The organism is Shewanella mangrovisoli (genome assembly GCF_019457635.1).
Classification (GTDB): Bacteria; Pseudomonadota; Gammaproteobacteria; order Enterobacterales; family Shewanellaceae; genus Shewanella; species Shewanella mangrovisoli.
The window spans coordinates 519,043-576,713 of record NZ_CP080412.1 but is presented as its reverse complement, the minus strand read 5'-3'; the positions used below and the strand labels follow the sequence as shown (position 1 = coordinate 576,713).

Annotated in this window: 41 protein-coding genes (2 of these 41 only partly in view); 20 read left to right on the top strand and 21 right to left on the bottom strand. The window is 47.7% G+C overall.

Annotated elements, in window-relative coordinates; translation table 11 throughout:
* Positions 1 to 45, top strand: the 3' portion of a protein-coding gene (trxC, locus tag K0H60_RS02600; RefSeq protein WP_220057174.1) for a thioredoxin TrxC. Its footprint begins 378 nt before the window's first position; only the last 45 of its 423 coding nucleotides appear in the window; its start codon lies beyond the left edge, outside the window; its stop codon occupies positions 43 to 45.
* A 69-nt stretch (positions 46 to 114) separates the two neighbouring features.
* Here the strand turns inward: trxC and K0H60_RS02595 are convergent, their stop codons facing one another.
* Positions 115 to 1,515, bottom strand: a complete 1,401-nt coding sequence (locus tag K0H60_RS02595; protein WP_088211888.1) for a DASS family sodium-coupled anion symporter — start codon at positions 1,513 to 1,515, stop codon at positions 115 to 117.
* A 654-nt stretch (positions 1,516 to 2,169) separates the two neighbouring features.
* Here K0H60_RS02595 and K0H60_RS02590 point away from each other — a divergent pair.
* Together K0H60_RS02590 and K0H60_RS02585 are read left to right on the top strand one after the other, a co-directional pair.
* Positions 2,170 to 3,213: a sensor domain-containing diguanylate cyclase gene (locus K0H60_RS02590; RefSeq protein WP_011715661.1), complete on the top strand. Its 1,044-nt coding sequence runs from the start codon at positions 2,170 to 2,172 to the stop codon at positions 3,211 to 3,213.
* A 218-nt stretch (positions 3,214 to 3,431) separates the two neighbouring features.
* Positions 3,432 to 4,604 carry an MFS transporter gene (locus tag K0H60_RS02585; protein WP_220057173.1) on the top strand — a complete coding sequence of 391 codons (1,173 nt, stop codon included), beginning with the start codon at positions 3,432 to 3,434 and terminating at the stop codon, positions 4,602 to 4,604.
* A gap of 52 nt (positions 4,605 to 4,656) precedes the next feature.
* Here the strand turns inward: K0H60_RS02585 and K0H60_RS02580 are convergent, their stop codons facing one another.
* Genes K0H60_RS02580 through K0H60_RS02570 form a run of 3 tightly spaced genes read right to left on the bottom strand, consistent with a single transcriptional unit; the run spans position 4,657 to position 6,831 of the window.
* On the bottom strand, positions 4,657 to 6,276 hold the full coding sequence (locus K0H60_RS02580; RefSeq protein ID WP_220057172.1) for a PepSY-associated TM helix domain-containing protein: 1,620 nt from the start codon (positions 6,274 to 6,276) through the stop codon (positions 4,657 to 4,659).
* 6 nt (positions 6,277 to 6,282) lie between these two features.
* Positions 6,283 to 6,573, bottom strand: a complete 291-nt coding sequence (locus tag K0H60_RS02575) for a hypothetical protein (protein WP_011715658.1) — start codon at positions 6,571 to 6,573, stop codon at positions 6,283 to 6,285.
* 3 nt (positions 6,574 to 6,576) lie between these two features.
* Positions 6,577 to 6,831 carry a hypothetical protein gene (locus tag K0H60_RS02570; RefSeq protein WP_220057171.1) on the bottom strand — a complete coding sequence of 85 codons (255 nt, stop codon included), beginning with the start codon at positions 6,829 to 6,831 and terminating at the stop codon, positions 6,577 to 6,579.
* A gap of 346 nt (positions 6,832 to 7,177) precedes the next feature.
* Here K0H60_RS02570 and K0H60_RS02565 point away from each other — a divergent pair, with 346 nt between their 5' ends.
* Complete coding sequence (locus K0H60_RS02565) at positions 7,178 to 8,065, top strand: SPFH domain-containing protein (RefSeq protein WP_011715656.1); 888 nt, start codon at positions 7,178 to 7,180, stop codon at positions 8,063 to 8,065.
* Positions 8,066 to 8,172: 107 nt separating this feature from the next.
* Here the strand turns inward: K0H60_RS02565 and K0H60_RS02560 are convergent, their stop codons facing one another.
* Together K0H60_RS02560 and zntR are read right to left on the bottom strand one after the other, a co-directional pair.
* On the bottom strand, positions 8,173 to 9,669 hold the full coding sequence (locus K0H60_RS02560) for a permease (protein ID WP_220057170.1): 1,497 nt from the start codon (positions 9,667 to 9,669) through the stop codon (positions 8,173 to 8,175).
* A gap of 2 nt (positions 9,670 to 9,671) precedes the next feature.
* Complete coding sequence (gene zntR / locus K0H60_RS02555; protein ID WP_023268922.1) at positions 9,672 to 10,145, bottom strand: Zn(2+)-responsive transcriptional regulator; 474 nt, start codon at positions 10,143 to 10,145, stop codon at positions 9,672 to 9,674.
* A 336-nt stretch (positions 10,146 to 10,481) separates the two neighbouring features.
* On the opposite strand from zntR, the gene purH reads away from it, so the two are divergent.
* From purH to K0H60_RS02535, 4 genes are all read left to right on the top strand, one after another.
* On the top strand, positions 10,482 to 12,080 hold the full coding sequence (gene purH / locus K0H60_RS02550) for a bifunctional phosphoribosylaminoimidazolecarboxamide formyltransferase/IMP cyclohydrolase (protein WP_220057169.1): 1,599 nt from the start codon (positions 10,482 to 10,484) through the stop codon (positions 12,078 to 12,080).
* Between the two features lie 105 nt (positions 12,081 to 12,185).
* The gene (gene purD, locus K0H60_RS02545) at positions 12,186 to 13,484 is read left to right on the top strand and encodes a phosphoribosylamine--glycine ligase (protein ID WP_220057168.1); all 1,299 of its coding nucleotides are present in this window, start codon (positions 12,186 to 12,188) and stop codon (positions 13,482 to 13,484) included.
* Positions 13,485 to 13,665: 181 nt separating this feature from the next.
* On the top strand, positions 13,666 to 16,887 hold the full coding sequence (locus K0H60_RS02540; RefSeq protein ID WP_220057167.1) for an ImpA family metalloprotease: 3,222 nt from the start codon (positions 13,666 to 13,668) through the stop codon (positions 16,885 to 16,887).
* A 158-nt stretch (positions 16,888 to 17,045) separates the two neighbouring features.
* Entirely contained in the window at positions 17,046 to 17,270 is a 225-nt protein-coding gene (locus K0H60_RS02535; protein ID WP_088211897.1) for a hypothetical protein, read from the top strand.
* Positions 17,271 to 17,273: 3 nt separating this feature from the next.
* On the opposite strand, the gene K0H60_RS02530 is transcribed toward K0H60_RS02535, so the two are convergent.
* The 3 genes from K0H60_RS02530 to hemE all read right to left on the bottom strand — a co-directional run bounded on the left by K0H60_RS02530 (position 17,274) and on the right by hemE (position 22,165).
* Positions 17,274 to 18,077 carry an SDR family oxidoreductase gene (locus K0H60_RS02530; protein ID WP_086903796.1) on the bottom strand — a complete coding sequence of 268 codons (804 nt, stop codon included), beginning with the start codon at positions 18,075 to 18,077 and terminating at the stop codon, positions 17,274 to 17,276.
* 75 nt (positions 18,078 to 18,152) lie between these two features.
* Positions 18,153 to 20,723 carry a putative bifunctional diguanylate cyclase/phosphodiesterase gene (locus K0H60_RS02525; RefSeq protein ID WP_220057166.1) on the bottom strand — a complete coding sequence of 857 codons (2,571 nt, stop codon included), beginning with the start codon at positions 20,721 to 20,723 and terminating at the stop codon, positions 18,153 to 18,155.
* Between the two features lie 377 nt (positions 20,724 to 21,100).
* On the bottom strand, positions 21,101 to 22,165 hold the full coding sequence (hemE, locus tag K0H60_RS02520) for a uroporphyrinogen decarboxylase (protein ID WP_011621241.1): 1,065 nt from the start codon (positions 22,163 to 22,165) through the stop codon (positions 21,101 to 21,103).
* A gap of 459 nt (positions 22,166 to 22,624) precedes the next feature.
* Between hemE and rsd the strand changes: the two genes are divergently transcribed.
* Entirely contained in the window at positions 22,625 to 23,110 is a 486-nt protein-coding gene (rsd, locus tag K0H60_RS02515; RefSeq protein ID WP_220057165.1) for a sigma D regulator, read from the top strand.
* Positions 23,111 to 23,284: 174 nt separating this feature from the next.
* Here the strand turns inward: rsd and acnB are convergent, their stop codons facing one another.
* Positions 23,285 to 25,882, bottom strand: coding sequence for a bifunctional aconitate hydratase 2/2-methylisocitrate dehydratase (gene acnB / locus K0H60_RS02510; protein ID WP_220057164.1), 2,598 nt, complete (start codon positions 25,880 to 25,882; stop codon positions 23,285 to 23,287).
* 434 nt (positions 25,883 to 26,316) lie between these two features.
* Between acnB and hxpB the strand changes: the two genes are divergently transcribed.
* Positions 26,317 to 26,973, top strand: coding sequence for a hexitol phosphatase HxpB (hxpB, locus tag K0H60_RS02505; RefSeq protein WP_220057163.1), 657 nt, complete (start codon positions 26,317 to 26,319; stop codon positions 26,971 to 26,973).
* Between the two features lie 69 nt (positions 26,974 to 27,042).
* Here hxpB and K0H60_RS02500 read toward each other — a convergent pair whose 3' ends face one another.
* The 9 genes from K0H60_RS02500 to ampD form a co-directional block, all read right to left on the bottom strand.
* Positions 27,043 to 29,085 (bottom strand): M13 family metallopeptidase, encoded by a 2,043-nt coding sequence (locus tag K0H60_RS02500; RefSeq protein WP_220057162.1) that lies wholly within the window; start codon positions 29,083 to 29,085, stop codon positions 27,043 to 27,045.
* A gap of 211 nt (positions 29,086 to 29,296) precedes the next feature.
* A complete protein-coding gene (locus tag K0H60_RS02495) occupies positions 29,297 to 31,513 on the bottom strand; it encodes a patatin-like phospholipase family protein (protein ID WP_220057161.1) in 2,217 nt (738 codons plus the stop codon).
* 230 nt (positions 31,514 to 31,743) lie between these two features.
* Positions 31,744 to 36,228 carry an EAL domain-containing protein gene (locus tag K0H60_RS02490; RefSeq protein WP_220057160.1) on the bottom strand — a complete coding sequence of 1,495 codons (4,485 nt, stop codon included), beginning with the start codon at positions 36,226 to 36,228 and terminating at the stop codon, positions 31,744 to 31,746.
* Between the two features lie 380 nt (positions 36,229 to 36,608).
* A complete protein-coding gene (gene lpdA / locus K0H60_RS02485; protein WP_011715641.1) occupies positions 36,609 to 38,036 on the bottom strand; it encodes a dihydrolipoyl dehydrogenase in 1,428 nt (475 codons plus the stop codon).
* Between the two features lie 149 nt (positions 38,037 to 38,185).
* The gene (aceF, locus tag K0H60_RS02480) at positions 38,186 to 40,228 is read right to left on the bottom strand and encodes a dihydrolipoyllysine-residue acetyltransferase (protein WP_220057159.1); all 2,043 of its coding nucleotides are present in this window, start codon (positions 40,226 to 40,228) and stop codon (positions 38,186 to 38,188) included.
* Positions 40,229 to 40,240: 12 nt separating this feature from the next.
* Entirely contained in the window at positions 40,241 to 42,907 is a 2,667-nt protein-coding gene (gene aceE / locus K0H60_RS02475; protein WP_088211906.1) for a pyruvate dehydrogenase (acetyl-transferring), homodimeric type, read from the bottom strand.
* An 80-nt stretch (positions 42,908 to 42,987) separates the two neighbouring features.
* Positions 42,988 to 43,740 (bottom strand): pyruvate dehydrogenase complex transcriptional repressor PdhR, encoded by a 753-nt coding sequence (gene pdhR, locus K0H60_RS02470; RefSeq protein ID WP_011070781.1) that lies wholly within the window; start codon positions 43,738 to 43,740, stop codon positions 42,988 to 42,990.
* Between the two features lie 369 nt (positions 43,741 to 44,109).
* Positions 44,110 to 44,961 (bottom strand): beta-lactamase regulator AmpE, encoded by an 852-nt coding sequence (gene ampE / locus K0H60_RS02465; protein WP_220057158.1) that lies wholly within the window; start codon positions 44,959 to 44,961, stop codon positions 44,110 to 44,112.
* A 77-nt stretch (positions 44,962 to 45,038) separates the two neighbouring features.
* The gene (ampD, locus tag K0H60_RS02460) at positions 45,039 to 45,578 is read right to left on the bottom strand and encodes a 1,6-anhydro-N-acetylmuramyl-L-alanine amidase AmpD (protein ID WP_220057157.1); all 540 of its coding nucleotides are present in this window, start codon (positions 45,576 to 45,578) and stop codon (positions 45,039 to 45,041) included.
* A 249-nt stretch (positions 45,579 to 45,827) separates the two neighbouring features.
* Here ampD and nadC point away from each other — a divergent pair, with 249 nt between their 5' ends.
* A complete protein-coding gene (gene nadC / locus K0H60_RS02455; protein ID WP_088211949.1) occupies positions 45,828 to 46,709 on the top strand; it encodes a carboxylating nicotinate-nucleotide diphosphorylase in 882 nt (293 codons plus the stop codon).
* Between the two features lie 1,250 nt (positions 46,710 to 47,959).
* Complete coding sequence (locus K0H60_RS02450) at positions 47,960 to 48,394, top strand: prepilin-type N-terminal cleavage/methylation domain-containing protein (RefSeq protein WP_220057156.1); 435 nt, start codon at positions 47,960 to 47,962, stop codon at positions 48,392 to 48,394.
* Between the two features lie 72 nt (positions 48,395 to 48,466).
* On the opposite strand, the gene K0H60_RS02445 is transcribed toward K0H60_RS02450, so the two are convergent.
* Positions 48,467 to 49,822, bottom strand: a complete 1,356-nt coding sequence (locus K0H60_RS02445; RefSeq protein WP_220057155.1) for an O-antigen ligase family protein — start codon at positions 49,820 to 49,822, stop codon at positions 48,467 to 48,469.
* A 287-nt stretch (positions 49,823 to 50,109) separates the two neighbouring features.
* Between K0H60_RS02445 and pilB the strand changes: the two genes are divergently transcribed.
* From pilB to K0H60_RS02405, 8 genes are all read left to right on the top strand, one after another.
* On the top strand, positions 50,110 to 51,819 hold the full coding sequence (pilB, locus tag K0H60_RS02440; RefSeq protein ID WP_220057154.1) for a type IV-A pilus assembly ATPase PilB: 1,710 nt from the start codon (positions 50,110 to 50,112) through the stop codon (positions 51,817 to 51,819).
* A 141-nt stretch (positions 51,820 to 51,960) separates the two neighbouring features.
* Positions 51,961 to 53,226 carry a type II secretion system F family protein gene (locus K0H60_RS02435; RefSeq protein ID WP_220057153.1) on the top strand — a complete coding sequence of 422 codons (1,266 nt, stop codon included), beginning with the start codon at positions 51,961 to 51,963 and terminating at the stop codon, positions 53,224 to 53,226.
* Positions 53,227 to 53,281: 55 nt separating this feature from the next.
* On the top strand, positions 53,282 to 54,208 hold the full coding sequence (locus K0H60_RS02430; protein ID WP_220057152.1) for a prepilin peptidase: 927 nt from the start codon (positions 53,282 to 53,284) through the stop codon (positions 54,206 to 54,208).
* Positions 54,209 to 54,301: 93 nt separating this feature from the next.
* Positions 54,302 to 54,919, top strand: coding sequence for a dephospho-CoA kinase (coaE, locus tag K0H60_RS02425; protein WP_220057151.1), 618 nt, complete (start codon positions 54,302 to 54,304; stop codon positions 54,917 to 54,919).
* The gene (gene zapD / locus K0H60_RS02420; RefSeq protein ID WP_220057150.1) at positions 54,912 to 55,646 is read left to right on the top strand and encodes a cell division protein ZapD; all 735 of its coding nucleotides are present in this window, start codon (positions 54,912 to 54,914) and stop codon (positions 55,644 to 55,646) included. The genes coaE and zapD overlap by 8 nt, the downstream gene beginning before the upstream one ends.
* Before the next feature lie 122 nt (positions 55,647 to 55,768).
* Complete coding sequence (gene yacG, locus K0H60_RS02415; RefSeq protein WP_011621218.1) at positions 55,769 to 55,978, top strand: DNA gyrase inhibitor YacG; 210 nt, start codon at positions 55,769 to 55,771, stop codon at positions 55,976 to 55,978.
* A gap of 34 nt (positions 55,979 to 56,012) precedes the next feature.
* The gene (gene mutT, locus K0H60_RS02410; protein ID WP_088211913.1) at positions 56,013 to 56,411 is read left to right on the top strand and encodes an 8-oxo-dGTP diphosphatase MutT; all 399 of its coding nucleotides are present in this window, start codon (positions 56,013 to 56,015) and stop codon (positions 56,409 to 56,411) included.
* A gap of 147 nt (positions 56,412 to 56,558) precedes the next feature.
* Positions 56,559 to 57,095: a thioredoxin family protein gene (locus K0H60_RS02405; RefSeq protein ID WP_220057149.1), complete on the top strand. Its 537-nt coding sequence runs from the start codon at positions 56,559 to 56,561 to the stop codon at positions 57,093 to 57,095.
* 74 nt (positions 57,096 to 57,169) lie between these two features.
* Here K0H60_RS02405 and K0H60_RS02400 read toward each other — a convergent pair whose 3' ends face one another.
* Positions 57,170 to 57,671: the 3' portion of a Ppx/GppA phosphatase family protein gene (locus tag K0H60_RS02400; protein ID WP_220057148.1), read on the bottom strand. 425 nt of this gene lie beyond the right edge of the window; the window shows 502 of its 927 coding nt (coding positions 426–927); its start codon lies off the right edge, out of view — the gene reads right to left on this strand; its stop codon occupies positions 57,170 to 57,172.

The window sequence follows — 57,671 nt, the reverse complement described above, 5'->3', positions numbered from 1 at the left end:
TTACCCAAGTCGGCACTCGACCAATGGCTGCAAAGTTATTGTTAGCATCTGTGAGTTTCGCCCATAAAAATACCCAGCTTAGCTGGGTATTTTGTTTGGATGGTTCAGAGGCAATTACACTTCCCAGAAGGTGTGGGCAATAATGCCCAGCACTATCATGCTGAGGAAGTTAATTATCATACCCACTCGCACCATTTCCGACTGCTTAATATGGCCAGAGCCATAAACAATCGCGTTAGGCGGCGTCGCCACTGGCAACATAAAGGCGCAGGAAGCCGCAATACCAATCAGCACGGATAGCATAACGGGCGATACCCCTAATGCTTCGGCAATGGCCGCAAATACTGGCACTAACAGCGCCGCGCTCGCGGTATTACTGGCAAACTCGGTCAGCATCACCACGAAAGCGATCACCGCAAACACGAACAGCGACATATGGGTGCTGCCAAAAATATCCGTCATCCAGTGTGCGAGGAACACGCTGGTACCAGTGCTTTTGAGCACAGCACTTAAGGTCAAACCGCCACCGAAGAGGATCAACACGCCCCAATCTGTAGTCGATTCAATCTTCTTCCAACCCACCAGTCCTAAACCCGCCAGCAGCACGACCGCACCGAGTGCAACAACGGTATCAAATTGCGTAATTCCGCCGAGCGCTTTGGCCAGTGGCACACTGAAAATCCAGCAACAAACGGTTGCGAGGAAGATAACCAACGTCAGTTTGCCTTGGAAGGTCAGCTTTTGATCTTCAACCGCCAACTCGCACTTAGCCGATAAATCTGGCTTAAAGTACCAGTAGAGCGCCAGCAGCATCATAGGCAACATTAAGATCACGGTTGGGATCCCAAACTTCAGCCAATCGCTAAAGCTCAGCCCCACCTGTGCCGCGGCAATCGCGTTTGGCGGGCTGCCGACTAAGGTACCAATACCGCCGATGTTCGCGGAATAGGCAATACCCAATAACAGGAATACATAAGTGCTGTGGTATAGCTTGCGATCGAGTTGCTGCAAAATCCCCAGCGCGAGTGGCAACATCATCGCCGTGGTGGCAGTGTTACTGATCCACATAGACAACAGCGCCGTTACCCCAAACAGCATTAAACAGGCAATGCTGAGTTTACCTTTGGAGGCCAGCAGGAGTTTTTGCGCGATCAAAGTATCGATCTTTTGATGGTGCAGCGCCGCCGCAAGTACAAAGCCACCGAAAAACAAATAGATAATTGGATTGGCAAAGTTACTCATGGCTTCTTTGGTTTCAAACACCCCAAAGAATACCGCCAAAATAGGCACTAAAATCGCCGTGATACTGATGTGAATCGCTTCGGTTAACCACAAGATAGCGGCGAACACTAAGATAGCCAGACCCGTATTGACCCCTTGGTCAAAGGGTAAACCGTAATACAGCGCGAATAGCAGCAAAATATCCGCGACTAAGATCAGCATTTTTTTCTTTTCAAGCCCGACATTCGCGGACGAATGATTGGGGGGAACAGACTTTGATTGCTCTAAGGACATGGTGACAACCTTCATACCATTATTTTTTTAGGCAAATTTAGGGCATAGGTCACACTAGTCAAAGCAGTTTATTTTGTTGTTTTGCTACCCAGCAACCACAAATACTGCTGACAAAAGGCGCACAAACGCCATTTTCGAGATAAAAATCACCTGTTTTTGATCTGAACTTATGTACATAATTTTCAAACGGATAAAATTTGAGCAAAAGACAGATAAAGCTGTAACTGAATAAATGTTTAAAACTGTGACCCATGTCAAACTTCAGTTTTACATCAAGTGATAAAGGCTGAATTTAATCTTAATAACAGTAGTTAAAACCACAATATCAGCCGCAATAACGAAGTTACAGATAAACATATCGACAAACCATTAACAGCATCACCCTCGATTTAATTACATTCAAACAACATGCATCGTTTGTCGTGCATTTGTTCGGGTCGCCACCAATCACTTTGCAACAAAACAATGGTGAGTAAATCACCCATAGCGATATTCAACTCCGGCTTGCACACAGCGCATAACAGCCGGTCAAGATTTAACCAAAATTAAACAAAGATTGCAGAGGTTGCCAACTCCACTTATATTTCAGCTAGAACCTCAATTGGGCATTTAAAATATAGCTTTAAATACCCAAAGGCTTTAAGGGGCATAAGTATGGAAAGAAGATTCAACCCTTTAGACTTATCTGATAACGCTCAGGGACATCAGATCTGCCTTCCCGTCGAGTTTGTGCAAGCGCTCGCAGTGGCGAATTCACTTCAAGAAGTACTCGATACCGTTTCCCAATGGCTCTACCAACTGTTTGATGCCGAAAGGGCCAGCATTACCTTGAGAGACGACGCCGACTTTCTCAAAATCTATTCCATCCGTGGTAACAAAGCGATCCCGCTCGATTTCAGGGTACCTATCGCCAATACCCTTGTGGGTCGCGCTTTCACGGAAAAGACGGTACTCATCTGCGATGAATTAGATAAATCCACCGAACTGGACTGCATCATGCTGGCCCAACACGGCATGCAAACCTGTATGGATGCACCGCTGCTTTATGGCGATGTCTGCCTAGGCACGCTCAATGTCGCTCATAAGAAATCATCCTATTACAGTGAGTTACATGCCATAGAGTTGCAATGCTTAGCCAATTGGATTGGGCTTAATATTAGCCTGCGTCTGCAACTGAAAGAACTCGAATACCTTGCCTCGACCGATCACCTGACTGGCGCCGCCAATCGACGAGTGTTTACCCAAAAAATTCGCCAAGCCATGACTGAGTTCCATGAAAATGGCCAGTCGTTTTTCTTTGGCTTGATGGATATTGATCATTTTAAGATGTTGAATGACCAATTTGGTCATAGTGCAGGCGACTATGTGTTGCAGCGCATCGTCGCCATTTCCGAAACTATGATGACCAGTCCGGGGAAATTCTTTCGCATTGGCGGTGAGGAGTTTGCGATTATCTTCCCCGAGCAAAGCGAGTATGAGCCCTTGCGGTTTTTTAACGATATCAGGGAAGCGATTGCCCTCGCCGCGATGGATTACGATGGCATACCTATCAGTGTGAGCGTGAGCATTGGGTTTACCGCAATGCACATTCATGACAACACCCCAGAATCCTTACTGAGGCGCTCGGATAAGGCGCTCTACCAAGCCAAACTCGCTGGCAGAAATCGCGTGCTCATGTTTAACAGTGCGCAGGCATAAAGGTAAATAACAGGGACGTTATAAATCCTTTGCAGAAAAAACGCACAATAAAACTGCAAGTTGGTAACATTTAAAACTCATTATCTCTATGAATAATAAACACAAAAATTATTCACCATCTCAGTCAATCTAACTCACTTTACCCTGCACAACATTCGGCCTAAAGTCGCGCCCGTAATCTCCTTCTGTTTATTTTTTTACCTGTTTTGGTACCGCCAGTGGAAAATATCGCGTTAACGCCATCGACTCAAAAGCCTGGGCTGTTTGTGCCTGTAGCAGGCTTAAGCCTATTTGCCCTCGCCTCGGGCTATTTGATGAGTTTGATCCCGCTCTCCCTCAGTTACTTTGAACTCAGTCTCGATCTCGCGCCGTGGCTCGCGAGTATTTTCTACTTAGGCTTATTATTGGGCGCACCTTGTATCGCCCCCATAGTGGCGCGCATCGGCCACAGTAAAGCCTTTATTCTGTTTTTGAATGTCTTATTGTGCAGCGTTGTGGTGATGGTTTTGCTACCACAGAGCAGCGTTTGGTTAGCCGCCCGTTTGGTCGCAGGCCTCGCCGTAGCGGGGATTTTTGTGGTTGTCGAATCTTGGTTGCTAATGGCCGATACCCAAAAACAGCGGGCCAAACGCTTAGGACTTTATATGACCACCCTCTACGGCGGCACGGCGATAGGACAACTCGCGGTCGATTATTTAGGTACCACGGGCAACCTCCCCTATTTAGTGGTGATAGGATTACTGGCCGCCGCCAGTTTGCCCGCGTTATTAGTCAAACGGGGGCAGCCGCAATCGAGCGAGCAACACTCGATTGCCCTGTCAGATCTTAAAAACCTGAGTAAACCCGCCGTGGTCGGTTGTTTAGTCTCGGGATTGTTACTCGGCCCCATTTACGGCTTACTGCCTGTGTATGTGTCGCAGGACATGGGATTTGCCCAGCAGACGGGACAATTTATGGCGTTAATCATTATGGGCGGCATGATAGTTCAGCCCTTAGTGAGCTATTTATCCCCACGCTTCCAGAAGAGTGCCTTAATGGCCGCCTTCTGCTTAATTGGCGCAGCGGCACTCTTCTTACTGACACAAAAATCCCTTGTTGGACTCTGGTTAGGCTTTGTGTTGCTGGGCGCCTGCGCCTTTGCCCTCTACCCTATCGCCATCAGTCTGGCCTGCGATCATCTGCCCAGCAGTCAAATTGTGTCTGCAACCCAGATAATGTTGCTCAGTTATTCCGTCGGTTCGGTTATCGGCCCGGTTGCCGCCAGCCGCTTTAACCATATCGAACATGGCTTGCTACTCTACTTAGCCGCAAGCTTTGTGCTGACCTTTGGTTATCTTGGCGCGCACTTACTGCTACGGAGCAAACCCCGCTTACCGACGGCAAAAGCTTAGTGCTGGTTGACCGAGTGAATAAAAATGGGCGCCGATAAGGGCGCCCATTTTGTTAGGAGGTTTGTTGCCTTAACTCAGCTACTGGCTCTGTGCTGGGAATGGCCCAGACACTGTCCTGCGGGCCGTTGAACACGCACTGGCGCGTCAGTCGGTATCCATAATAGAAAACACAGCTAAAGCCGAGCGCCACTAGATCGACTCCAAACGTTGCCGCAGAATGGGGCGCCCATAAGCCTAAACTCGGCACTAACAGCCCAATCATGGAAGTAATAGGCATGGCCAAAGTCGCTAAGGCGCACAGGGGTAAAATCAACAGCGCCGCCCTCGCCGCGCCGCGCCAGAAGGCATAAGCCACTAAAACGGTAAACACCAGATAATACAGCCACAGGTAGAGGTGATTAATATTACTCACATGCGCGTAAAACCATTTTCCCAGCAGCATGCTCGCCGCCAGAGCGGCAACCGAACCCAAGCAAATCCCCACGGTGGCGCTCGCCATTAACCGACTGGCGCGGGTCTGCTCACTCGCCTGTTTTTTACGTCGCTTTTCCAGCCACAGCAAATTACCGCTATAAAATAAGAAGGCGCCGCTCAAGCCTAAAAAGAAATATACCCAACGCCCGAGGTCGCCCCCATAACTGCCAAAGTGCAGCCCAAAGAATACCGCGACCGATCTGGCCCAAATGCCATTTTCACTCGCATCAATCGTGCTATTCGACACTTTAAGACTATAAGGGTGCATGTATAAGTAGTCGGTGACTGGCCCACGCATAAAACCATCAGGGTTATATAAGCCTAAACGCAAGGTCGCACGGGGATTATTCAAGTTCATAAAGGTCATTTCATGCACTTGATACTCGGGCGCCAACTCCTGCACCTTTGCTAGAACGGTTGTGATCTTAGGTAAATCGGCTAGGGTGTAAGGCGTTCTGTCGGGCGCTGGCTGGGCAAATAATGGTTTTTCACCATAAACCATATGCTTAAGCCCATCATAAAGCTGATCATGGAAGGCAAACACTATCACACTTAGACTGATCACTAAGTGAAATGGCAGGCTGGTAATACCGACTAAGTTATGGGCATCGAGCCAGAAACGGCTCTCGCCCTTATCTTTACGCAGGGCAAAAAAGCTCTTGGTTAAGGTGGGCAATAAAAAAATCACCCCAGAAACGAGTGCTAAGAAGTATAAGAAGGCGGCAACACCCAGCACATAGACACCCGCCTGATCGTGGCCGACCTCACCGGCAATCCCCGCAGTACGGTGTAATTGGTCAATCAGCTCAGCCAACTCGCTTGGCGTGCTGAGTTGGGTGACTAATTGCCCCTGCTCGTCGAGGCTGGCATGCCAAAGCTGATTACTCATGCTGAGTTCACGCTCCGAGCCCTGCTGATACCAGGTCATCGGCGACTGATGCTCATCATTCAAATGCAAACTAAAGCCGTTTTTCGCCTTATCGTCCTGCGCTAACGCTTGCGATACCAAATCATCGAGCCTATCGCTTGAGACTTGCGGTAAAGTCACAGAAGGCGGCATTGACCAAGCTTCAATCGCCCCCTTAAACATAGTGAGCGAGCCAGCATAAAAGCCGATAAACAATACGATTCCGGCGATGATCCCAGTCCAAATATGGATAGACTGATACACCCGTAACACATCACTGCGAACTTTCATCCCTTATCACCTAAAGGTATATAACACTATATAAGTCAAAATGTTAAACAGGCCTAAATAGCCGATGGCCCTGAGTCCAGTTTTAAACAAATAGCTAAAACTTAAGATCAGTAACCAAATGGGCGTAATCAACCACATATTGAACTGCACCTTAGTGTCGGCATCGATTCCGCCCGGGCCAAACCAAGCAAATAATCCCACTAGGCCCAAGGCTAAGGTGAAGCCTAAAATCAACCCTGCCAGTGACTTAGTCCACCAGTCTGGCTGTAATTTGTCATGCTCAGCTAAACGCGCCATGGCTTATTTCCGCCCGATAAGTGAGATAAAAGGCACTAGCCCAGTCAACAACATCAACAGGGCTAACCAAATAAAAATCGCGGTGCTAGGGGTAAATAGACTGAGCCAGCCAATAAGGCTAGCGACAGCCATGCCGTAGGCGAGTAAACGCCAAGGCCGCTTAGGAAGGGAGCTTGCCAAGAGTTTTTGCTGCTTGTTAGTCAAATAAAATAACAAGCAGGCTACAAGCGTCGACAACAAAAAGACGAGTTGCAACACGGGATCGTATCCTCTCACCACAAAGTGTTAGCATATTAGCTGTCATGTTTCTTGGTCACACCCTGCAACCAGTGCCAAATAACACAATGAAAGCCATAGAAAAACTGAGTAAATTTGCGGGACTCTAGCTTTGATGATAACAGTTCGCAATAAGATTTACACTGTAAGTATGGAGAATAGGATCAGAGTCACGTGACAACGACTTTGCTTAGGGATGATTGCTATGCATTAACCATTAAGTTACATTTTGCGGCAAAATGTAATCTAAATGATTAAAAAACAAACCGTATTCTACCCCGATAAATATAAATTCCACCTATCGCAACACATCAGCAAAGGAAGCTACATGATTAAAAATGAACTCAATCTGCCGAGCTCCATCGGCCTCTCTAAAATCATCCCTGTGGTGATTTTATTGATCCTGTTTATCTCATTATTTGGTAGTTGGTATACGGTCGACCAAGGTGAACGCGGGGTGATCCTGCGTAACGGTAAGATCATCGGCACCGCCGAGCCAGGACTGGGCTTTAAACTGCCGCTGTTTGATACAGTCGTAAAAATCTCAACCCAAACCCACACCACCAGCTACAGCTCATTGCAGGCCTATAGCCGCGATCAGCAACCCGCGACCCTCAACGCTTCGGTGACCTTCAACGTGCCGCCGGATCGCGTCGAAGAAGTCTATGCCAATTTTAAGAGTATCGATGCCATGGTGGCACGACTACTCGACCGCCAAGTACCGACGCAAGTCGAAAACATTTTTGGTAAATACACTGCAATTTCGGTCGTGCAGGAGCGGATTAAATTCGGTATCGATGTCACCAGCGCCATCACCAACTCGGTCAAAGGCCCCATCGAAATCACTTCAGTACAGATTGAAAATATCGACTTCTCTAACGCCTATGAAAAGTCCGTAGAAGACAGAATGCGCGCCGAGGTTGAGGTACAAACTCAACTGCAAAACCTCGAGAAAGAAAGAGTTAGCGCCCAAATCGCCGTGACTCAAGCTCAGGCGGAAGCCGACTCGCAGCTTGCCCGCGCTAAGGCTGAGGCCGAAAGTATTAGGATTAAAGGGGATGCAGAAGCCTCTGCCATTAAGAGCCGCGCCGAGGCACTGGCACAAAACCAAAACCTAGTCGAACTGACCAAGGCCGAGAAATGGGACGGCAAGCTGCCAACCACAGTCTTACCCACTGGCACCCTGCCCTTTATCGATGCTAAGAAGTCGAACTAATAAACGACTAAGCATCGCTAGTAAGCTATGTGCCACTAGCAATACGCATTAGGCTATACCATAAAAAATCCCCAGTCATTGCTGGGGATTTTTAGTTAGCATTAGCGCTATGAACAGCAGTCACTGCGGCGCAGCCAACTGCGAGGGATTTTCTCGAACACCACTTTCGCCATCAGCAAGGCGAGCACTATGCCAGAGGCAGCAACTAACCACTCGGGCAACATTTGGTGCTGCTCGCCAATCTGTGGCATCACCTCAAAACCAAAGTTGGCCACTAGATAGTTCACTAAGGCACCAGCAACTAAGGCTACACCTAACACGCCGCCAAGATAACCGTAGAGCGCACGCTTACCCAGCTCCTTAGTCACTACGCCTAAGGTGGCAATATTGGTTGCAGGACCTGCCATCATAAACACCAGCACAGCGCCGGGAGATACGCCTGCGAGCAACAAGCCCGCCGCAATCGGCGTCGATGCTGTGGCGCAGATATACATAGGTACAGACACTAGCACCATCACCAGCATTGCCAGCAATCCATCGCCCCACTTAGCTAAAAAGTCAGCAGGAACATAGGTTTGTACTAATGCCGCGAAGAATAACCCCACCAGCAACCAGAGGGTCGTATCACGCACGAGATCCGTCGCCGCATATTTAAGTCCAAGTCCGATACGCGCAATCACAGATTCTGACTTAAGCTCAGTCGCCATATCCTGCGTGGACGCGCAGCAGCTTTCACCTTCGGCTTTATGCCCATCAGCCGCCTTCGAGCTAGTGCCACAACAAGCGCCTTTCTTCACTACCACGATTTTTTCTGGCGCAACGGTTTGAGTACCACAACATGAACCTGCACTTTCGACCTTAACAGGCTTAGCCTTAGCTCCATCACCCTTAGCGACATTAACCATACTGACAGTACCCATGCTTGGGCCTCCAGCCGCCATTAGGCTTGGCGTAGCCATAGGTGTCATTTTGATTTTCGGCTCAGTTGCTGGCGCTTTCGCATCATCACTGCCGCAGCAAGAAGACTTAACTGGCGTAATTGCAGGCTCCTTAGTCGATGAACAGCAGCTTTTTACCGCTTCGGCTTTTACCACTGTTTCTGCCGACGAAGATTTTGAAGCACAGCATGAAGCAACAGGAGCAGCGCTAGCTAATGCCTTGTCTGACTGAGCCGTGTCTGACAGGGTCTTAGCCGCAGGCTTGCCATCGTCATCATCACGCCCGACTAAAAGACCCGCGACAATAGCGCTAGTGATCGCCGCAATCGGCCGCACTATCGCCATAAAAGGGCCGAGTAAAACATAGGAAACGGTTACAGAGTCGACCCCTGTCTCAGGTGTCGAGACTAAAAAGGAAGTAGTTGCCGCTTTCGATGCGCCTGAGCGGCGCAGCCCAACGGCCGCTGGGATCACACCGCAGGAACACAGAGGTAAAGGCGCGCCCAATAACGCCGCCTTAACTACGGTTTTAAAGCCATGTCCGCCGAGCTGCTTTTGCATCCAGGCCATAGGCACAAACACTTTGAGTAAGCCCGCCAGAATCAAGCCGAGCAATAGCCAAGGGGCGGAATCTAAAAACAGATCGATAAAATTCTTCAATAACATAATTAATTCCCTGACTTATCTAGGGTTGTGGTGCAATCTGTGGCGCCATGGTCATGCTCAACGCGTACTCTTTCGGTACTCGACTCTAGCGCCTCTAAAATCGAGCAATGTTCGGCGCTACGCGGCCCGCCGCAGCAGGCATCCGACAGACTCTGTAAGCTGGTTTGAAAATGCAATAACTCGGCAATTTTGGCTTGCACCTGCGCCAGCTTAAGATCGACCATGCCCTTAACATCGGCACAGGCCCAGTTGGATTTGTCGAGGTCGATAGACAACAGCTCACTGATTTCACTTAAGGTAAAACCCACCGCCTTCGCCCGCAGAATAAAACGCAGCCGCGCCGCGTCGGCGTCGGTATAGACCCGATAGCCAGAGTCGGTACGGCTCGAAGGCGAAAGCAGGCCGTGTTTCTCATAGAATCTGAGGGTGTCGGCCTTAACCTCGCATAAATCGGCTAACTCACCAATTCGGTACATAGTTAATCCTTTGCAGTTTTACTCGAATCATCTCAAGCAACACTGACAATCAATATGATGAAGCGAGTATAAACCTTAGAGCCTACTCCAAGGTCAAGGGCTATTTTGAAATTTACACCTCGCCCAAAAATCATTCCACTTTGTTCTGATATCAATATTGTGAAATCGCGCAGAAAAAACACCCGTAAATCCAGTTTTACGGTAGAATACGCGCGCCTGACGCTGGGACAAAAAATATAAGTAGGACCAAGGGGCTTTTGGAAAGCAGAATCCGATAGAAGTTGTTCTGTTTTCCGAAAGATCCTTGAAACTAAAATAACTGGACCCTGTACCCAAATGACTGTTGCAAATAATGCCAGACCCATTCGTCGCGCGCTGTTAAGCGTTTCAGATAAAACCGGAATTCTCGAATTCGCCAAAGCATTACACGCCCAAGGCGTTGAACTGCTGTCAACGGGCGGCACCGCTCGCTTGTTAGCGGATAACGGCGTGCCTGTTATCGAAGTATCTGACTATACAGGACACCCTGAGATCATGGATGGTCGCGTTAAGACCCTGCACCCTAAAGTGCATGGTGGCATTTTGGCGCGTCGCGGTCTTGATGAAAATGTCATGGCTGCCAACAACATCAATGCAATCGATCTGGTTGCGGTTAACCTCTACCCTTTTGCCGATACCGTTGCTAAAGCCGGTTGCACCTTAGAAGATGCGATTGAAAACATCGACATCGGTGGCCCGACTATGGTGCGCGCTGCGGCGAAAAACCATAAAGACGTGACTATCGTGGTAAATGCGGCCGACTATAACCGCGTATTAGCCGAAATGGCCGCCAACAATGGCAGCACGACTCTCGCGACCCGTTTCGATTTAGCGATTGCTGCCTTCGAACACACTGCGGGTTACGATGGCATGATCGCCAACTACTTCGGCACTATGGTTCCTGCACACAGCACTGATGAGTGCTTCGAAGATTCTAAGTTCCCACGCACCTTCAACACTCAATTAGTGAAGAAACAAGATCTGCGTTACGGTGAAAACAGCCACCAAACTGCAGCCTTCTATGTTGACACTAAGATCGACGAAGCCTCAGTCGCAACTGCAGTTCAATTGCAAGGTAAGGCACTGTCTTACAACAACATCGCCGATACCGATGCCGCCCTTGAGTGTGTGAAAGAGTTCAGCGAGCCAGCCTGCGTTATCGTTAAACACGCTAACCCATGTGGTGTTGCACTGGGTAAAGACTTACTCGATGCCTATAACCGCGCCTACCAAACTGACCCAACATCAGCCTTTGGCGGCATTATCGCCTTCAACGGCGAGTTAGATGCAGCAACCGCTAGCGCTATCGTTGAACGCCAATTCGTTGAAGTGATTATTGCGCCAGTCGTGAGCCAAGGCGCACGCGATGTAGTGGCCAAGAAAACCAACGTGCGTCTGTTAGAGTGCGGTCAATGGGATACTAAGACCAAGACCTTAGACTATAAGCGCGTGAACGGTGGCCTGCTGGTGCAAGACCGCGACCAAGGCATGGTTGGCTTAGATGACATTAAAGTCGTGACTAAACGTCAACCAACCGAGAGCGAGCTGAAGGACTTAATGTTCTGCTGGAAAGTGGCTAAGTTCGTTAAATCTAACGCAATTGTTTACGCTAAAGACGGCATGACAATCGGTGTTGGCGCCGGCCAAATGAGCCGCGTCTACAGTGCTAAGATTGCGGGTATCAAGGCCGCCGATGAAGGCCTAGAAGTGGTTAACTCTGTGATGGCGTCCGATGCCTTCTTCCCTTTCCGCGACGGTATCGATGCCGCGGCGGCGGCGGGCATCAGCTGCATCATCCAGCCAGGTGGCTCAATGCGCGATGCTGAAATCATCGCCGCAGCCGATGAGCACGGCATGGCCATGGTAATGACTGGCATGCGCCACTTCCGTCACTAATGCCACCTACAGCCAGCACGCCATGTGCTGGCTGTTTCGTTTATCGCACTCAGTGAACATAAGTATCTAACCACAAGAATTTAAAACTCAAAGGGATGACTTAACATGAAAGTATTAGTTATTGGTGGCGGCGGCCGCGAACATGCCCTAGCTTGGAAAGCGGCACAATCACCTCAGGTAGAGCTGGTTTATGTTGCGCCGGGTAACGCGGGCACGGCTCTCGAGCCAAAGCTTGAAAACTTAAATATCAGTGCAACTGACATTCCTGCCCTGCTCGATTTTGCTAAAACCAATCAGATCGAACTCACCATCGTTGGCCCGGAAGCGCCGCTGGTATTAGGTGTGGTCGATGCCTTTAACACTGCGGGTCTGCCCATTTTTGGACCAACCAAAGCGGCTGCGCAGTTAGAAGGTTCTAAAGCCTTCACTAAGGACTTTTTGGCTCGCCACAATATTCCTACCGCGGGTTATAAAAACTGTACCGAAATCCAAGACGCTAAAGCCTTCGTACGTGAACTGACAGGCAAGACGGGTTACCCAGTCGTAATCAAGGCCGACGGTTTAGCGGCGGGTAAAGGCGTGATCATCGCCCAAGACCAAGCCGAAGCGGATGCTGCCATCGAAGATATGCTCGCGGGCAACAAGTTTGGCGATGCGGGTTCTCGCGTGGTTATCGAAGAATTCTTAAAAGGCGAAGAAGCCAGCTTTATTGTTATGGTCGATGGTAAAAATATCCTCGCCATGGCGACCAGCCAAGACCATAAAGCCCGTGATAACGCCGACCACGGTCCAAACACTGGCGGCATGGGCGCTTACTCACCAGCACCTGTGGTCACTCAAAGCGTTCATGATTGGACAATCGCTAACGTTATCCGCCCAACGGTTGATGGCATGGCGGCTGAAGGCAATGTTTACACTGGCTTCCTGTATGCGGGTCTGATGATCGCACCCGATGGCAGCGCCAAAGTACTGGAATACAATTGCCGCTTTGGCGATCCAGAAACCCAACCTATTATGATGCGCTTAAAGTCTGATCTGGTTGAGCTGTGTTTAGCCGCCACCCGTGGCGAGCTGGATAAAGTCACCGCCGAGTACGATGCTCGCGCCGCAGTCGGTGTCGTGTTAGCCGCTGGCGGTTACCCAGACGACTACCGCAAAGGCGATGTGATCCAGGGTTTAAGCCTAGGTAATCACGATGCTAAGGTCTTCCACGCGGGTACTGAGATGAAAGACGGCCATGTGGTCACCAACGGCGGCCGCGTATTATGTGCGACAGCCTTAGGACACACAGTGACCGAAGCACAAAAAGCCGCTTATCTGCTGGTTGAGGAAATCCACTGGGATGATGTGTATTTCCGTACCGATATTGGTTATCGCGCCATTGCCCGTGAACAACAGGACTAAAGGCTAAATCATTCAAAAAAACCGGCTGCCAGCCGGTTTTTTTATGCCTTAAAATTGACGGCCGTCAATTTTAAGATAATGATTTATATGAGATTTAATCAAGATGCATCTACTTTAACTCAGATTATTCCTATACAATGCTACGCAAATGTTAATTACCTACAAATGCTAAGGACTCTCCATGGAGACTAGACTCATTTCTGCCGCCATCGCCCTTATACTCGCTGGTTGTGGCGGTGGCTCAGAGGACACGGGTAGCACAACACCACCGACAGAGCCACCAGTCCAACCTCCAGCTGTGACTCAATATACGGTGAGTACAAGTTCAGTCTTAGGTGGCAAACTCGCACCCACCAGCCAAAAGGTCGATGCGGGTAAAAGTGCCAGCTTTAGTGTTCAAGCCGATAATGGCTTTGTGCTGGATAGCATCAGCGGCTGTGGCGGTATGCTAACAGAACTGACTTATACTACGGCGGCTATGAGTGCCGATTGCACTATTACCCCAAGCTTTATCAGCAATGCTGAAAATGCCATTCGCCATCAAGACCATACCCTTGCCAGCGCCAATGAGTTGATTGATTTCAGCACTGCTGAACTTGCGAAAGTAGATGCTGCCCGCACGGCGCAAATCACCGAACTCTATCAAGGTGTGGGTAACAGCATCAGTTGGCATCCGACCCATGATTCCATCACTTTTTCGAGCTTTATGCCGGAAAACACTTTTACCTTACTGCCATCGAATGTGGATGGCAGTGGCGCCAGCGCCGTACGCGGTTTAGTGATGGCGGGCGTACAACAGAGCCAGCGTTATGCCGCCATGGGTGGCAACCTGTTTGCGGTTAATAATTCAGATGAGAGCGATAAGCTGCTTAAAAACCTTATCGGATGGCTGACCAAAGGCGGCGATCAGCAGGATGGCCTTAGCATAGTCACGGCACAAATGCCGAGCCGTGCCGACAACTGGTATTTCCCCCATAACGAAGGGATCCGCACTTGGCTAAGCAAGTACTATCCCGATGCTCACAGCATCAATGCCGCCAATAGCTGTGATTACAGCGCCCTTGCCAGCTGTATCGATACCTTAAAACCCGATTTAATTGTTATCAGCGATATTGATCGAGATGGCCTAGGATACGCGGGCATTCAAGCGGCCATCGCTAAAGCCAAGGCCGCGGGAATTCCGCTGCTAGTTTCAAACTACTGGCGTAATCAAAGCCCTATGCTCTCGCCACTCTATCTTGAGATGGGGCTCTCTACCGCAGGAAACTATTGGTCCAAACTCAACGCCGATAATCTGAGTGTGAGCACTATTCTGGCGGAAGATAAAGCACTAACAGATGTAGAAAAACTACTTGCCAACCTGCGGGAACAACGCTTCGACACGCAAGTACTCAATGACTGCAGCGGCAACTATTTAAGCTGTAACAGTAGCGCCTTTGTCGAGGCCTTTAAGGCGGGCGCGGATTGGTATCGCAGCAATGCCGAAACCTTAGATAACAATGATATAGATGCTTTTAACAGCCCTAATTTCAGCTTGATGAAAGCGGGGTTACTGCTCGCCGACAAGTATCGCAGTGAAATCGATTACCCTATCGCCTACACCGAATCCGCCCAGTGGCAGCAAGCCCTGTTTGCCGATTGGACTGTCAGCTACGCCCGCGCCCACAACCTCGCCCAAGCTGACTTAGGTGAGTATGTCACCGACAGGGCTAATCTAAGCAAGGGCAGCAATGCCCATTACGCTTATCCTGCCACAGTGACGGAACGTAAGAGCATCGCAGTGCCTTACTCTGGCCAGTGGACAACCACGGGCTGGTACGCCTTACCCGGACAGACCATCACCCTCAGCCGCTTAGATAACACAAACGCGAATGTCGAAATTAAGCTGAATTATCATAGACGTAATACTAACCGCGCCTATGAACAAAAGGTTTATCGCGCGCCATTGGAACTTGCCCAGCAACGCCTCAAGCTCACCAAAGGGCAAAGTATTGAGTTTTCAACCCCCTATGGCGGCCCCATTTACCTCTATATCAGTGGTGGCGAAGGAGCGCTTAGTGTCGATGTGCAAGCCAAAAATGTGGCTAAGCACCCCAGCATTATGGATTTTTCCAATCCCGCGGAAATAACGGCCTTTAACGATAAGATCCAAAATACTGAGTTGCCCCATGTGGATCTTCGTACCGATGGCGCCGAGCAACATTTGCGCCGCGACCGTTTTATGAATGCGATTGGCGGTAAGATCCCGGATGTCAACGCGCTGCTTAAGAGCATTGTCGAGGATCATATCAACAGCGTGTATACCCTCGCAGGGCTGAAGATCCAAGGTAAGAGCTTAAGTGAATCTCTCCCCTCGGATGTGCTTGCCAGCTGTCAGGCACTGTTTGGCGCCGATTGCGCCGATGCCAGTTTGCATACCCGCAGCATCATCCAACACGCTAACTATGACCAAAACGCCCACTGTGGCTCAGGTTGTAGCGGTAATCCATGGGATGCGGCTTGGAATATTTCACCCACGGGTTGGGGAGATAACCACGAGCTCGGCCACAATCTGCAAACTAACCGTCTAAACGTGCAATATGCCACTGCCGCCAACAGCGACAATTGGACAGGCTATGGCAGCCGCGCGGGGGAAAACTCCAACAATATCTTCCCCTATGTGGTGCTATGGAAAACCCATTATTTGCGTGATGGTAATACCAACACCATCACCGATGGTCATATGAATCACAAAGATCTCTTCTATGTGTTTATGTCCGATGCCGCTGGCACCACGGATACCAGTGGCAAACGCGTGGTCTTCGGTGCTAACTGCAAAGTGCTCGATGCGGGCGAAGACAGATACACCGCCCCTTGGGCCAACAATGCCTACGCGGTACACAACGGCTATCGCATGGCGTTTTACATCCAAATGGCGCTAAAAGCCCATGGCATGACACTCAGCGACGGCACCAGCTTAAGCAATGGCTTCAATATCTTCACCCTGCTGTACCAGCACAGCCGCATCTTTGGCAAATACGCCAATAATGCCAGCGACTGGGAGGCTAACCGCAGCAAACTGGGCTTTGAACTCTTCCTATACGAGGGTCATAGCGTTTACGGCGGCAAAACGGTGAGAGATATTCCAGGCAATGACTTTATGCTGGTATCACTGAGTAAGCTCACAGGCAAAGATTGGCGCAGCCATTTTGATGTGTTGGGCCTGCGTTACTCAAGCCTCGCCGCGGCGCAGGTGACGGCAAACGCCAGCCAAGGTACGGTGCCTATGGGCATGTATGAGCTTGAAACCGATTTACCGCCGGCAAATATGAGCCAAGGTTTAAACTTTATCCCGCTGTCACTTAGCGATGGCAGCACATTGTGGAAAGGCACAGGCTCACCTAGCCAATGTGCTAAGCCTTAATGGGTCATAGATGTCGATAGCCTAGCATCCAAGCCCAATCACCCATAAACCTCGCCTATGCGGGGTTTATTTTTGCCTTAAAGCGTGAGCTAACGCACACAAGCCCCCCTTTGGCGGGCGCACTATCTAGACCCAACAAAAAATATCAGGGGTTATTTATGGGATATTCGATCAAAGACATTATTTATCAAGGGGAAAAGTCTGGCGTGCACAATTGGCAAACGCTATCGGGACAGAATTTTTACTGGCACCCCGACTGGTTGCACATTGCCGAGGACCTCACAGGCCACAAAGCCACCGCCCATATTCAGGCCGATGGCGATAAGGCGACCCAAAGCGAGGCCGAGCAAGCCATTGTGAAGCACCTCAACCGCGGCAAATAAGTGTTAATGGCCTGAAGCAATCGCCTTGCGGGCAATTTTATCGATTAAACCCGGTGCAATAAGCTTTAGCCAGCGCCCGAGTCGGCCACGTAGTGACGTAATAAGCTGCCGACCTCGGGTCGCGATCACAGGGAGCATCATGTTCGCGCATTGCTCGGCGGTGATAATTTTGGCTTCCTGCATCGGGGATTTACCAAGGGGCTTACCCTCGCCGTCGAGGGCACGCTTATGAATTTGCGACACGACAAAATCAGGACAAATCACAGTCACGGCGACATTATCATCCGCCAGCTCAATCCGCAGCGAATCAAAAAAGCCGATAACCGCGTGTTTAGAGGCGGCATAGCCACTGCGTGTCGGCACGCCCGTTAACCCTGCCACAGAAGCGACCACCACCACCTGACCTTGGCTCGACTTTAAATAGGGTAAAGCGGCGTGAGTTAAATACGCTGGGCCTAAATAGTTGACTCGCATGATATCTTCGAGCACAGACAACTGATTGAGCTCATCAAAACGCGACCACATGGTCATACCCGCGTTATTCACGAGAATATCGAGGCGGCCATAATGGGCAATAGTGGCTTGAATTAAGGCTTCACATTGGGAGGCGCTACTGACATCAGCGGCAAACACAAAGGGAGTCGGACCATAGTTCGCGATTTCGAGGGCAAGGGAGGCTAAACGTGTTTCATTGCGGGCACTGAGCACCAGTTGGCAACCCACCCGTGCCATAGCGATCGCCAGCGCGCGGCCAATACCTTCTGAAGCGCCCGTAATAATGACTACTTTCCCCGTCAGTCCATCCATAACTATTCCCTTGTTACCAATGTGTTAATTATGCTCCGAGGTAAATTGGCATAATCATCTTAAAAGCGCAATCCCCTAGGCGCGTTGTGCCGCCTGCATATCAAACTGCTGGCAATAACTGGCCAAAGGTTGCGGTCGTCCGATTGCATAGCCTTGAGCGTAGTTAATACCAATCACTTGTAATCTATCGATAATCTCTTGGTTTTCGACAAACTCGGCAACCGTCTCAATCCCCATGACGCGGCATACGTCCTGAATAGATTTAACGATAGCGTAATCCTTGGCATTAACCGCTAAATTCTTCACGAAGCAGCCGTCGATTTTGACATAGTCCACCGGCAGTTCACGCAGATAACCGTAGGACGCAAAGCCACTGCCAAAATCATCCAATGCGAAGGAAAACCCGAGTTTACGCAGCTGCCTTAACATCTCCATGCCGCGCTGGCGATTTTGAATTGCCGTAGTTTCGGTAATTTCAAAGCACACACATTGGCTCGGAATATCGAAAATATGTTGCTGCTGAGCTATGTATTCCACCATGCCTTCGGCGCCTAGACTATTGCCAGAAAGGTTGATTGAAATACAGTGATCCGGCCACAACTGTGGATTTAACGACAGCCATAAAAAGGCTTTACGTATCACTTCTTTATCGATTTCAGGCATCAACTTAAAGCGCTCCGCCGCCGCAATAAACTGCGCGGGCGCTAAAATACGACCGCATGGCTCTTGGATCCTCAGTAGGATTTCCATCCGTTGCCGTTTGGAACTCGCCCCTAAACCACGGATCGGTTGGTAGTAGAGCAGCAGTTCGTTTTCCTCAATCGCTTGTGCGATACGCACCGCCCATTTAGGCGCGTTACGCTGATAAGTCAGCTCTTTATCTTTATCATCGTAAAAATGGATTTGGTTTGTGCCCTTAGCTTTGGCGGCGATACAGGCAATATCCGCATCCTTGAGCAGCTCCAAGGCATTGATATAAGGCGCACGGCCAAAGGCAACCCCGATACTCAAGCCGACCTTATAGTTACAGTTTTTATCGTGCAACACCTGCAGCGAAACCTGAGCAATGATCTGTTTTAACTGCTGCGCCACAGATAAAGCAGTGCTATCGCAGATCACTAAGCCAAATTCATCGCCCCCGAGGCGGGCTAACAAGGTCTGTGGCCCGAGACAAGACTGAATCGCCCGCGCTACTAAGACCAACATGCGATCACCGGCTGTATGCCCACAGCTATCGTTAATCAACTTAAACTGTTCTAAATCCAGATAACATACCGCGATGCGCTTAGCCTGACTGGCAAACTGCGGTAACTGCTCTTCGAAGGCTTGGCGATTCAATAAGCCAGTAATGCCATCGAAATTTGCGCGTTTTTGCAGCTGACGTTTAAGCAATTCTTCTTGGGTGATATCCCGCAGCACCACCACAGTACCAGTAATTTCTTTATCATGATTCAACACGTTACTGATGCTGCGCTCAATAATCCGTGGCGTGGCGGTTAAAAGCTTGATCTTGGCGACTTGCGGCGTGGTCTCCCCCAAGCGCATACAGTGGAATACGGCTTGATTTAACTGCTCCCCCGCTTTTAATAACGACGCTAAACTCTGACCCACGGCGTAACAACTGGCGACATCGAGTAAGGACTCGGCCTTGGGATTCATGTAGATCACTTTGGCATTGATATCGGTCAGGATCACCGCCTCGGCAATCGACTCCAGAGTCGTTTTACCACGTTCTTTCTGCTGGTATATGCGGGCAAGTAAGCTGTTCACTCGGCTAGCCAACACTTCTAACTCGGCGTTGCCTTCACCGCTCACAGGGCGATACACGCTGGCCGTAGGGTCGACCAATGCCAACTGCTTCATCATGCTCTTAAAGGGCTTTAATAGGCCTGCGCGCAGCCAAATGTAACCCAACGCCACAATCAACACGCCGAGTAGAATAATCCCCACCGAAACCCAATCGAGGTCGAGCTTGACCTCTTGGAAAGGTTCGGTTGAAAACTGCACCTGCAAATACAAGGGAATATTACTCAGCAAACTCGGGATTTGAACAAATCCGACATAATCCTTTGCTGTTGCCAGATTGCTGCTGCTCATTTGTACCTGAGTGACTAATGGCACCTGGGCATATTCTAATAAGTCTTGTGCCGATAACTGGCGCACCAAGAGCACGAATTCTTCGGGGGCAACCGTAACCGCGGTAACAACAAGCCCAACATCCCCAGCAAGATAAGCTCCTGCAAGCTGAGTTTTATTGGCGGCAAGTACCGCACGGGCAATTTCCTGTTGTGTTGGCAAGGCAATGCTGGAGGTATTGGCGAGGACACTTTGCAGTTGTCCGCCTTGCAGAATAAACCAATGCAAATTGGCGGATATGGCACTCTCACGCCATGATGATTCGATTGACTCTAGCAGATCGCCATCGACCCGAGACAGAGGCGAAGCGTAGATATTAGTCAGGAAACTTAAGCGGTCGAGATCGATATGAAACTGTTGTTGAACATTGGTCAGCTCATGCTGCACATTGTCTTGGCGCAACTGCTCGACCCTATGGTCGAACCAATAACCGAGGCAATAGGACACAAGCACAACCGCAGGCAGACAAAACCCCGCAATAAATACCAATATTTTGTTGCCTATGCGCATCTTCTACCACGGCTTTCGTAATTAAATTGATTAACGGCTTTACATAGTCCCTTATAGCGCCATGCAACATAGCTTATTTGCAAATAGGATTAAATATCACTTTGCTTTATCCGTTGCTAAAGTAAGCAATAGCATGCATTTAATTGTTTAAAACACCTTTGATTTAGCACAGCTATTCGATAAATAAGTTTCTAAAAGTTAGATGTTAATCAAGATCCTATGTTCTAAATCCGTTTGTGAATACTTTGTTTCCTATATTATTTTGATTGAACTGCGCGTTATCAGGCAGTGTACTTCGTGCTTAATCAATCCTGCTCAGCGAAGGAAACACAGCAATAAAAAACGGACCCTAGGGTCCGTTTCTTCTTCAGTATCGCTTACTTATGGTACTGCTTAGATTGAGCATGAACCGCCTTGATAAAGGCACCCGCATGCTCTGGGTCAACGTGCTGGTGAATACCATGGCCTAAGTTAAACACATGGCCTGTACCTTCACCGTAGCCCGCCAGAATTTGAGCCACTTCTTCTTCGATACGTGGAATTGGTGCGTACAGCATAGATGGATCCATGTTACCTTGCAGTGCCACTTTATGGCCTACACGGCGACGGGCGTCGGCAATGTCGACTGTCCAGTCTAAGCCTAAGGCGTCACAGCCTGTTTCAGCCATGGCTTCTAACCATAAACCACCGCCCTTAGTGAATAAGGTCACTGGCACTTGGCGGCCATCGGCAAAGCGAGTCAGGCCATCGACAATCTTCTGCATATAACGCAGTGAGAACTCACGGTAAGCCGTGTGCGATAACGCGCCGCCCCATGAGTCGAAAATCATCAGCGATTGCGCGCCGTTAGCAACCTGTGCATTCAGGTACAGAGTCACTGAATCGGCTAACTTGTCGAGTAACATATGCAGCGCCGCTGGCTCTGCGTAGGCCATCTTCTTAATTTTTTCGAAGGTTTTGCTCGAGCCACCTTCAACCATGTAAGTCGCGAGTGTCCAAGGAGAACCAGAGAAACCAATCAATGGCACTTGGCCATTCAGTTCACGGCGAATAGTGCTAACCGCTTTCATCACATAACCCAGATCATCTTCTGGATCGGGAACGGCTAATTTTTTGATGGCATCGATAGTGTCTGTTGGGCGCTCAAAACGTGGGCCTTCGCCCGCCTCAAAATACAGACCTAAACCCATAGCATCGGGAACAGTCAGAATATCGGAAAACAGAATCGCCGCATCCAGCTCGTAACGACGCAGCGGTTGTAGCGTTACTTCACAGGCCAGTTCATGGTTTTTACATAAAGACATGAAGTCACCCGCTTGAGCGCGAGTCGCTTTGTATTCAGGAAGATAACGACCTGCTTGACGCATCATCCACACTGGAGTCATATCAACAGGCTGTTTTAGTAGGGCGCGTAAATAACGATCATTCTTTAATTCTGCCATTTGGCTTGATTCCTAGACTTATTGAGATCCGCTGGGTCGGTAGTTTAGCATTTACGCGAATAATGTAACCAATATGAGCTAATTTATGTGAGCTAATCCCCATCATTGCTGTCCATTTAAGCACTTATCGTCAAAATGCTAGCCAGATAACATACTGTTTATTAATCGAACCCAAAGTCACACTAAGACAGAAAAAAGTTGCGCTGGTTTCCTGCCTTTGGTATAAAAAGTTTGCGCTAGCAAGAACAATCAAGAAGCTCGTCGCATCGAGCCTGCTATATACATTACTCGCCCAACGATAGGTTTCTATCGTTGGGCTTTTTATTTCCGCATTTTTTTATACAAAACAGCTGGTTTGTCCATCTGCCAATTCTCGCAAATCCCAACAAAAAGGGTTGATCCAAGAGCTATTTCTCCCCTACATTAGAGTCATGTCCTGGCACTTAAATGGAATGCATCATGCTGAGAGAACTCGAAAAAGCAGAACAAAAGTGGGGCGGTTCAAATAAGCTTATAGATCAATGGCTAGAAAATCGTCGTAAACTCTTGGTGCATTACTGCCAGATAGCGGGCCTTCCTCCCTATGGGAAAGCCGAAAAATCCCTTCCCTCCTTCGATCATGTGAAATCCTTTTGTGATTTATTAGTCGATTACGTCTCCGAAGGCCATTTCGAAGTCTATGACCAAGTGGTCAATGCCTGTGAAAAGTTTGGCGCCTCGAGCAAAACCTTAGCCCAGCAAGTACTGCCGAAGATCACCCCGACCACCAACGCGGCGTTAGATTTTAATGATAAGTACGCCGAAGCGCAGGATGACCAAGTGTTATACCAGCTCGATAAGGATCTTTCCGAACTGGCCCACACCATGGAAACCCGTTTCGAATTAGAAGATAAATTGCTCGAAGTGTTACATAACCAGTATTCAGGGCACGCCCAACAAGCCTAATTAGTGTTAACCGTTATGCGCCGCGAGTCACATGATTGCGCGTCAATAGTGGCAAGTCGCCATCCTTGATAAATGTTTGAGATTGGCATTCACCTCTTAACCAAGCGCTTAGCAATAGCATCCACAAACAAAAAAGCCAGCTTTCGCTGGCTTTTTCATTGTCATATCAATCGATTATACAGCTGATTGAAAGATCACTTGTGATGCTTTCTTAGTGTAAGAATCGATTTGATCGAAGTTCAAGTAACGGTAAGTGTCAGCTGCTGTTGCATCTAACTCTTTCGCGTATTCTTGGTATTCTTCAACCGTTGGCAGACGACCTAACAGGGCTGCTACTGCCGCTAATTCCGCAGAGGCTAAGTAAACGTTAGCGCCTGTACCTAAACGGTTCGGGAAGTTACGGGTAGAAGTCGATACTACAGTTGCACCTTCAGCCACACGTGCTTGGTTACCCATACACAGTGAACAGCCAGGGATCTCGATACGCGCACCCACGCGACCGAAAATACCGTAGTAACCTTCTTCGGTCAGCTGGTCTTTGTCCATCTTAGTCGGTGGCGCAATCCACAGACGGGTTGGCAGCGTCTTAGCGAACTTGTCTAACATCTTACCGGTCGCACGGAAGTGACCGATGTTAGTCATACAAGAACCAACGAATACTTCGTCGATTTGCGTTTGCGCAACAGAAGACAGTAATACAGCATCGTCAGGATCGTTAGGCGCACACAGGATTGGCTCTTTGATCTCGTTCAGATCGATTTCGATCACAGCAGCGTACTCAGCATCTTTATCGGCACTCATCAGCTCAGGATTCGCTAACCACTCTTCCATGCCTTTAATACGACGTTCGATAGTACGACGGTCACCGTAACCTTCGGCAATCATCCACTTCAGCATAGTGATGTTCGAGTTCAGGTACTCGATGATTGGCTCTTTGTCTAACTTGATAGTACAACCCGCTGCAGAGCGTTCTGCAGAAGCGTCAGACAGTTCGAATGCCTGTTCCACTTTCAGGGTTTCTAAGCCTTCGATTTCCAGTACGCGGCCAGAGAAGATGTTGATCTTACCTTTCTTCTCAACGGTCAGCAGACCCATTTCAATCGCTTTTAATGGGATTGCGTGTACTAGGTCACGTAGGGTGATGCCAGGTTGCATCTTGCCCTTGAAGCGCACTAATACTGATTCAGGCATGTCCAGAGGCATCACACCGGTCGCCGCTGCGAAGGCAACTAGACCAGAACCTGCTGGGAATGAAATACCGATTGGGAAACGCGTATGTGAGTCACCACCAGTACCTACTGTGTCTGGTAATAACATACGGTTTAACCAAGAGTGGATAACACCGTCACCTGGACGTAAAGATACACCGCCACGGTTCATGATGAAGTCTGGCAGCGTGTGGTGAGTGTTAACGTCAACTGGTTTTGGATAAGCGGCAGTGTGGCAGAATGACTGCATAGTCAGGTCAGCACTGAAACCTAAACAGGCTAAGTCTTTCAGCTCGTCACGGGTCATTGGACCGGTAGTGTCCTGAGAACCCACAGAGGTCATCTTAGGCTCACAGTATTGGCCTGGACGCACGCCAGCAACACCGCAGGCCTTACCGACCATCTTCTGCGCTAAAGTGTAACCTTTGCCAGAGTCAGCGATATCTTGAGGACGTACGAATACGTCAGAAGCTGGTAAACCTAATACAGCACGAGCTTTGTCAGTTAAACCACGACCGATGATCAATGGAATACGACCACCCGCACGCACTTCGTCTAACAGTACGTCGGTTTTCAGGCTGAACTCAGAAATCACTTCATCTGAGCCATGACGTTTCACTTGGCCAGCGTATGGGTAAATGTCGATCACATCGCCCATTTCCATTTTGCTAACGTCAAGTTCGATTGGCAGTGCGCCCGCATCTTCCATAGTGTTGAAGAAAATCGGCGCAATCTTGCCACCTAAGCAGAAACCACCAGCACGTTTGTTAGGTACGAATGGGATATCATCGCCCATGAACCACAGTACTGAGTTAGTCGCAGACTTACGTGATGAACCTGTGCCCACAACGTCACCCACGTAAACTAATGGGAAACCTTTGGTTTTCAGTTCTTCTAATTTCTTGATTGGACCTACGCTGCCCGCTACGTCTGGCTCGATACCATCACGCGCGTTTTTCAGCATAGCTAAAGCGTGCAATGGGATATCTGGACGTGACCAAGCATCAGGCGCTGGTGACAGGTCGTCGGTGTTGGTTTCACCAGAGACTTTGAATACGGTCAGGGTGACTTTGTCCGCTAACTTTGGACGGCTTAAGTACCAGTCTGCATTTGCCCAAGCTTCAACCACTTGTTTAGCATAGGCATTACCCGCTTCCATTTTCTCAACCACATCGTGGAAAGAATCAAACATCAGCAGAGTGTGAGATAAGGCTTTAGCAGCTAAAGGCGCCAGAGCTGGGTTATCTAACTGAGCGATCAGCGGCTCGATGTTATAGCCACCTTGCATAGTGCCTAATAACTCAGTCGCACGTTCGGCAGACAGGATGGGTGAAGTTGCAGTGCCTTTAGCAACCGCATCTAAGAAAGCGGCTTTTACGTAAGCGGCTTCGTCAACACCTGGGGGAATTCGATTTTCTAGCAGGTCAAGAATAACGGCTTCTTCACCAGCGGGGGGATTTTGAACCAATTTAACCAGTTCAGCCACTTGATGTGCATCTAATGGCTTAGGGACTACGCCCTCTGCAGCACGTTCTGCGACGTGTTTACGATATGCTTCTAGCACGGCAACATTCCTCTTTGTTTGGCGCTCTAACAACGAAACTGCACGTCTTCTCAATTGAAGCTGACAGTCCGACATGATCGACCCGTATTTCCGGCCAGCAGTATACTACAGCTTTGCAAAAGTATGAATCAGGTCACACTCGGCGAAAGACGAAATAAGGGCTAAATCCGGAGGTGCAGCTCAACTTACGGCAAGAATAAAACAAGGGAAATTAGACAATAGTTTGAAAACAGACAAAAAACCATAAGCGACAAATAGTTAACATAAGTTAATCAATTTAAAATCGAACGATTATTTTTTTGCTCACAACCGTCAGGTAAGCGTAAATATTTTTAAACTATGTCTTTTTAGACTTTGAAGATGCCAAGCTTAAACATACACTCAAGTTCCCAGAGTATAACGCTTAGTAATCCTTCCCATCCCTTGGAGTAGTAATGACATCCCTTAGTATTCAAGCTGTTATTTTTGATATGGATGGTGTGTTAATCGATTCAGAACCCCTTTGGCAGCGGGTTGAATATGAAGTGTTATCGGCGCTTGGCGTGCCAGTCACTATCGAAACGATTCAACAAACCACGGGTTTACGCATCGACCAATGTGTCGACTATTGGTATCACAAAGCCCCTTGGGCCGATTACGACAATGCTAAGGTCAGCAAAGCCATCGTCGATAGAGTCGCAGAGGAGATACTGAAAACGGGCGAAGCTATGCAAGGGGTTCATCAGGCGATTGAATACTGCCAAGCCAAAGGCTTAAAGATAGGCTTAGCGACCTCCTCTTTTTACACCATTATCGAAGCCGTACTCTGTAAACTCAGCCTCAGCGATAAGTTTATGGCGATACAATCCGCCGAAGGACTCACCTATGGCAAGCCGCATCCTGAGGTTTACTTAAATTGTGCGGCCGCCTTAGGAGTCGACCCGCGTTATTGCCTTGCGATTGAAGACTCTTTTAATGGTCTGATTGCCGCCCGCGCCGCCAATATGCAAACCGTCGCCATTCCCGCACCTGAGCAACGCGGTGAGGCGAAATGGGTTGCCGCCCACCATCAAGCCGACAGCCTGTTAGATTTACCAGCGATCTTGGGCTAATCACAACACCAAATTGCGAAAAGCAAAAAGCCAGACATGCGTCTGGCTTTTTCATTTTCATCCTATGGATTACCAGATTTTTACGCGCTCTTCTGGTTTTAAGTACATCTTGTCGCTCTCTTTCATCTCGAAGGCTTTGTAGAAGGCTTCGATATTGCGCGGTGTACCCATAGCACGGTAGTGGCTAGGTGAATGCGGATCCGTCAGTAAACGACGACCCAACTCTTCATCACGGTAGTTACGGCGCCATACCTGTGACCAACCGACGAAGAAGCGCTGCTCGCCCGTTAAGCCATCGAGCACTGGAGCAGGTTTACCGTTTAAGCTCATCGCATAGGCACGAGCCGCTACGGTTAACCCGCCTAAGTCACCGATGTTTTCGCCTAGTGTTAAATCACCGTTGACAAACTTACCGGGCAGGGCTTCATAGCCAGAATACTGCGCCGACAGTTGCTTACCGCGTTTTTGGAACTCTTCACGGTCTTTATCCGACCACCAGTCACGCAGGTTGCCGTCGCCATCGTATTTAGCACCTTGGTCGTCGAAACCATGGCTGATTTCGTGGCCGATTACCGCACCGATACCACCGTAGTTCACCGCATCATCGGCTTCCATATTGAAGAATGGCGGTTGCAGAATCGCTGCTGGGAATACGATTTCATTGCCTACAGGGCTGTAATAAGCATTGACCGTTTGTGGTGTCATATGCCACTCGGTACGATCGATTGGCTTACCTAACTTGTTGATCATGTCTTGATATTCGAAGTTGGCGTAACGCATATAGTTGCCCACCAACTCATCAGGCTTGATCTCTAGTGCAGAGTAGTCTTTCCATTTATCTGGATAACCAATCTTGTAGGTAAACTTAGACAGTTTTTCTTGAGCCGCGACTTTCGTTTCAGGCGTCATCCACTCAAGTTCATTGATGCTGACTTCGAAGCCCTTGATCAGGTTTTTGATCATGGTTTCCATGCGGGCTTTCGCTTCTGGCTTGAAGTATTGCTTCACATACTCCTCGCCCACTAATTCACCAATGACTTGGTCGGCGCCATCTACAGCCTTTTTCCAGCGTGGTTGTTGCTCTTCAATACCCATTAAGGTTTTGCCTTTGAAGGCAAAGTTAAGGTCAACGAAGTTTTTGCTGAGTAGCTCAGCATAGCTATCCACTAAGTGGAACGTTAAGTAATCCTGCCAAGCAGAAACGGGGAAGGCATCAAAATTAGCGCCTAACTTTTCTAGATAAGATGGCTGACGCACGATGACTTCCGTCACTTTATCGCCAAGGCCTGCGCTAGTCGCAAAGGCATTGATATCAAACTTGCCAGTCAGCTTTTGCAGCTCAGCACGGCTCAACTTGTTGTAAGACTTGTTAGCATCGCGAGATTCAACGCGGCTCCACTGGCTCTTAGCGATCATCATCTCGATGTCGGCCACGTTTTTCGCCGCGCGTTTGGCATTCTTGTAGCCGGCTTCGGTCAGAATATCGGTCACATACTTCGCCATCGCTTCGCGGGTTGCGGCAAACTTAGCGTCATCTTTGAGGTAGTAATCACGGTCTGGCAGAGTTAAGCCCGACTGACTGATATACACCGCATATTGGGTAGAGTTTTTCGCGTCGTTATTGACGTAGAAACCAAAGGGAATGCCTGAGCCGCTGGTCAGCAATTTGCCCATCACAGCGGGTAATTCGCCGTGGGTTTTCACCGCCGCGATATCCGCCAGCAAAGGATTGAGCGGCGTTACGCCTAAGGTTTCGAGTAAATCGGTATTCATAAAGCTGGCGTTAAAGTCACCGATTTTTTGATTATTAGAGCCAGGAGCAGCATCTTTTTGCGCTGCGGCGGCATCGATGATTTTTTTCAACGCATCTTGGCTTTGATCGTACAGCACAGAGAATGCACCGTAATTAGACTTGTCGGCAGGGATAGGCGTATTCGCTAACCATTTACCGTTCACGCTGTAATAAAAATCGTCTTGATGGCGAACTGAGGCATCAAAGTTTTGTAATTCAATGCCAGAAACCGCGGCGACTTCAGTTTTAGGCTCGCTGCTGCAAGCGGCTAAACCTAGGCTCAGGGCAATCCCCAGCGCCAGTGTGCTAATCTTCTTCATTGTTTTCCCCAGCTTCCGTTGAGAGTGTTGTTATTTTTTCCTGCAAAACCTTAGCATTTTGCCTAGTTTGGCTGTAGCAAGATTTTGTAAAAGGTTATGACACTTAGTGATATTTGCGCAAACGAGTATAAACAGGATTTTCAAGCCATGCGGGAATAATGTGCCGATAAAAAGACGAAGGGCATAACCTCAGTTATGCCCTTCGCTCAATTTAGAAGGCTTTACCGACAAATAAATACAGGGATTTATCACCCATATCGGTCACACCAAAGCCAAGAGCAGCCGGCCCCATGGAAGTATCTGTACCTATGTAAAGGCTAGAAGCATAGATAAGATCTGAGAGTGAGACTTCATCCCGTTCAAACCACACGTTACCCGCCTCTAAACTTAAGCCTAAATAGAGTGGATAATCCGTCATTCCGAGGGCATCGCGACCTAAATCATACTGATAGACAAAGGCACCGAAGAGCTTATGGGCGCCAGTTAATGAGTCTTTGTGATAACCCGAAAGATTTAAGAAACCGCCTAAATCCGACAAGTGCAATGTATTGAGCCCATCGTTATTGTTGGTCGCTATCGAGGCTTTACCCACAAAGGCATGATTGCCAACACTCAGCGCCCCTTTCCAATCGGCCTCAATCTGCACGCTATATTCGTTCTCATTGTTGTCGACGAGATCGTCAAAATCCTCATTGCGCACATACACATTTAAGGTGATTCGGTTACCCGATGTTGGGAAGCTGATACTGTCTAAGCTGTCATAACCCGCTCTTAAGTAGGCGCCGTAGGATTTAAAATCGAAATCCTTAATCAGCCAGGCATCGTTGACAATAACGCCCTTTTCCGCCACTAGACCAAACTCGATAAACCCTTGCAAAACATAGTTATAGCCAACACCCAGTTCAACTGTGTGGGTCTTCTTGTCGAAGATTAGGGCGCGGTTGTTGTTATCGTACAAGTCCCAATTATGAATATCGTATTGATAACGGGCTCGACTATAAAACTCTTGGTCCCTGTCCAAGGGTTGATAAAACTCGGTCGCAAAAAGTTTTTCAAAGCCTAATTTGACTTCGTTACGCCACTCGCCGCCGTTAAAGGTTAAGTCGGTCATGGTATAAGCCATGTCGAAACTGATGGCCGAATCGGTACTAAAGTCATCTTCCCAGTTAAAGCCAAGTTGGAAGTAATTTGGCCCCCAGGATTTCGCCCGGGTAGTCACAGTCAGCACCCGGCCTTCTTCGCCTTCCACAAACTCGGCATCCACGCGCTCAAATTTGTTTAAGGCATAAATCCGTTTTAACGCCTCGTTTAGCTCATCTTTAGTCACGGCTTGGCCGGCTTTCAGATCTAAGGTTTCCTTCAATAGGTTAAGACTAACTTTAGACTGGTTATCGAATACGATTTCTTTAATGGGATGCGCCACATCCGCCATTAATAACTTGCCCTTGGCCTTCTTCGCATCCACATAGGCGGCATATTCTTCGGCGCTGACACTCATGCCCTGCAATTTATCCAGTTGACCATTAGCAGCTTCTTTCCCCAGCGTCAGGGCCAAGGGCATGATGGTAAAGTCTGTGGTGCTTAAGGCATCGATAGCGGGACGGATCAATACGTCTTTATCTGTTAGTAATTGTTTTTGCTTTTCGGTACTGGCATTGGTCAGGAAGTTAGATAACTGGTCGAGCACCGCAATCGTGCTATCCAATTTGTCTTTTTTCACCAGCGGCGAGCCGATATCTACGGCAATGATGATATCCGCGCCCATAGCCTTAACCACATCCACGGGCATATTGTTGGCAATACCGCCATCGACTAATAACTTGCCATCGATCTGAGTCGGTTGCAGTGCACCCGGCACAGTCGCAGATGCCTGCATGGCTTTGACTAAACTGCCGTGGTCGATGACGACGGGCAAACTGGTTTCTAAATCCGTCGCGACCGCACGATAGGGAATCGCTAAGGCATCAAAATCGCCAAATTGCTGTACCAGATCGGTTGATTGGCGTAATAGCTGCGACATGGTTTGCCCACGCAACAATCCACTCGGTGCCCTAACCTCTCCTTCGTTGTAACCTATGTTGAGCGGAATATTGTAACGATCACGTAACTGCTTATCTCGATAACTCAAGACGTTACGCGGAATGGTATCCGAATAACCGCTGTCCCAATCGACCCCCATCATAATGGCTTCGACTTCACTCGCGCTGTAGCCCAAAGAGTACATGCCAGCAACATAGGCACCGATACTGGTACCTGCGATGTAGTCCACGGGAATATGATGTTCTTCTAGGATTTTAAGCACGCCCACGTGCGCAGCACCTTTAGCGCCGCCACCACTGAGTACCAGCCCAACCTTAGGTCGTTCCGCCGCATACAAGGGCGTTAGCAAAAAACATAAAAAGACAGAAGCGAGTATTCGACGCATCATAATGGGCTACTTTTTATTGGATAAAAAATTCAACTTATCTTAACAAATTTATTGATTTAACCGTCAGCGATATTTTATCTGAACCGATGAGTGATTAAGCAATACAAGATAAACACAGTTCGCTATTCCGCAACGAAATAGCGAAGTGAATGCAATAGACAAACGCTCAAAATAACGACCAATATTTCACAAGTAAACCGCATCAGCATGACTTGGAAATAACCCTAAACTTAAGATCCAAGAGTCGTTTTTTGCAGTAAATATCGTTCGAACTCTGTCAGCGACATAGGCTTAGCAAAATAATAGCCCTGCACTATATAACAGCCGCGGCTAAAGACCTGTTCCAACTGTTCGACCGTTTCGACCCCTTCGGCCACCACGGTTAATTTCAAGTTGCGAGCCAGCTCGATAATACTGCTAACAATCGCCTGATCCGCAGAGTTAGTCGCGATATCAATCAAGAAGGAGCGGTCAATCTTCAAGGTATTCACATCAAAATGACGTAGGTAAGCCAAGGAAGAATAGCCAGTGCCAAAGTCGTCAATAGCCACTTCAATTCCCAATTCTTTAAGCTGAGTCAGATGGCTTTTTGCCGCTTGCACTTCCTTCATCAACACACCTTCGGTGATTTCTAACCCGAGGGATGAGGTCGGCATTTGGGTATCGGCTAAGATTTTTTTCAAGCCTTCGATAAAATCCGGCTGGCGGAAATGCACCGCAGAAATATTCACCGACAATTTAAAGGGGGCCGCACAACGTTTTACCCACTTAGCGCCATCCAAGCAGGCGCGGCGGAATACCCAGCGGTCGATTTCAACCACTAAACCACAGGCTTCGGCGACCTTAATAAAAATATCGGGACGGATATAACCTTCCTTCGGATGGCGCCAACGGATTAAGGCTTCCATCCCAATAAACTTATCGCCCCGCAAGATATCGATCTGCGGCTGATAATAGAGCTCAAACTCTTCGCGCTCGATGGCCTTACGTAAATCCGCCTCCAAACGTAAATGATAAAGCGCTTGGGCATTACGCTCCGACGAATAATATTTAAAGTTGCCGCGCCCTTCTTCCTTGGCGTGGTACATGGCAAGGTCGGCATTTTTAATAAAGGCTTCAGGCTGCACCGCATCGTCGGGCCAAATACTGATCCCGATACTGGTGGAGATATAAAACTCCCGACCAAACAACTTAAATGGCGCCACAATTTGCGCCAGTAACCGCTCGGCAATGTGGTTTATCTCGTTTAAGTTATTGGCGTTTCTTAGCAGGATCACAAACTCATCGCCACCGAAACGACAGAGCAAATGTTCGCTACCGATGCAAGACTGCAAGCGGTTGGAGGCTTCCACCAGCAAGGCATCACCCATACTGTGGCCATAGGAGTCGTTTACATGCTTAAAGCGGTCGAGATCGAGGAATAACAGCGCCAGCTTTTCGCCGCTCTGCTGCGCGGTCTGAATCGATTGCAATAAACGGCTGGAAAACAGCGAGCGGTTTGGCAGCCCAGTTAGCACATCATAATTCGCCAATCGCCTCAGGTCCGCCTCGGTACGCTTCCGCTCGGTGATATCTGAAAAAACAATCACATAATGCAGTGAGCTATCGTTAGCCGATTGCATCACCGAAACGTTAAGCCAAACGGGGCAAATCAGTCCATTCTGCCCCACTAACTCGCGCTCACCCGTCCACGAACTGTCTTGGCCGAGCAACTGATGCACTTCGGTCGAGAGACCATCCTTCATTTGCACAAATTGAGAGAAAGATTGGTCGACGAGATCATGCTGCTCTGAACCAATAATCTGCTGAGCCGCATGGTTTGCCACTCGAATATTTTCATCCACATCCAAGATCAGCACGCCCTCTGAGGTATTCTCAAAGGCTTGGGCGAGGAGATTAATTTCATCCTCTAGCTGACGCTGCAGGGTAATGTCGCTATAGATCCCCGCCACCCGCTCAATCACTTGGGTATGGCGATTGCGCGACACCGGGCGACCTCTCACCCTTAGCCAACCCCAATTACCGTCTCGACGTTGATAGCGATACTCGGCCTCAAATCTGTCAATCTCGCCAGCCAACATACTGTTCCACTGCGCGAGAGCTTTATCCCTATCCTCGGGGTGAACGGGGAGTGTCTCGAGGGAAACGACTATCTCATTGGCATGGCTGCCCAGCACCGCGCCTCGGTTGTCGAGGTAAAAGCTTTGGGTATCTCTATGCCACTCCCAAAGATCGGAATCACTGCCTCGTAGCGACTGGCGCAAACGATCATCACTCTCGGTCAGTGCTTGGTTCATCGTCATAAAAGTGCGCACTTGACGCTGTCGATACCAAGCGAGACTCAAGGCAATGATCGAAAACGTTAGCAGTAATACGCCTTTAAAACCCTGAGTCAGCCACCAATGTTGCTCAACATAGAAGGGATAGGCGAAGGGTTTATCCGACCAGATGCCATTCACTTGGCTTAAGATTTCTAACTCATACTCGCCCGCCGCCAGTCCTGCGAGGTTTATCTGTGACTCACCTTGCAGCAGCACATAGTTATCCTCTTCCCCTTGGTAACGCAGTCGGTATTTAAACTGAATCGGCGAATCATCGAGATAATCGAGGTTAGTGATCTGCAAACTCACCATATTGGCATCGGGTTTGACGACCATCATAGGTTTTGGCAGTAGCGAAACTTCCGTGCTGTTATCGTAATAGACAGACACAGACTCGAGCATCACATGATCGTCGGTAATACGGTTGACTAACTTGTCCACATCGAGGTGCATCACCCCTTCCGGGGTGCCGAGATACAAACCAAACTCGGGCGAATAAAAGTAAGCCCCCTCGTTCAACTCATTGGAAATCAAGCCATCGAGCTGATCGAACATAGCGATGTGGCCAGTCGCGATATCTTGGCGGATCAATGAATCGGCGCAGGCCACCAGATTAGCTTTAGGCGTCTTTTGGATAAAAAACACTGAGCTGCAATTCACTTGCCACAGGGCTGTGAGCGAGACCAGCTCGCTGCTATTGAGGTGATACTCGAATAACCCCTTCTCGTAGGAGCCAAACCACATCACCCCGGGTGACATTTCTTCGATATGGCTCACTGTCGGCATGGCACTTAGACCATTGAATAAGTTTCGTTGATCATGGAACTCATTCGACTCGTCGATATAGCCGAAGACCCGTTTGCCACCTACCCACAGCTTACCGTCGGAGGCTCGATACAAGGTTCTAATCGCTGGGCGTTTAGGCTCTGCATCCCCTTTCACAGGCTTATCGATATTAAAGGCTTGCGGCGTTAATAACCCCGGCTCCCAGAAGTACAGCCCTGTAGAACTCGCTATCCACACTCGCCCTTTCAATTGAGGATCGGCATAAGTGCGATAGATGAGTTTATTTTTAAACTCATCACGCCCATCGAGCCACTCGGCAAAACTTTCGCCTTTTAGAGTTCGCCTATCGACAACAAATAAGCCACTGGTGCTTGAAACCAGCAATGAATGATAGGCAAACTCACTGATATCGTAAATGCTCTCGTGCGATAGCAAGCCTTCAATCTGGATATCTATGGCTTGCTGGGTGTCCTTGGCAATAAACATCACACTCGAAGAACCAAGCCATAACCCCTCCGGAGTGGCAAGCACTGACCAAATCATGGCATCGCTTAGTGCGTAGGGTTTGTCTGCGGTATAGGTCTCTAAGATAAAATCGGGCTGGGATGCCAGTAACGCCAAACCATCACCCGAGCCGCCCACCCACATCAGGCCTGACTCATCGAAGAGCATGGCCTTAAGGATTTCCATATTGGCTTGTTTTTTCAGTTCTTCTTGATAGTTTTCTATCTGGTGTGTCTCTGGCGTCCATTTTAATAAGCCAAAACGACTGGCAAACCACAGTGCGCCCTTAGGACCTTCGACGATCACAGTGCTCCAATCGGGCAATTCAGGCACTGGCTCAAGTTGCTGCGAGTTAGTGTCGAGTCGATACACCCCGCGACTCGTCGCCAGCCAAACTCGATTTTTAGAATCCTCAAGCATATCGAGAATACTGCCCATAGACTCAGTCCAAGGGTATCGATGCACTGTCTTGCCCGCATTATCGAGCAGCTGTAACTCAAACTGCCCAGCCAACAACATCTGTCCATTAGGCAGAGCCAGCAGCTTGCGCCAAGGCAGATCGCGATTAACTGCCAGTTGAGTGACTAGAGTGAGTTCAGCTTTAACAGGCGAGTATTGATAAATCTGTCCATTATCAATGAGTAATAACCAGTTTTGTGCATTCATCCGCGCCGCAGAGACGAGAGCACCACCTGGAAAATGTGGAAATAAATTGGGGGAGCCAAACAGAATAAATTGGTTACGACTGATATCGTAGAGATACATCGCTGCGTTAGTGCTGACCAACAGCTTATCTTGTCCAACATTGACTACTGAGTTGAGGAAATCATCCGCAATGCGCGACTCAGTACCCGTTTTGTCGATACGTCTGACCTTAGAATTGCTCACGCGATATAAGCCCTGCTCGGTCGCCGCCCAAACAAAACCATGGTCATCTAAGGTCAAGCCGCGGATACTGGTGGCGGCTAATCCATCTCTATCGGTGAATACACGTTGCACAAATCCACCAGCCCAAACCATGTTCAGACCAGAGATAAAAAGGATGAAACATGCCAGAAGTGTTTTAGTTATTCTTGTTTGCATTTGATGGCTTACTTCATACATATACCCAAACCACCTCAAAATGCAGAATTCAGCGGGAATTTAACGCACTTTAAGCAAGGCGGCTATTTGTAGGCCTAGTGGGCTAAGTCAAAAATAGCCAACACGGCATAAAGTGCGTAAAACCCCGCCGGGACGGAGCGCCTAGGGCACTCCACTTCCGTGTTGCATCAATTCAAAAGGTGGCCGACATTTTTCATTGATGCGCCTTGAATCGAAGCACCCTAGGCGCTCTGAAACTCGTATTTTGAGGTCGCTTGGGTATAAATGTACTTTAGCAGTTCAAAAGCCTCAATTCACCCGCTTGTTCACATTAAAGTTACAATTTTATCAATGCAATAAAAAAGCGCCCTAATGGACGCTTTTTTAAGAAAGGTATCAGCTTACTTTTTCTTTGCCTTTGGGTTTGGCAGGTCAGTAATAGAACCTTCGTAGATTTCAGCCGCTAGACCTACTGACTCGTGCAGAGTTGGATGAGCGTGGATAGTTAATGCTAAATCTTCAGCATCACAACCCATTTCAATTGCCAGACCGATTTCGCCTAACAGTTCGCCACCGTTAACACCCACGATAGCACCACCGATTACGCGGTGAGTGTCTTTATCGAAAATCAGCTTAGTCATACCTTCGCTGCAATCAGAAGCGATTGCACGGCCAGAAGCAGCCCATGGGAAAGTCGCTGTTTCGTAAGCAATACCTTGCTCTTTCGCTTCTTTCTCAGTCAGACCTACCCAAGCCACTTCAGGGTCTGTGTAAGCGATTGATGGGATGACTTTTGGATCGAAGTAGTGCTTCATACCCGCTATCACTTCGGCCGCTACGTGGCCTTCGTGCACGCCTTTGTGAGCCAACATTGGTTGACCAACGATGTCACCGATTGCGTAGATGTGCGGTACGTTTGTACGTAATTGCTTGTCTACGTTGATGAAACCACGCTCATCAATCTTAACGCCTGCTTTTTCAGCGTCGATCAGCTTGCCATTTGGCGTACGGCCGATAGCCACTAACACTGCATCGTAACGTACTGGCTCAGTTGGCGCGCTCTTACCTTCCATCGAAACGTAGATACCGTCTTCACGGGCTTCAACCGCTGTCACTTTGGTTTCGAGGATCAGGTTGAATTTCTTCTTGATTTGCTTAGTGAATACGCGAACGACGTCTTTGTCAGCCGCAGGGATCACTTGGTCGAACATTTCAACCACGTCGATTTCACTGCCCAGAGAAGAGTAAACCGTACCCATTTCTAAACCGATGATACCGCCGCCCATAACCAGCAGTTTGCCAGGCACTTCTTTCAGTTCTAATGCGTCGGTCGAATCCCAAATACGTGGGTCTTCATGGGGAATGAATGGCAGTTTGATTGGGCGAGAGCCCGCAGCGATGATCGCTTGGTCAAACTTAACAACGGTCACAGTACCGTCTTCAGCGGTCACTTCTAAGCTGTTAGGGCCAGTAAATTTACCGAAGCCATTAACAACGTTTACTTTACGCATTTTAGACATGCCGCCTAAGCCACCAGTCAACTGGCTGATCACTTTTTGCTTGAAGCTGCGTAACTTGTCTAAATCGATTGTTGGCTCGCCGAACACAACACCGTGTGCAGCAACGGCTTTGGCTTCTTCGATGACTTTAGCAACGTGTAACAGGGCTTTAGATGGGATACAACCCACGTTCAGACACACGCCACCTAAAGTGCTAAAACGTTCAACGATAACGGTTTCCAGACCTAAGTCAGCCGCACGGAAGGCAGCAGAATATCCAGCAGGACCTGCACCTAATACCACTACCTGAGTTTTGATTTCGTTACTCATGTTTTCCTCTAATTCTCATTCAATCCGTTGGAGGAGAGTAATCCTGCCAACCGAAAATGCGCCAGCGCGTAAGGTGGGCGCATTTTAACCTGTGTTTGATACTGATCACAATAAACAAAAGGCCACTCAAGTTGAGCAGCCTTATTTGTTTACAGAATCAAAGTACGAATATCGGACAGAATTCCTGACAGGGTCACGCTAAAGCGTGCAGCCATAGCACCATCGATCACACGGTGATCGTATGATAACGACAGTGGCAACATCAATTTAGGCTCGAATTCTTTACCATTCCACTTAGGCTTAATTTCAGATTTAGACACACCTAAAATCGCCACGTCTGGGTAGTTAACGATTGGGGTAAATGCAGTACCACCAATGCCACCTAGACTTGAAATAGTGAAGCAGCTACCCTGCATATCGGCAGACTTCAGCTTACCGTCACGGGCGCGGATAGAAATATCGGCCAGCTCACGAGATAACTCGATAATGCCTTTCTTATCCACATCACGTACCACAGGTACCACAAGACCGTTTGGCGTATCAACCGCCACACCGATATGGTAGTACTTCTTCTGGATCAGTGATTCACCGTCGCTGCTTAAGCTTGAGTTGAACACTGGGAACTGTTGCAGCGTTTTCGCCACAGCTTTCATCATAAAGACCAGCGGAGTGATCTTATAATCGGCTTTCTTCTTCGCCGCCGCGTCGTTCTGCTGCTTACGGAACTCTTCCATTTCGGTGATATCAGCTTCATCGAACTGAGTCACGTGAGGAATAGTTACCCAGTTACGGTGCAGGTTTGGACCAGAGATCTTCTGGATACGGCTTAATGGAATCTCTTCCACTTCACCAAACTTGCTGAAATCCACTTTCGGTGCAGCAATCACTTGCAGACCACCACCGTTACCCGCAGCCACTGAGGTTGCTGCTGTCGCCTTAGGACGAGACAGTTCGTACTTCACATACGCCTGTACATCTTCCTTCATGATGCGACCTTTACGGCCAGAACCCGTCACTTGAGTGAGGTCCACACCGAATTCACGGGCCAAACGACGAACCGCAGGAGATGCATGCACCACACCGGTTGCCACTGGCGCACCCGCACTTGGGTGATGTGGCACTGGTGGACGGCTAGGAGCGGCTGCAACAGGTGCTGGTGCCGCTTCTTGGGCGACAGGTGCGGGCGCTGCGGCTTGAGCTACTGGCGCTGGCGCACTGCCTGCACTTGCTGTTGCAACGGAAGTAGTTTCAATCGTCGCGATCACGCTACCTTGAGAAACCTTGTCACCCACTTTAACGGTTAACGACAACAGTTTACCGGCGAATGGCGCAGGTACTTCCATGGTCGCTTTATCGGTTTCAAGGGTAATTAAACCTTGGTCAACAGTGATGTCATCGCCCACAGACACAAGAACTTCGATCACATCGACATTGCTCGCATCGCCAATATCTGGCACTTGGATTTCTTTAACCGCAACCACTGGTGCCGCAGCTGCGACTGGAGCAACTGGCGCTGCTTGTGTGACGGAAGATGCCGCTTGAGCAACAGGTGCAGAGGCTGCTGGCGCGCTCGCTTGTGGTGCTGCGGCAGGTGCCGCGTCGCCCACTTCGAGCATGATCACTAATGAGCCCTGAGAAACCTTGTCACCCACAGCCACTTTCACTTCTTTTACCACACCCGCGAATGGCGATGGTACGTCCATAGTCGCTTTGTCGGTTTCAAGCGTGATAAGGCCAGCATCAACCTCAATCTTATCGCCAGCGGCGACTAAGACTTCGATAACAGACACATCGGTGTCACCACCGATATCCGGCACAGTGACTTCAACCACTTGGTTTGCACCCGTCGCTGGCGCGGCAGCCACAGGGTCTGGAGCCGCTTGTACTGGAGCAGGTGCTGCTGGCGCAGGAGCGGCAGCTTGAGCAACAGGCGCTGCTTGTACATTAGCCGTGCCCGCTGCTTGCATCATCGCAATTAAGGTACCTTCGCTGACTTTGTCACCGACGGCCACTTTCAATTCGGCTAACACACCCGCGAAAGGCGCAGGAATGTCCATGGTCGCCTTGTCGCTTTCAACGGTCAGGATCGACTCTTCCGCTGCTAAGGTATCGCCCACAGAAGCACAGATTTCGATAACCTGTACTTCATCGCCGCCGATATCAGGAACAAAAACTTCTTTTAATTCAGCCATTTTTATTGCCTCTTACGCGTACTGTGGATTGATCTTGTCAGCGTCGATGCCGTATTCCTTGATGGCATTCGCTAACACATCAACAGGCAGCTCTTTACGATCAACCAGTGACTTCAGTGCCGCGATAACGATGAACTTAGCGTCCACTTCGAAGTGGTGACGCAGGTTGTCACGGCTGTCTGAACGACCGAAACCGTCAGTACCTAACACTTTGTAATCGGTTGGCATGTAAGCACGTAACTGCTCGCCGTAGATCTTCATGTAGTCAGTCGCTGCGATTGCAGGCGCATCACTGGAGATCACTTGGCTGATATACGCTTGTTTTGGCGTTTCAGTTGGGTGCAGCATGTTCCAACGCTCAACCGCTTGACCATCGCGAGTCAGTTCGTTGAAGCTGGTAACGCTGAATACGTCGGCAGTGATACCGAAGTCTTTTGCCAGTGCTTGAGCCGCTTTGCGGGTTTGCTCAAGAATAGTGCCACAGCTCATTAACTGAACTTTGCCTTTACCCGAGCCAGCAACAGTTTCTAACTTGTAGATACCTTTAACGATGCCAACTTCCGCGCCTTCTGGCATGGCTGGTTGCTCGTAGTTTTCGTTCATTGTGGTCAGGTAGTAGAAGATATCTTCTTGGTTCTCGCCGTACATACGACGAATACCATCTTGTACCACAACGGCAATTTCATAACCGTAAGTTGGATCGTAGGTAATACAGTTAGGAATAGTGTTAGCCAGTACGTGGCTGTGACCGTCCTGATGCTGTAGACCTTCACCGTTCAGCGTTGTACGGCCTGAAGTACCACCGACTAAGAAGCCACGTGCACGCATATCACCCGCTGCCCATGCCATGTCGCCAATACGTTGGAAACCGAACATTGAGTAGTAGATGTAGAATGGGATCATTGGCACATCGTTCACTGAGTAGCTAGTCGCAGCCGATACCCAAGATGACATAGCACCTAATTCGTTAATACCTTCCTGCAATACTTGGCCTGACTTATCTTCACGGTAGTAAGCCACTTGGTCAGAGTCTTGCGGAACGTATTTTTGGCCTTCGTGAGCATAAATACCCACTTGACGGAACAGACCTTCCATACCGAAAGTACGCGCTTCGTCAGGAATAATTGGCACGATGTTTTTGCCAATCTTCTTGTCTTTTAACAGTGCCGTCAGTACGCGAACAAACGCCATGGTAGACGAAATTTCACGACCGTTAGAACCCTGCAGAATCGAGTCGAAAATCTTCAGTGATGGCACTTCCAGCTCTTCGCTGAACTTCTCGCGACGTTGTGGCACGCTGCCATGCAGCTCGGCACGACGGCTCATCATGTACTTCACTTCTTCCGAATCTGGACCTGGGTGGTAGAACGGCAGATCTTCTAATTGATCGTCTGGAATTGGGATATTGAAACGATCGCGGAAGTAACGGATAGACTCGATACCCATTTTCTTCACGTTGTGGGCGATGTTCTTACCTTCACCCGCATCACCTAGGCCGTAACCTTTAACGGTTTTCGCCAGGATCACAGTTGGGCGACCTTTAGTCTTACGCGCATGGTCTAATGCCGCGTACACTTTAACTGGGTCATGACCACCACGGTTTAAGCGCCAAATGTCATCATCTGACATGTTCGCTACCATTTCGGCAGTTTCTGGGTATTTGCCGAAGAAGTGTTCGCGAGTATAAGCGCCACCTTTGGCTTTACAGTTTTGGTATTCACCGTCAACGGTTTCTTCCATTAACTGCAGTAACTTACCGCTGGTATCACGGGCCAATAATGGATCCCAGTAACGACCCCAAATCACTTTCACCACTTCCCAGCCAGCGCCGCGGAATTCGCCTTCCAGTTCTTGGATGATCTTACCGTTACCACGTACTGGGCCGTCCAAACGTTGCAGGTTACAGTTGATGATGAAGACTAGGTTGTCTAATTCTTCACGGGCAGCTAAACCTATAGCGCCTAAGGCTTCTGGCTCGTCACACTCACCGTCACCTAAGAAGCAGTAAACGGTTTGGTCAGAACAATCTTTCAGACCACGGTCAGTCAGGTATTTTAAGAAGCGAGCTTGGTAAATCGCTTGGATTGGACCCAGACCCATAGAAACCGTTGGGAATTGCCAGTAGTCAGGCATCAACTTAGGGTGCGGATAAGAAGATAAACCTTTGCCATCCACTTCTTGACGGAAGTTAGCCAGTTGGTCTTCAGTTAAACGACCTTCTAAGAATGAACGGGCGTAGATACCTGGGGCGATATGGCCTTGGAAATACACTAAGTCGCCGCCGTCTTTCTCGTTTGGCGCGCGGAAGAAGTGGTTGAAGCACACGTCATAAATGGTTGCGCTCGACGCGAAACTCGAAATATGGCCGCCTAACTCTAAATCTTTCTTAGAACCACGCAGAACCATAGCTAAGGCGTTCCAACGGATGATGGCGCGAATGCGACGTTCCATCTCTTGGTTGCCTGGCATGTGCGGCTCTTGACCCGCTGGAATGGTGTTCAAATAGGCCGTGGTCGCAGTGTAAGGCAAGTGCGTGCCATTGCGACGGGCTTTATCGATCAGTTTCTCTAATAAGAAATGGGCGCGTTCAGGGCCTTCCTGTTCTAATACAGCTTGCAGGGCGTCAACCCATTCCTGAGTCTCTAACGGATCTAAGTCTTGTAGCATATCTTCAGACATGACACTGTCCTTCTCTATATACATGATGATGAATGGTGTTTGCGGCATATTCCGCTTTAGCGAGTGCTAAAGTCGGGAACTTAAGCGCCACTCTTTAAACGGCGCAAACTTCGCTGCAACCGGCTATCTTCTTCCCGCACAGATAACATCACCTCTTCGATGTAACTTAAGTGTTCATTCGAGGCTTCTCTGGCGGCTTCAGGATCACGACGAACGATAGCAGCGAGCAGAGCACGTCTGTGATCGTTGGCCATAGTGGAGGCTTCTTCGCGGCGGCTTAAAAGCTCCAAGTTTTGCGCCACATTCTTATGCAGCACAGGGGTTAAACTGAGTACGAGATGCAACATAGCCACATTGTGTGACGCTTCGGCGACGGCGCGATAGAAACGCACAATGGCAGCGGCTTGTTGTTCGATATTGGTGGCAGCTTCCACCTCAAGGATCATACGCTTGATATTTTGCATATCGGCGTCTGTGCCACGCAATGCGGCAAAATAGGCCATCATGCCTTCGGTCGCATGACGAAATTCCAGCAAGTCGTATTGGCTTTCTGGATCGGCAGTCATTAATTCAACGATAGGATCGGCAAGACTCTGCCAGAGTTGTTCTTTGACATAAGTGCCACCGCCTTGACGGCGCATTAATAGCCCTTTCGCCTCAAGCTTTTGAATGGCTTCACGCAAGGAAGGGCGAGACACTTCAAACTGGATGGCCAGTTCGCGCTCCGGCGGTAATTTCTGACCCGGCTGTAAACTGCCTTCGAGGATCATCTGCTCGAGTTGCGCCATGATCACATCAGAAATTTTTGGCTGATTAATTTTACTATAGGCCATTAGGCGCTCAGCTCCGTTGTAAATTGGTCTTACCAATTTTTATGAGTGAGCGCACTTTATCAAATCACACTTTTGATGTCTAGATTGAAAATCGACCTTAAAAGGTGATCCCATTCAAAACCGCTCACGATGTGAGAGCATAGCCTAAAAATGTCACTATGGGGTCAGACCATTTGACATAAGTAAATGAATGCCAAATAAGCCTCTGAGTAAACGGCATTTTCACCGAAAATCATTCCAAAATACAGTGGCGAAATAGCATTCTGTGACGTAGCAGAAATGTCGATTACAGTGCACTAAAAACAAAAAAGGAATTGGCGAATCACCTTCAGCCATTCCTTCTTTAAAATGTCATGTGGCGACTACGGCTTAAGTCACTAGGCCAAAAATGGTCAACAGCGACAGCACAGCAACCATCAGCGTAAAGTTGCGTTTACTTAAAACTAATAATGCTAAGGTCGATTGTACACAAACTGGTGCGCTCGACTCCTCTGGCAGCGGCTGGGAGGCTAACGCCGTTTCTGTGACCACTCGTCTCGCACTCGCATGGATATTTAAGGCATGATCACTCCACGCCGAGAGCCCTTCGCTAAACTGACCGCTGAGCGCATAGCCAAAGGAAAATACCCGGCTCGGGATCCAATCCAGCACAAACATAATATCTTCGATAAGCGGTAGGTTAAGGGATTTACGCACATTCTCTTCGGCATAAAAGCGGGCGGTGCAATATAAGACAGCGCCAACAGGGCCTAGGAAGATAAAGCATAATGCCACTGCGCCGTAATAACGATAGTTAATCCAAGCAACACTCTGCCCTACCTTGGCGCCTAAGTCTTTTTCAGACACCGCATCTAAACACTCACTGCAATCTAATTCGGCGGCATAGTGGTAACAGGCTTGCACATCGGAGCGACACGCCGCCTGCATATACTTTTTAAAGCTATCGCGCTGTTTTTGATGATTAAAGCAAATAATTGCCACCACTACCCACAGAGCAAGGGTTAACAAACCCCAAAACATACCAGAGGCAACCCAACCCAAAACATGCACGACCAAGGCTGGCAACACTAAGGCGAGCAACATACTGGTATTGGTTAACGAGGCTTTGTCACCAAAGAAAGTGGATTGATAGGATTGCAGCACGCGATCGCTCTGCCACGAAACGGGAAGAAACTTTAATCGTTCCACAAGAATGGCGACCAGTAATGAAAATAATGCCATCGGTAATACTCCTTGTAAAAAAGCCGGAAACGCTCAGGGTGTTCAAAAATCTCCCCTTCGCTTGCTCCTCTTTGCTTCTAGCCTAACGCGGTTAAATACCTTTCCCAGTCGAAGCTTGGGCCTGGATCCGTCTTGCGCATCGGTGCAATGTCACAATGCCCCACAATCCGCTGTGCTGTTAATGCGGGATACTGCGCTAATAAGGCCCGAGTCAACTCTGTGAGCTGCTGATATTGCGCCGCAGTATAGGGCTCAGTATCTGTGCCTTCAAGCTCGATACCGATAGAGAAATCATTACAATTTTCCCTTTCGTCATAACGAGATACGCCTGCGTGCCAGGCTCGATCTTCGCAACTGACATACTGCACACATTCACCATCGCGGCGAATTAAAAAATGTGCTGATACCTGTAGCCCCGCTAAATCGGCGAAACTTTCATCGGCTTTGGTATCTAAACACCCTTGAAATAATTGATCAATATAGGGAAGTCCAAAGCATCCCGCTGGCAGGCTGATATTGTGGATCACCAACAGGCTAATTTCCCCAAATGGGCGACGGTTAAAATACGGTGACTCACAGCGTCGAGCCGAGGAAAACCATCCGGCATCAAAGCGCATAAGCTCTTCCTATATACAGGCATAATGTCACTACTCTAACAGCATTAAGTGACTGAATATATGCAATTCAATGACAAAGGTGAAATAACCAGCCACGCCCCAAACCATCATCAGTTAGCAGGATAATCTCAATCAGCCCACTCCCTGTGACTTTTTATCACCCGCACTAGGTGGTAATCTTAGCCCTAAATGCAAGCAAGCAATTTCAAGCACGCCTCCTATGGCATGCAAGAATGCAAGGACCCAATCATGCTAGAGAACGATATTCGCCACGCCGTAAAAACCGCACTCAATGAAGACCTTGGTGGAACCGAGATCAACGAGCACAGCAAAGCCATTGCCTACGGCGATATTACCGCCCAACTTATTCCTGCTGATAAATATGCCGAAGCGACCTTAATCACCCGCGAAGAAGGTGTTTTTTGCGGAAAAGCTTGGGCCGAACAAGTCTTCAATCAATTAGGTGGCGAAGTCGCACTGCACTGGCATGTTGATGATGGCGATCTGGTGCTACCAAACCAAGTGTTATGTGAACTATCAGGCCCAGCCCGCACTATCCTTACGGGCGAGCGCACTGCGATGAACTTTATTCAGACCTTGTCAGGAGTGGCGACGCTGACAAAACATTATGTGGATAAGTTAGCGGGCACTCACACACGCTTACTCGATACTCGCAAAACCATCCCAGGGCTACGCACGGCTCAAAAATACGCAGTCACCTGTGGCGGCGGTAAAAACCATCGAATTGGTTTGTTTGATGCCTTCTTAATTAAAGAAAACCACATAATGGCCTGCGGTGGCATTCGCCAAGCGGTGGATGCTGCGCGCAGCTTGCACCCAAATAAACCCGTAGAAGTTGAAGTCGAATCCTTAGAAGAGCTCGCATTAGCGCTAGATTCAGGCACAGACATCATTATGCTAGATAACTTTGACATCACCATGATGGTTGAAGCTGTTGAGCTGAATAATCAATACAAAGCGAAAGGTAGCGGCGCCAAGCTGGAAGTCTCAGGCAATGTCACCTTAGATACCTTAGCTGAATTTGCCAAAACCGGGGTTGACTATATCTCCGTCGGCGCACTCACAAAGCACGTTCGCGCCCTCGACCTCTCACTCAGACTCAAGTCATAGTCTTATTAGAGCCAAGCTTGGGCTATCAAAAGCCCTTTGATCCACTAGATATTCAACTTTGAGTCATCCAACCAAAAGCGGCTTAACACTAAGCCGCTTTTATCTACCAGCTTTGCCTGCGTTTTTTAGCTGCTCTTTCCAAATTTTGTTCAAAGCCCTCTCGCATTTATCGTTTTTTCTCAATATATAAAATGGCATATTGCTATAACTGTTCCATTTCACTCATTTTTAAACACAAAAAATGCCGGCATTTGTAATGATAAATTGCTCACTGTGGATAACGAGCTAGCCGCTTTCGCTATTAATTCATAAATACTGGCTAAAATAGCTTCGATATTACGCTAAATTATAAACAATAAAGACAAAGTGTTAGCCTTACACTATCCAAAACCAGACATTGGACACAATTCAGTCGATTTTCAAGCAATTGATTTAAAATGCTTTATAAAATATCCATTCCTTTTTAATCAATCAAAGAGTACTAAAACTAATGCGTTTATCGCCAAACCTCATCTAACTCAATTATCACTAAAATCACGTCGCAGTTTTGACACAAAGTTAAACAACGTCAACATTTGTATCACTGTCAATTTTTTGTTAGAACGCAATACGTTTTAATGTCAACTTTTTAGACAAAATAATCATTTTATTAGTGTTTTTCACCAAAAAGCAGTTCCCTTTTTTTTAACTTTGTACTAACTTTTACTGAAGTGGAAATAGCGGCATGCTAGGCACACTAAAGATATGGAATTTTTGTATCTCACTCACTGTATGAAGGGATACAGAAAGGCAGCAAAGGATTGGCGCAAGGAATATGTGAAGTGCTTGTTCATGACACATAGCTTCTTGCCAAAAGAGTTAAGTATAGCGAGTTAGGTATAGCGTCTGTTACGGGTGAGATGGTTTTAGGCAAATTGAACCCTGACACGCGAAACCTGTGCAATTTGGTGCGGCTTGCGACCTCAATAGCATATTAGCCACATTTAAAGAGCACATTGATAGATGCAAAATGTTTGACGATACATCAAACGATGACCTATACAAAATGGTATGTTGGTAAATTGTTACAGTTTAAATCGATTTATCAGCCAACATAGTATAGGCTTAACGGTTGTAAGCAATGTCCGCTGCGACTAAAGCTAAAAAGTAAAACAGATAAGTAAAAGTGATTGTAAAATAAACATTTTTACTTATCATTGGGTGACTACAAGTTAACTTGTTAATTAATACTGCGTAAGCTGGAGAAAGAAATGAAAGCAATGAATAAAGGTTTAAACAAGCAAGCTCAGGGTTTCACCTTGATCGAGTTAATGATTGTAGTTGCCATTATCGGTATTTTGGCTGCAATCGCGCTGCCTGCGTACAAGGATTACGTTACAACCGCACAAGGTAGCGCAGCAATGAAGGGGATCACAGCATTTACCCAAAAAGTTCAAACTTGTATTGAAACGGGTATTGGATGCGATACTTTGGACGCTGAAATTGATTCAAATGATAAACTAACATCCACTATCACTTTTGCACAAAATGCCACTGGTACATTAGTATGGGCTGATACTAAATGTACACTGACAGCTACATTTGCAACACCAGATGCCACAACTGCTGGTTTAGTATTTTCAATGGCGGCAACTAGTTCCTCTGATTTGCCTCTATGCAAAAAAGGTGCTGGTGTAGGAAGCTAATTCTCCTATCATCAACAAGCCCCTTAATTGGGGCTTTTTTATTAACTGAATCTAAACTAAGAATAATTACCATTAATTATCTATTAAACCTGTAAGCCAAAGTCGAGGATACATAGATTGATTAAGCTCTGGATGATTTAAGCTGCTCATTAACACAATACTAAGTAATATAATGACTAGCGTTGCCAACAATCGCCACTTAATATGCACAGTAATCACCTTATAATGCTGACAATTGATAGCCAATAAAGCAGTCAACAGAGCCTGTGATAATGGCATAACAATCATTCCGTCAAACAACGAATAAATCCACGCTGAGCACAGAGCAAAAATAATAACTGTATTGGCATTGAGCTCTTGCTTTTGTTTAATATTTCTAAATAAAGTTGTTAACTTAAGCAACGACCAAACTGTTACAACCAAAAAAACTCCTACTCCGTATTCATACAGGAACTGAAATAACGCATTATGCGGGTGAGCATTTAAGAGTGGTTTTCCTTCTGCCCATGCAAAACTCATAGGACCATACCCCATAAAAATGCGTTGTGGAATTTCCTGCAATATATATAACCACATCGCAATTCGGCCCGAACTCCCGCCCCTTAACTGCCAGATATCATTGTCAAAAATAAACAGTGGCAATATCACGATCAACACTAACCAAATTCCAGTTCCTATGGCTATTGCTGTTAATAGCGGATGCGTAAAATGTTTTCGATCCGAAGTAGCCACTGAATAATACACTAGAAATGCAGAGACTATAATCGCCAGTACAGCCCCCCTTGCCTCTGACTGAAGCAATATTAACCATAAAAAACTAAATGCTAACATTGCCAAATGTCTGAATTTTTTTAGCTCATTCGTATAAAACGACAGACATAGTAACGGCATCAATATGACCTGCAATTGATTGAAAAACCTAACATTCATAAATCCAAATACGAGAGAATGTAAATTAGGACGATTCGCATCAATAAAATGGAATAGAAGAAACAATAAAAACTTTACGGAAATGCATAAGGCAAAAAAAAGTGAAAAAACAAAAAAGTACCGCAAGACCTCAGTCCTTTCCATTACTGCAAAACAGAATCTCAATATAAAAAACAAACAGATAAGCAGTAAAAAATTGACTAGCTCGAGCATAGACCAAAATGGGTGCAGGCCATATAAAGCCGAGATAATGCCGATAATAAATATACAACTGATGGTCACACAGGTAAAACGAGAAGGAATAGCAATCCTGACTTCTTTCCCCCACGAAATGAACACTATTACCAATATAACAAATGAAATAATCAGAATACGTTTCAGATCATAGGAATTACTCCCCCCCGTAACACCAATAAAATAATCAGACAGAATTGAACCCATGAAAAATACGGTAAAGAAAACTATCAAAATAATTCGAGCTGTACTAGTAGATATCAATTTCAACATCCTTATTTTATAACATCGACGCCAACGAATAGAATGAAATTCGATACAATCAACACCAATCTTCAGTATATAATCACATGTTTTAATTTAACTTTTGTCAAACTTAAAAAACTTTCATTAAAAATCATTCATATGCATACAGGTCAAAGCTCAATTCACACACAAAATTTACCTCACTGATGATACTCGCTTATTATGATTGTCTGGCACTTTATTGTATATGACAAATGCGTTCTTTAGCGTTATTATAAATTAACTTATGAGGATAGGAGCGTTTCATGCCATCAGCAGGCCTTCACTTGGGACTGTCGACCCTTTTTATTCGTAAAGGTCTGCTTAATGAAGAGCAGATGGCTAATGCCATCACCAAATCCCGCCAAACTAAACAAACTTTAGTTACCACATTAGTTCATGCCAAACTGATATCAGCACGTTCAATTGCCGAGCTTTGCTATGAGGAGTATGGCACTCCATTGCTTGATTTAGCTGAATTTGATATCAGTGCAATTCCAGAGGAGTTTGTTAATAAAAAACTCATAGAAAAACACCGCTGCTTGCCATTATTCAAGCGCGGTAATCGCCTCTATATAGCCACCTCAGATCCAACCAATATTGCCGCCCTAGAAGAGTTTCAGTTTAGTGCGGGCCTACATGCCGAAGCCATTCTGGTCGAAGAAGATAAGCTGGCTAAAGCCCTTGATAAGGTATTAGAAGAAGATATTACAGGCCTCGATCTAGGTGGTATGGACGAGGCTGCTTTAGCGGGTATAGAGATTACCGACACCGATAAGCGTCAAGAAGAAAACGCTGGCGAAGCTAGTGATGATGCGCCTATTGTTATTTATATCAATAAGATCCTTACCGATGCCATTCGCAGGGGAGCATCAGATCTTCACTTTGAGCCCTATGAAAAACGTTATCGCATTCGTTTTCGTATCGATGGTATTTTACATGAAGTCTCTGAACCGCCAATTAGCTTAGCTGGGCGCCTATCTGCTCGTTTGAAGGTGATGTCGAAACTCGATATTGCCGAGCGCCGCGTCCCTCAGGATGGACGGATTAAGATGAAACTATCCCGCACTAAGTCAATCGACTTTCGGGTAAGTACCCTACCGACCCTTTGGGGCGAAAAAATTGTAATGCGGATATTGGATTCCTCCTCCGCACAGCTCGGTATTGAAAAACTAGGGTATGAACCCGATCAAGAAAAACTCTACCTTGAGATGCTTGCCAAACCCCAAGGGATGATCTTAGTCACAGGTCCTACAGGTTCGGGTAAAACGGTTTCACTTTATACAGGCTTAAATATCCTCAATACTGCCGAGCGCAATATCTCTACCGCCGAAGATCCGGTAGAAATTAACCTTGAGGGTGTAAACCAAGTTCATATTAATCTAAAGGCAGGTTTAACCTTTGCCTCGGCACTGCGCTCCTTTTTGCGTCAAGACCCCGATGTGGTGATGGTGGGGGAAATCCGTGACCTTGAGACCGCCGAAATTGCCATTAAAGCCGCACAAACCGGCCACTTAGTATTATCAACACTGCATACCAATTCAGCAGCCGAAACCCTAACCCGTTTAATTAACATGGGTGTACCCGGCTATAATATCGCCAGCTCAGTCAATTTGATTATTGCTCAGCGACTTGCACGGCGACTTTGCACAGAATGCAAACAACCCGAACAGATCCCTGAGCATGAGTTACAACTTTTGGGCTTTACCGATGAGCAAATCGCTCAAGGGTTTACCACCTATAAACCTGTAGGTTGTGAACATTGTTCTGGCGGATATAAAGGAAGGGTCGGTATTTACGAAGTGATGAAAATGTCCGATGAAATAGCACGTACAATTATGGAGGGAGGCAACTCTTTACAAATCGCCCAGCAAGCCAAAGCACAGGGGATGCGTGATTTGCGTCAATCGGGCCTACTCAAAGTTATCCAAGGGGTAACCAGTATTGCTGAAGTGAACAGAGTTACTAGCTTTTAAAGCCGAATCCTTTGCACGACTCAACCAAACTCGTAAAAGGTTTAACTAATTTCTCTTTCGCTCTATATACTAATCTAGTAACAATAAATTTATAGCTAGCAATGCCTAACGGGAATTAACTGTGACTGACAGGAATACATTATGGCGACGGCAACGACAGTAAAAAAAACTCGTGCCAAAAAGAACGAGCAAAAAAGCCAACCTAAGATTTATACCTTTGAGTGGAAGGGCTTAAACCGTGATGGCCAAAAGACCGGTGGCGAATTAAAAGGCGCCAGCGTGGCCGAGGTGAAAAGCCAGCTTAAGCTCCAAGGGGTTAACCCTAAAGTTGTCCGTAAAAAAGCAAGCTCACTTTTTAGCCATAACCCCGATATAAAACCCATGGATATCGCCATGGTGACCCGTCAAATTGCAACCATGTTGGCAGCAGGCGTCCCCTTAGTTACCACCATAGAAATGCTCGGCCGCGGTCATGAAAAACAAAAAATGCGCGAGCTGCTAGGCACTATTCTATCGGAAATACAATCAGGTATTCCGCTCTCTGATGCGTTACGCCCCCACAGACGCTATTTCGATGATCTTTATGTTGACTTAGTTGCAGCAGGCGAGCATTCAGGCTCTCTCGATGCGGTATTTGATCGAATCGCTACCTACAGAGAGAAAGCAGAAGCCTTAAAATCTAAGATTAAAAAGGCAATGTTCTATCCCGCAGCTGTAGTAGTGGTCGCGATTGCCGTCACTGCACTATTACTACTTTTTGTAGTACCGCAATTTGAAGAAATTTTTAGAAGCTTTGGCGCCGAATTACCCGCCTTTACCCAAATGATTGTGGGCATCTCACGTTTTTTACAAAGTTCTTGGTATATTTTCTTGATTTCTATTGTGGCCAGCATCTGGTTATTTGTACGTTCTCACCGTAATTCACAGGTCGTTCGGGATCGCGTCGATGAGCTAGTGCTGAAAATCCCAGTTATCGGCGAGATATTGCATAAAGCGGCGATGGCAAGATTTTCCCGTACTTTAGCCACGACCTTTGCGGCTGGTGTACCCCTTATCGATGGTATGGAGTCCGCCGCGGGCGCTTCAGGCAATGCCGTCTATCGCAAAGCTCTATTTAAGGTACGCCAAGAAGTCATGGCGGGGATGCAGATGAACGTCGCCATGCGCACCACAGGGCTTTTCCCTGATATGCTGATCCAAATGGTGATGATTGGTGAAGAATCTGGCTCACTCGATAATATGCTCAATAAAGTAGCCAATATTTATGAAATGCAAGTGGATGATGCCGTTGATGGCTTATCGAGCCTTATCGAGCCGATTATGATGGTAGTCATTGGCACCTTGGTCGGCGGTTTAATTGTCGGTATGTATCTACCGATTTTCCAAATGGGTAATGTCGTGGGTTAAGCTTCACATTGTGAACCCAACTAACTGATTGAATCATTAAGAATAAGAACTACCAATGTCTGACTTTATTTCTCTTTTAAGCCACTCTCTTGCTCAGAGTCCTTGGCTGTTTATTACGTTAAGTTTTGTGTTTGCCGCCGCTATTGGCAGCTTTTTAAATGTTGTCATTCACCGCTTTACGGTGATGATGAAGCGCGAGTGGCAACAGGAGTGCAATCAATATCTACAGGAATATCATGCAGATGTAGTAGAGCAGATTGGTATCGAAAAGCTCAACAAGCCGATAGATACTTACCCTGAAAAATACAATCTCGTGGTGCCAGGTTCCGCCTGTCCTAAATGTAAGACCGCAATCAAACCTTGGCATAATTTGCCGATTGTTGGCTGGTTAATGCTCAGGGGAAAATGCGCCGCCTGCAATACAGCAATCTCCTCACGCTATCCGATTGTTGAGTTAGTAACAGGATTATTAGTTGCAACAATAGCTTGGCATTTTGGTCCTAGCTGGCAATTTGTGTTTGCTGCAGTATTAACCTTTGTATTGATTGCATTAACGGGTATAGATCTGGATGAGATGCTACTGCCAGATCAGATGACCCTTCCACTCCTATGGCTAGGATTACTCATTAACCTCAACCAGACCTTTACCACTCCAACCGATGCCGTTATTGGCGCTGCAGCGGGCTATTTGAGTCTCTGGTCGGTGTTTTGGCTGTTTAAGCTACTCACAGGTAAGGAAGGCATGGGATATGGCGACTTTAAACTGCTCGCCGTATTTGGGGCATGGCTAGGTTGGCAAATGCTCCCCCTAGTCATATTACTCTCCTCTTTAGTCGGCGCCCTTGTCGGCATCACGCTCATCGTACTCAAACGTAATCAGCTAGCTAATCCAATCCCCTTTGGGCCTTATATTGCTGCCGCTGGTTGGATAGCCCTGATATGGGGACAACCTATAGTCGATTGGTATCTAAGTACGCTATAAAAACACTGTCTATATCTTTCTTCAGTGTTTAGCATTCAATTTTGTGCAGATATAGTCTAAATCGATTAAGTGCCTTCTCTAGATGGGAATCTTATGTCCAAGTTTGTCGTAGGTCTAACGGGTGGCATTGGCAGCGGTAAAACTACCGTTGCCAATTTATTTGCCGAAGAAGGTGTCGATTTAGTCGATGCCGATATCGTGGCTCGCGAAGTGGTAGCAAAAGGCTCAAAAGGGCTCGAAGCCATTATCGCTCACTTCGGCACTGAAATAGTAACCGAGGCTGGTGAGCTTGACCGGGCACAACTGCGGCAACGGGTGTTTAGTGATGAACAAACGCGCCAATGGTTGAATCAGTTGCTCCACCCTATGATCCGCCAAGAAATGCTTTCTCAAGTCGAAAATGCGACCTCTGACTATGTAATTATGGTTGTCCCCTTGCTATTTGAGAACGGGTTAGATAGGTTAGTCAATCGGACTTTAGTGGTGGATATTTCGCCGGAGTTGCAAATCCGTCGTACCGTAAAACGGGACAGTGTGGACCCCACTCAAGTAAATAACATCATTAATAGCCAATGTAGTCGCAGTGAAAAACTCGCCAGAGCCGACGACATTATTGATAATCAGGGAGAGATATCAACACTAAAACAAGAGGTGCAAGCATTGCACCAGCGCTATTTACAATTATCCGGTAATCACGACGCCCATGACTGACTTAGTTTATGAACAGCCTTTAAATGAGAAAATCCGTAGCTACTTGCGGCTCGAATATCTCAATAAACAGCTCAGTAATAACCTAAATCACGACCACCAGCATAGATGTTTCTACCCTCTTTTCTCCCTGTGCGAATTATCGGAGCGTTGCGACTATCGCAATGAAGTCCTTAAAGATATCGAGCGCAATCTGCTGCAACTGAGTAAATGGCAAGAGCTCGACCATGTCGATAGCGAACAGATTGAGTTTTACATTCAAGCATTAATGCAAGCCAGGGAGCCACTACAACGTCCCGAGCGCTGCGGCAGCCAGCTCAAACAAGACCGTTTTTTATCGGCTCTGCGACAGCGTTTTGGTATGCCTGGTGCCTGCTGCAACTTCGACCTTCCCCAGCTGCATTTTTGGCTCGCCAAACCTTGGGAAGAAAGACAGCGAGATTACCAAGCTTGGATCAGCCATTTTGATCCCCTTCTCACTCCCATCATGCTTTTGCTTCAGTTAACTCGTAGTACCGCCCATTTCGATAACGCCACCGCCCATGCCGGTTTTTACCAAGGTGATAGTGCTCAAGCGCTCTCACTAGTACGCGTCAAAGTCGATGCCGCACACGGCTGCTACCCCACCATCAGTGGTCATCGAAATCGCTACGCCATCCACTTTGTCCAATTCGACCAGCAGCGCCACTCAGACCGCAGCATCGAATTCCTACTAGCGACCTGTGCCTGAAGCCTTTACACTAACGACCTCTAAGCTGCTGCCGAGTTAAGGCCAAAATTTACCTACTGGCATACTTTTGATACTCAGCGATTCCCTTGTTATTTCAGTCGACTGCTAAGGAGAAGTCTATTATGCCGTTAACCGTCAACTGTCCAATTTGCAAAACCCCAGTAGAATGGGTTCCTCAATCGGAATTCAAACCTTTTTGTAGCGAGCGCTGCAAGATGATTGACCTCGGCGATTGGGCCTCCGAAAAACATGCCATTCCAGTCAAATCTGAGTTTGACCTCGACGCATTAGATGAACTCGGTTACGACGAAGAAAGCTTTTTCAAAGAGTAATACTTAATAATCAGCCCTTTATAAGCAGAATTTTATGACAAAACGCATTCATGTTGCCGTCGGCATTATCCTCAACCCTAACGGGCAAATCCTACTCGCTAAGCGCCCCGAGCATTTACATCAAGGCGGTAAGTGGGAATTTCCAGGAGGCAAAGTCGAACAGGGCGAAACCGTCACCCAAGCCTTAATTCGTGAGCTAAAAGAGGAAGTCGCGCTAATCGTCAGCGCAAGCGAGCCTTTTATGGCGCTAAGCTACGATTATCCCGATAAACAAGTGTTACTCGATATTCACACTGTCAGTGAATTTACGGGAGAGGCGCAAGGGCTTGAAGGGCAACAGATTGCTTGGGTCAATAAACATGAGCTAAGCCATTACGACTTCCCAGAAGCCAATAAACCGATCCTTAGTAAATTATTAGCCCAAACCGAGTAACAAAACCGCTATTTTGCAGGCAAGATTTAGGTTTTACATTAGCGTTACGTGATCTGGGTTGCAGCAAATTCATCCGCAACTTTTAGAAAGCGCAAATTAGTGTTTGAATGCAAACTCATTATTCTTCTTCGATTTCGAGGGCATATCATGCACAATAACGTTAAAGCATTACTCGCCACGACCGCGTTATTTTTTAGTTGCCAAGTACTAGCAAATGGCGGCTGTGGCTTTGAAGAGCAACAACAGGGCTTGATTGCCACCTGCAGCGAGGAGAAACAAGAAGTGATTTTAACCGGTGTAGTTGAAGCGCAACATTTAGTAAAAGATCTCAATGAGTTTGCTGAGGGCTACAAGAGCTATCAGGTGGATACCGCAGCCTTAGCCCCTCTTAAGAACATCGCTGAGCCAACCGAAATCGTGGTCATCATCGGCACTTGGTGTCCAGACTGCCATCGCGAAACCCCACGCTTTATTCGCATTATGGAAGAAGTGGCTAACCCCAATATCAAAGTGACTTATATTGGGGTTGATCGCAGCAAGCAAGATCCCGAAGGACTGGCGGCAAAATACGAATTCAAACGTATTCCCACCTTTATCGTGCTACAACAGGGTAAAGAAATTGGCCGCATCGTTGAACGTCCAACCGTCTCACTCGAAAAAGATTTAGCCGAGATTTTAAAGTAACCTCGAGTCGCTAAATAATAAAGGCCGCTAAGTCTACACTTGGCGGCCTTTATCTTTTTAAAATGGAGCAGAGGTTAAATCGCTTCTTCTAAAATTCGCTGTGCCAGCATCACTAACACGCCCTCACGCAGTGCGCCGCCAGATAGTGACAACTGCTCAATCCCCAAGAACTCAAAGAGCGCGAGTAAAATTGCTACTCCTGCAGCAAATGTCGGTGCGCGCTCGGCACTTAGGCCGATAATCCCCATAAGGCTGGCATGTTCTTCGGCAAGGATTTCCGCTTTAAGCTGATTCAGCACAGCTAAGGTGATGATTTCAGACTGCTTACGGTGCATTAAGACTTCGACCACAGATTGCACTGCGCCAGAGGCCCCCACCACACAGTGCCATCCCAAGTCTTTTAACCTTTGCCTATGTTCACCTAAGACTTCCAACACTTCCTGCTTGGCATCATCGAAATCGAGCTCTTGCAACGGGGCATTGTTAAAGAAGCGACGGTTAAAGGTCACGCTGCCCATAGGTAAGCTAGTCTTAAACTGAACTTGGTGGCCATCACCGATAATAAACTCGGTACTC

Excerpts from the sequence above, each read along its gene's own strand:
- K0H60_RS02595 (WP_088211888.1), bottom strand. The coding sequence starts at position 1,515 with ATGTCCTTAGAGCAATCAAAGTCTGTTCCCCCCAATCATTCGTCCGCG.
- K0H60_RS02590 (WP_011715661.1), top strand. The coding sequence starts at position 2,170 with ATGGAAAGAAGATTCAACCCTTTAGACTTATCTGATAACGCTCAGGGA.
- K0H60_RS02580 (WP_220057172.1), bottom strand. The coding sequence starts at position 6,276 with ATGAAAGTTCGCAGTGATGTGTTACGGGTGTATCAGTCTATCCATATT.
- K0H60_RS02575 (WP_011715658.1), bottom strand. The coding sequence starts at position 6,573 with ATGGCGCGTTTAGCTGAGCATGACAAATTACAGCCAGACTGGTGGACT.
- K0H60_RS02565 (WP_011715656.1), top strand. The coding sequence starts at position 7,178 with ATGATTAAAAATGAACTCAATCTGCCGAGCTCCATCGGCCTCTCTAAA.
- K0H60_RS02560 (WP_220057170.1), bottom strand. The coding sequence starts at position 9,669 with ATGTTATTGAAGAATTTTATCGATCTGTTTTTAGATTCCGCCCCTTGG.
- zntR (WP_023268922.1), bottom strand. The coding sequence starts at position 10,145 with ATGTACCGAATTGGTGAGTTAGCCGATTTATGCGAGGTTAAGGCCGAC.
- purH (WP_220057169.1), top strand. The coding sequence starts at position 10,482 with ATGACTGTTGCAAATAATGCCAGACCCATTCGTCGCGCGCTGTTAAGC.
- purD (WP_220057168.1), top strand. The coding sequence starts at position 12,186 with ATGAAAGTATTAGTTATTGGTGGCGGCGGCCGCGAACATGCCCTAGCT.
- K0H60_RS02540 (WP_220057167.1), top strand. The coding sequence starts at position 13,666 with ATGGAGACTAGACTCATTTCTGCCGCCATCGCCCTTATACTCGCTGGT.
- K0H60_RS02535 (WP_088211897.1), top strand. The coding sequence starts at position 17,046 with ATGGGATATTCGATCAAAGACATTATTTATCAAGGGGAAAAGTCTGGC.
- K0H60_RS02530 (WP_086903796.1), bottom strand. The coding sequence starts at position 18,077 with ATGGATGGACTGACGGGGAAAGTAGTCATTATTACGGGCGCTTCAGAA.
- K0H60_RS02525 (WP_220057166.1), bottom strand. The coding sequence starts at position 20,723 with ATGCGCATAGGCAACAAAATATTGGTATTTATTGCGGGGTTTTGTCTG.
- hemE (WP_011621241.1), bottom strand. The coding sequence starts at position 22,165 with ATGGCAGAATTAAAGAATGATCGTTATTTACGCGCCCTACTAAAACAG.
- rsd (WP_220057165.1), top strand. The coding sequence starts at position 22,625 with ATGCTGAGAGAACTCGAAAAAGCAGAACAAAAGTGGGGCGGTTCAAAT.
- hxpB (WP_220057163.1), top strand. The coding sequence starts at position 26,317 with ATGACATCCCTTAGTATTCAAGCTGTTATTTTTGATATGGATGGTGTG.
- K0H60_RS02500 (WP_220057162.1), bottom strand. The coding sequence starts at position 29,085 with ATGAAGAAGATTAGCACACTGGCGCTGGGGATTGCCCTGAGCCTAGGT.
- K0H60_RS02495 (WP_220057161.1), bottom strand. The coding sequence starts at position 31,513 with ATGATGCGTCGAATACTCGCTTCTGTCTTTTTATGTTTTTTGCTAACG.
- K0H60_RS02490 (WP_220057160.1), bottom strand. The coding sequence starts at position 36,228 with ATGTATGAAGTAAGCCATCAAATGCAAACAAGAATAACTAAAACACTT.
- lpdA (WP_011715641.1), bottom strand. The coding sequence starts at position 38,036 with ATGAGTAACGAAATCAAAACTCAGGTAGTGGTATTAGGTGCAGGTCCT.
- aceF (WP_220057159.1), bottom strand. The coding sequence starts at position 40,228 with ATGGCTGAATTAAAAGAAGTTTTTGTTCCTGATATCGGCGGCGATGAA.
- aceE (WP_088211906.1), bottom strand. The coding sequence starts at position 42,907 with ATGTCTGAAGATATGCTACAAGACTTAGATCCGTTAGAGACTCAGGAA.
- pdhR (WP_011070781.1), bottom strand. The coding sequence starts at position 43,740 with ATGGCCTATAGTAAAATTAATCAGCCAAAAATTTCTGATGTGATCATG.
- ampE (WP_220057158.1), bottom strand. The coding sequence starts at position 44,961 with ATGGCATTATTTTCATTACTGGTCGCCATTCTTGTGGAACGATTAAAG.
- ampD (WP_220057157.1), bottom strand. The coding sequence starts at position 45,578 with ATGCGCTTTGATGCCGGATGGTTTTCCTCGGCTCGACGCTGTGAGTCA.
- nadC (WP_088211949.1), top strand. The coding sequence starts at position 45,828 with ATGCTAGAGAACGATATTCGCCACGCCGTAAAAACCGCACTCAATGAA.
- K0H60_RS02450 (WP_220057156.1), top strand. The coding sequence starts at position 47,960 with ATGAAAGCAATGAATAAAGGTTTAAACAAGCAAGCTCAGGGTTTCACC.
- pilB (WP_220057154.1), top strand. The coding sequence starts at position 50,110 with ATGCCATCAGCAGGCCTTCACTTGGGACTGTCGACCCTTTTTATTCGT.
- K0H60_RS02435 (WP_220057153.1), top strand. The coding sequence starts at position 51,961 with ATGGCGACGGCAACGACAGTAAAAAAAACTCGTGCCAAAAAGAACGAG.
- K0H60_RS02430 (WP_220057152.1), top strand. The coding sequence starts at position 53,282 with ATGTCTGACTTTATTTCTCTTTTAAGCCACTCTCTTGCTCAGAGTCCT.
- coaE (WP_220057151.1), top strand. The coding sequence starts at position 54,302 with ATGTCCAAGTTTGTCGTAGGTCTAACGGGTGGCATTGGCAGCGGTAAA.
- zapD (WP_220057150.1), top strand. The coding sequence starts at position 54,912 with ATGACTGACTTAGTTTATGAACAGCCTTTAAATGAGAAAATCCGTAGC.
- yacG (WP_011621218.1), top strand. The coding sequence starts at position 55,769 with ATGCCGTTAACCGTCAACTGTCCAATTTGCAAAACCCCAGTAGAATGG.
- mutT (WP_088211913.1), top strand. The coding sequence starts at position 56,013 with ATGACAAAACGCATTCATGTTGCCGTCGGCATTATCCTCAACCCTAAC.
- K0H60_RS02405 (WP_220057149.1), top strand. The coding sequence starts at position 56,559 with ATGCACAATAACGTTAAAGCATTACTCGCCACGACCGCGTTATTTTTT.